At 38.5% G+C, this 57,671-nt stretch carries 29 protein-coding genes and 8 pseudogenes; 21 read left to right on the top strand and 16 right to left on the bottom strand.

The annotated features are described in order from the left end of the window. Positions 1–48: 48 nt before the first annotated feature. The 5 genes and pseudogenes from JCM17102_RS12445 to JCM17102_RS12425 form a co-directional block, all read right to left on the bottom strand. Positions 49–1,959 carry a TlpA family protein disulfide reductase gene (locus tag JCM17102_RS12445; RefSeq protein WP_159106331.1) on the bottom strand — a complete coding sequence of 637 codons (1,911 nt, stop codon included), beginning with the start codon at positions 1,957–1,959 and terminating at the stop codon, positions 49–51. Between the two features lie 206 nt (positions 1,960–2,165). Continuing rightward, a pseudogene (locus JCM17102_RS27495) lies at positions 2,166–5,762 on the bottom strand (beta-sandwich domain-containing protein). Between the two features lie 846 nt (positions 5,763–6,608). Then, entirely contained in the window at positions 6,609–8,024 is a 1,416-nt protein-coding gene (locus JCM17102_RS12435; RefSeq protein ID WP_373278891.1) for a glycoside hydrolase family 125 protein, read from the bottom strand. 138 nt (positions 8,025–8,162) lie between these two features. Next, on the bottom strand, positions 8,163–9,101 hold the full coding sequence (locus JCM17102_RS12430) for an endonuclease/exonuclease/phosphatase family protein (RefSeq protein ID WP_025075368.1): 939 nt from the start codon (positions 9,099–9,101) through the stop codon (positions 8,163–8,165). A gap of 57 nt (positions 9,102–9,158) precedes the next feature. Then, positions 9,159–11,441 carry a GH92 family glycosyl hydrolase gene (locus JCM17102_RS12425; RefSeq protein WP_025075367.1) on the bottom strand — a complete coding sequence of 761 codons (2,283 nt, stop codon included), beginning with the start codon at positions 11,439–11,441 and terminating at the stop codon, positions 9,159–9,161. 209 nt (positions 11,442–11,650) lie between these two features. Between JCM17102_RS12425 and JCM17102_RS12420 the strand changes: the two genes are divergently transcribed. The 3 genes and pseudogenes from JCM17102_RS12420 (at position 11,651) to JCM17102_RS27490 (ending at position 19,263) form a co-directional block, all read left to right on the top strand. Then, the gene (locus JCM17102_RS12420) at positions 11,651–15,691 is read left to right on the top strand and encodes a hybrid sensor histidine kinase/response regulator transcription factor (protein ID WP_025075366.1); all 4,041 of its coding nucleotides are present in this window, start codon (positions 11,651–11,653) and stop codon (positions 15,689–15,691) included. Between the two features lie 321 nt (positions 15,692–16,012). Beyond that, on the top strand, positions 16,013–17,671 hold the full coding sequence (locus JCM17102_RS12415) for a LamG-like jellyroll fold domain-containing protein (protein WP_025075365.1): 1,659 nt from the start codon (positions 16,013–16,015) through the stop codon (positions 17,669–17,671). 18 nt (positions 17,672–17,689) lie between these two features. Further along, positions 17,690–19,263 (top strand): annotated as a pseudogene (locus tag JCM17102_RS27490) (glycoside hydrolase family 76 protein). A 109-nt stretch (positions 19,264–19,372) separates the two neighbouring features. Here the strand turns inward: JCM17102_RS27490 and JCM17102_RS12405 are convergent. The 3 genes and pseudogenes from JCM17102_RS12405 to JCM17102_RS12400 form a co-directional block, all read right to left on the bottom strand. Then, on the bottom strand, positions 19,373–19,567 hold the full coding sequence (locus JCM17102_RS12405) for a hypothetical protein (RefSeq protein ID WP_025075364.1): 195 nt from the start codon (positions 19,565–19,567) through the stop codon (positions 19,373–19,375). A gap of 263 nt (positions 19,568–19,830) precedes the next feature. Then, positions 19,831–20,119: pseudogene (locus JCM17102_RS29745) on the bottom strand (sulfatase); the annotation flags it as partial. Continuing rightward, positions 20,101–21,459, bottom strand: a complete 1,359-nt coding sequence (locus JCM17102_RS12400) for a sigma-54-dependent transcriptional regulator (protein ID WP_025075363.1) — start codon at positions 21,457–21,459, stop codon at positions 20,101–20,103. The gene JCM17102_RS12400 and the pseudogene JCM17102_RS29745, both read right to left, overlap by 19 nt. A gap of 90 nt (positions 21,460–21,549) precedes the next feature. Between JCM17102_RS12400 and JCM17102_RS12395 the strand changes: the two genes are divergently transcribed. The 8 genes and pseudogenes from JCM17102_RS12395 to JCM17102_RS32470 all read left to right on the top strand — a co-directional run bounded on the left by JCM17102_RS12395 (position 21,550) and on the right by JCM17102_RS32470 (position 36,110). After that, entirely contained in the window at positions 21,550–22,386 is an 837-nt protein-coding gene (locus tag JCM17102_RS12395; RefSeq protein WP_025075362.1) for a peptidylprolyl isomerase, read from the top strand. After that, positions 22,387–23,625 carry a M16 family metallopeptidase gene (locus tag JCM17102_RS12390; RefSeq protein WP_025075361.1) on the top strand — a complete coding sequence of 413 codons (1,239 nt, stop codon included), beginning with the start codon at positions 22,387–22,389 and terminating at the stop codon, positions 23,623–23,625. A 5-nt stretch (positions 23,626–23,630) separates the two neighbouring features. Further along, positions 23,631–24,986 (top strand): MATE family efflux transporter, encoded by a 1,356-nt coding sequence (locus JCM17102_RS12385; protein WP_033886798.1) that lies wholly within the window; start codon positions 23,631–23,633, stop codon positions 24,984–24,986. A 3-nt stretch (positions 24,987–24,989) separates the two neighbouring features. After that, positions 24,990–27,346, top strand: a pseudogene (locus JCM17102_RS27485) (ATP-binding response regulator). An 84-nt stretch (positions 27,347–27,430) separates the two neighbouring features. Beyond that, a pseudogene (locus JCM17102_RS27480) lies at positions 27,431–31,941 on the top strand (translocation/assembly module TamB domain-containing protein). Between the two features lie 2 nt (positions 31,942–31,943). Further along, positions 31,944–34,283, top strand: coding sequence for a translocation and assembly module lipoprotein TamL (tamL, locus tag JCM17102_RS12370; RefSeq protein WP_025075359.1), 2,340 nt, complete (start codon positions 31,944–31,946; stop codon positions 34,281–34,283). A 115-nt stretch (positions 34,284–34,398) separates the two neighbouring features. Then, positions 34,399–35,310: pseudogene (locus tag JCM17102_RS27475) on the top strand (nucleotidyltransferase family protein). A gap of 261 nt (positions 35,311–35,571) precedes the next feature. Next, positions 35,572–36,110: pseudogene (locus JCM17102_RS32470) on the top strand (HU family DNA-binding protein). 22 nt (positions 36,111–36,132) lie between these two features. Here JCM17102_RS32470 and JCM17102_RS31710 read toward each other — a convergent pair. The 3 genes from JCM17102_RS31710 to JCM17102_RS12355 form a co-directional block, all read right to left on the bottom strand. Beyond that, entirely contained in the window at positions 36,133–36,504 is a 372-nt protein-coding gene (locus JCM17102_RS31710) for a hypothetical protein (protein WP_051572900.1), read from the bottom strand. Beyond that, on the bottom strand, positions 36,471–36,896 hold the full coding sequence (locus JCM17102_RS31705) for a helix-turn-helix domain-containing protein (RefSeq protein WP_051572898.1): 426 nt from the start codon (positions 36,894–36,896) through the stop codon (positions 36,471–36,473). Before JCM17102_RS31705 ends, JCM17102_RS31710 begins: the two co-directional genes overlap by 34 nt. 279 nt (positions 36,897–37,175) lie before the next feature. Then, the gene (locus JCM17102_RS12355; RefSeq protein ID WP_033886796.1) at positions 37,176–37,676 is read right to left on the bottom strand and encodes a YcxB family protein; all 501 of its coding nucleotides are present in this window, start codon (positions 37,674–37,676) and stop codon (positions 37,176–37,178) included. A gap of 314 nt (positions 37,677–37,990) precedes the next feature. Here JCM17102_RS12355 and JCM17102_RS12350 point away from each other — a divergent pair, with 314 nt between their 5' ends. From JCM17102_RS12350 to rodA, 8 genes and pseudogenes are all read left to right on the top strand, one after another. Then, entirely contained in the window at positions 37,991–39,946 is a 1,956-nt protein-coding gene (locus JCM17102_RS12350; RefSeq protein WP_025075357.1) for an ABC-F family ATP-binding cassette domain-containing protein, read from the top strand. A 57-nt stretch (positions 39,947–40,003) separates the two neighbouring features. Continuing rightward, positions 40,004–42,039: pseudogene (locus JCM17102_RS27465) on the top strand (M13 family metallopeptidase). Between the two features lie 152 nt (positions 42,040–42,191). After that, positions 42,192–43,715, top strand: coding sequence for a bifunctional phosphoribosylaminoimidazolecarboxamide formyltransferase/IMP cyclohydrolase (gene purH, locus JCM17102_RS12340; RefSeq protein WP_025075356.1), 1,524 nt, complete (start codon positions 42,192–42,194; stop codon positions 43,713–43,715). 96 nt (positions 43,716–43,811) lie between these two features. Further along, a complete protein-coding gene (locus JCM17102_RS12335) occupies positions 43,812–44,834 on the top strand; it encodes a rod shape-determining protein (protein ID WP_025075355.1) in 1,023 nt (340 codons plus the stop codon). 7 nt (positions 44,835–44,841) lie between these two features. Further along, positions 44,842–45,687 (top strand): rod shape-determining protein MreC, encoded by an 846-nt coding sequence (gene mreC / locus JCM17102_RS12330; protein WP_025075354.1) that lies wholly within the window; start codon positions 44,842–44,844, stop codon positions 45,685–45,687. Next, positions 45,684–46,181: a rod shape-determining protein MreD gene (gene mreD / locus JCM17102_RS12325; RefSeq protein ID WP_025075353.1), complete on the top strand. Its 498-nt coding sequence runs from the start codon at positions 45,684–45,686 to the stop codon at positions 46,179–46,181. Before mreC ends, mreD begins: the two co-directional genes overlap by 4 nt. A gap of 2 nt (positions 46,182–46,183) precedes the next feature. Then, positions 46,184–48,046: a penicillin-binding protein 2 gene (gene mrdA, locus JCM17102_RS12320; RefSeq protein WP_025075352.1), complete on the top strand. Its 1,863-nt coding sequence runs from the start codon at positions 46,184–46,186 to the stop codon at positions 48,044–48,046. Continuing rightward, positions 48,027–49,484 carry a rod shape-determining protein RodA gene (rodA, locus tag JCM17102_RS12315; RefSeq protein ID WP_025075351.1) on the top strand — a complete coding sequence of 486 codons (1,458 nt, stop codon included), beginning with the start codon at positions 48,027–48,029 and terminating at the stop codon, positions 49,482–49,484. The genes mrdA and rodA overlap by 20 nt, the downstream gene beginning before the upstream one ends. Here the strand turns inward: rodA and gldH are convergent. From gldH to metF, 4 genes are read right to left on the bottom strand one after another with little or no spacing between them, the layout of a single operon-like run. After that, positions 49,481–49,960, bottom strand: a complete 480-nt coding sequence (gene gldH / locus JCM17102_RS12310; protein WP_025075350.1) for a gliding motility lipoprotein GldH — start codon at positions 49,958–49,960, stop codon at positions 49,481–49,483. The genes rodA and gldH overlap by 4 nt on opposite strands. Further along, positions 49,938–51,473 (bottom strand): PSP1 domain-containing protein, encoded by a 1,536-nt coding sequence (locus tag JCM17102_RS12305; protein WP_025075349.1) that lies wholly within the window; start codon positions 51,471–51,473, stop codon positions 49,938–49,940. Before JCM17102_RS12305 ends, gldH begins: the two co-directional genes overlap by 23 nt. 16 nt (positions 51,474–51,489) lie before the next feature. Further along, complete coding sequence (locus JCM17102_RS12300; RefSeq protein ID WP_025075348.1) at positions 51,490–52,614, bottom strand: DNA polymerase III subunit; 1,125 nt, start codon at positions 52,612–52,614, stop codon at positions 51,490–51,492. Between the two features lies 1 nt (position 52,615). After that, positions 52,616–53,569, bottom strand: a complete 954-nt coding sequence (gene metF / locus JCM17102_RS12295) for a methylenetetrahydrofolate reductase [NAD(P)H] (RefSeq protein WP_025075347.1) — start codon at positions 53,567–53,569, stop codon at positions 52,616–52,618. Between the two features lie 399 nt (positions 53,570–53,968). Between metF and JCM17102_RS12285 the strand changes: the two genes are divergently transcribed. Beyond that, positions 53,969–55,819: a hypothetical protein gene (locus tag JCM17102_RS12285; RefSeq protein WP_025075345.1), complete on the top strand. Its 1,851-nt coding sequence runs from the start codon at positions 53,969–53,971 to the stop codon at positions 55,817–55,819. Positions 55,820–55,982: 163 nt separating this feature from the next. On the opposite strand, the gene JCM17102_RS12280 is transcribed toward JCM17102_RS12285, so the two are convergent. Continuing rightward, on the bottom strand, positions 55,983–56,495 hold the full coding sequence (locus JCM17102_RS12280) for a ferritin-like domain-containing protein (RefSeq protein WP_025075344.1): 513 nt from the start codon (positions 56,493–56,495) through the stop codon (positions 55,983–55,985). A gap of 456 nt (positions 56,496–56,951) precedes the next feature. Here JCM17102_RS12280 and JCM17102_RS12275 point away from each other — a divergent pair, with 456 nt between their 5' ends. Beyond that, on the top strand, positions 56,952–57,206 hold the full coding sequence (locus tag JCM17102_RS12275) for a hypothetical protein (protein ID WP_025075343.1): 255 nt from the start codon (positions 56,952–56,954) through the stop codon (positions 57,204–57,206). Positions 57,207–57,671 lie beyond the last annotated feature (465 nt).

Here is a 57,671-nt window from a genome sequence, read left to right as displayed (position 1 = left end):
GCTTTTGTTTCGTATTTAATTTCGAATGATTTCTTTTTTTTGATCGTGCTATTCTTTCTTATCCAATGCTTTTAATATGGTTTCTTTAAATTCGTCTACCAATGAATTCTTCCAGCCAACTTGTTCCATGACTTTATTACCTTGCCGGTCATAAATGATATAATGAGGGATAGCCGAGATGTCCGGTAGCTGGTTCCACTTTGAAGCTGAGATACGATAATGTTCTCCTTTCAGCTTTTCTACTTCTTTTGTCCACGTTTCAACATCCGAGGTTTCATTGGTCAGATATACAAAAACAACGTCTTTTCCTTCAAGTTCTTCTTTTACGGGTTCCATTTTAGCAATACCGGTTTTGCATGGACCGCACCATGTTGCCCAACAGTCTATCATGACTACTTTTCCTTTGTATGAATTGACAATGGCTTGAATCAATTCTTTGCCGGAAACATCAGGCACTTCTTTTATTGTTCCTTTTAGTTTGTGACTTTGAGCTTCGGCAATCTTATTAATCACTAATTCATTATGTCGTTGAAGTGTTGATACATATTGTGGGGCTATACTATCCCATATAGTGGAGTCTTTCACTACTTTCATCATGTTTATTTGTCCTGCTATTTCTTTTGCTTTTTTCAGGTCTGCCATCCAATGATAGATTTCGCTTTGTTCCAGTCCATTCGCTTTCAAGTATTCCATCGGTTTGTAATCATAGACAACATATAAAGCATTCAGATTATCAAATAGATTTAGCTCCTTCGCATGAGGATCTATTAAAGTGAACTGTGTGTTGTATTTATTTAATACTGAGGAATCGTTTTTCATACTACTATAATACAATCCGTTTTTAACATTTTCTACATAGCTGATTCGTTTATATAAATAAGTAGATTGAGCTTTGAGTTTCAGAAATTCACGTTGTTGTGTGTTATACTCTTTATTCTCCGAGACTTCTTGAATAGTCTTTTGATAGTCACTCCAGATACGTTGTACATACTCATCAAATGAAATAGTTACTAATTCTTTAAGGAAATCAATTGTATATCCATTGTATGGCATGTTATTTAATGCTTCATTCATTGGTCCATACTTGCCTCTGAATTGGATAGCTTTGTTTAGTTTGGGTTTCTTCTCAGACCATTCATAGGGTGCATTTGCTGTTCTAGTTGCCACATCAATGTCTAATGCTATTTCTTCACCGGGTACTAAGATAGCTTTGAGATTTCCTCCTGGTAATAAAAGGGTAAGGGGGATAGGATGAAGCAGATCTGTTTCATAAGAAAAATTCCCTAACGAGTCACATTGCATGTTGATGTCAAATCCGTTTCCTATCAGATTGTATTCGTTGGCAAAATAGCTGATTTGGTTCTTCATAAATGCATGGTCATAATCATATATTTTCCCTTTTAATATAGCCTTACCTGTTTTAATGGTGTATGCAGGAAGACCTGTATCCTTCATTTTTATTTTGGGTAAAGAAGAAGGATATGGCTTTCCGTCCATCTTAATTCCGAATATTTTCCATGAATTGCGGTCATCTCCTTCCAGAAAATCAAAGGTTTGGGTATCGGAAGGTATTCTATCAAAACAAAGTACCAGGGAGTCTAGATCGAAAAAATGCCTGTCACCTATCTGTGTATGGGATGATGTATTTGTACTGTCCGGAGTAAAAGGAGAATCGATAAACTGATTATCTTTTTTGGTTACCAATTTTCCGTAACGATAAGCGTAATCTTTATTCTTAGCTTTTAGATGTACGGTCGAGTGTAATGACCAAGGACGGTATACACACTCTACTCTAAAGCAGAGAATTGTAGCTGTATCTGTTTGTATTATTGTCTTAAGTGTCAAGTCACTTTTTGCTAATTTGCTGGATGGCTGATTGATAATTTTATTTTGGGCATTTGCAGATAGATTACCAAATAGTATTGCTGCATGAATAAGGAGAAAATATACATTCTTCATGGCATTCATTTCATTTGTTTTAAAGATGGAACAAATATATGTTTTTTTTAATGTGTCGAGGTACTTTTTAAAATTTTTCTCAAAGAAAAGCAATGATCTTAGAAATAGATCGGGGAATTAATCTGTATACAAAGTCCTTCGTATACGGATTAATTCCCCGGCATCAAAGATAAAGTTACTAAATGTATTTGCTATTTTTTTACGATTTAGTAAACTTCCAATTCATAAATTCTGGCAGCGTTCAGTCCGTTATCTTGTGTGGATTGTGTAACCAACAATCTGACATAGCGGTATGAAGCCGGCTTGAATTGGCGTATCACTGTGTTTTTATGATTGTCAATTAATGCGTCGATTGTTTTCCATTCTTCATTCGGGTTGTTTCTACCTTGTAGGAAGCAATCACTAGTGATGAATGAACTACCTTCACTTCCGGCGTTCACCAGTTTCCAACCACGAATTTCCTGCTCCTTTCCGAAATCGAAGTCGATGAAGTTAGGAGCTTTGCTTGTGTCGCACCATTTTGTTTCCAAATCCCCATCAATAGCGAATTGAGCCTGTTCCTCTTTATTAACTTCACCTGAGCATTTAATGAGTTTAGCCTCTTTCAACAGATTAACCTTAGCTGATGTATTAGCAGTTTCGGTTGCTTGCAGGGCTGTACGGAACAATTCGGAAGCAGGAGTTACAGAAGGATATTCTTCATTGACCAAAGTCATTGCAAATACTACAATATTAGGATTGTCAGGCAAAGTGATTGTAGTAGCACCTTTAGGAATATCCATGCCGAATTTAAACATATAAGTGAATTCATATGCTTCGTCTTTCTGTGATGAATGACGGTGTGTGCCGACATAAGCGATTTCTGCATCTTTTAAGAAGCCTTCTGTATGTCCCAGGTGTCCCCATTGACCGATGAAACCGGTATAAGAAGGTACGGTTATTTCTTGTGCCGCATTACCTATGTTGAAAGTTGCGGTAGCGTCAGTACTTGTAGAAGCAGCTAAGAAATAAATACGATTATAAGTATTTCCTGCGGGCAGTTGGATTACGTTACCTTTACAAGTTACACCGTTAGCAACTTCTTTTTCTCCTAAACGGAAAGAAATACCATTAGCAGTCAAGATAGAGTCGGGAAGGAGTTCCGCTGCATAGCTGTAACCTGATTCGAAGTTACCTTCATGACGGAATTCATTCCAACTGAAACATTTACGATCATAGGTTAGTGGTAAATATTCATATTTCATAGCCGGAACAACAATGTCTTTCTTCTTCAGTTTCACTTTGAAGGTTTGAATGTTGTATGGTTTGATAGATACGTTCAATTGATTCTTGTTGAAGTCGGCAGTTCCAATTGTTTTCTCTGTTCCGTCTGCTAATACGGCATTTTCTATTTCACCGGCAAAGGTAATAGCAGCCTTTTGAGCTTCTTTACCACCTGTTTCGTATACGCGTACTACATATTCATCAGAAACTTCTGCCTTTTTCAATGCCTTGATTACTACCTGGTCATTGTCTGAACGTACAAAAGCAAATTCTTTGCCCAATTTTCCGGCATGTTTCGGACTGTTGAATGCTTTGATCGGCTGGTTCAAGATTTCAGCTTTGATAGCAGTTGCCGGTTTGTTAAGAGCTCCGTTGTGACCTACAATGCTGTAAGTAAATGTATGGAATCCAAAATCCTGTTGTCTTGATAAGCATAATTTCCTTTTGTTTCGGGAGTATGAAGAAGAGTCAAACGGATGGTGTGATTGTTCGGTTTATCCCAGCCGTATTTACTGTCGTTCATTACAGATACACCATAGCTGTTGTCCTTGTCAGTCAGGTCAGCCCATTGTTGAGCGTATACTTCGTAAGCGATTTCAGTGTTATTTCCGCGTTCAATGCTACCAATTCCTAAATCGTAGGTTGCTTTTTCATTCTCGATGTTTAAAGGAAATTCAGCTTTGAGCAATGCGTTTGGTGAGTTCCAGTTGATCTCATTATAGAAGTCGATTTGGTCGGCGCGGTCACCTTCATAGAGGCGGATGTATTGCTTGAAAAGTGATTTACCGTGTTTTTTCTCTATGCAAAGAGCTTTACGGAGCGCGCCATTCTCTACCAATGTCACTTTTACGTCATCTGTGATAGAAATCGGGTCACGATCTGTAGTCTCTTTCAATACTTCCCATGCAGGCCATGAGTATGACTTGTTTTCTGTGAAGAGTGCCAGACGGATTACTTTTCCATCTTTAACCATTTCTTTGTTAGCACGCTTATCAATCAGAGAAGTAATGTCTCCGTTTTTGTCTAACGTAAGTTTATAGACTGAATTCTCCAATGCATTGGATGCAGATGGCGTGATTGTTTTATCGGCTCCTCCTGTACGTACATCATATACGGAATATCCGTTGGCGGGAATATTGGCTGCTACCAACAGATGAGCTTTTCCGTTTTGGTAACCAATCAGTTGAGAAGAAACTTTTTTGCCTTGTGCATTATAGACGGTAAAACCTTTCGGAGCTTTCGGCATTTCAAGGATGATTTCTGCCAGGTCGGATACGGGGAAAGCATTTGCATTATAAAGAATAACGGCTGTACTTTGCACGTGTGTCCATTTGTTTGGCAATGGCATTTACTGAAGAAGTAAGTGCTCCAGCAAACTCTTTTAATGAGATCAACTCATCGTTCCATGAGAATTCGTATGCACGGGGAATACTGGTTCCTGTCAAGTCATCGTGGAATTGGTGGAAGATGAATCGTTTCCATGATTCTGATAATGCCTGTCCGGGATAGTCTGCTGCACCCAACCATTCAGCGGCAACAGCAGCTCTTTCGGCTGCATCACCCAACTGTTCGTTTTGGCGATTGTACAGTTTCATGGCAGCTTGTGAAGTGTAACAGCCTGTACCATGAACGTCCATCAACAGTTCTCCGTCAAATACCGGAAGTTCAGAATGTTTGTCATAAGGCAGGTAGTCTTTGTAGAGTTGGTCGCTGGTAGCACTGATAATCTCTATCGGTCCGTTTCCATGAATACCTTTTTCCAAAGCACGTACACTTTCCAGCGTAGGTGAACCTCCTGTGTCTCCCGCACCATAATAACGGTATACGGTGTTGAGTGGTGTGCGTTTTACCAGATTTTTCAACTCTTTACTTTCTGAGAGATCTTCGTCTTTCCAACGGTGATTGTAATCGTAACCATGTGCCAACATCACTTGATTTCCATCTATTCCTTTCCAAAGTCCAATGGTGAAAGGGTGTTTGCTTTTTCCATAGAAAGGATGATTACGCCAATCAAGTTTTTGTGTAGAGAATCCGATCAATCCGCAATGCGAAGCAATGGTAGGAAGTGTCCATCCGAATCCGAAGCAGTCCGGTAGGAAAATGTCTGTTCCTTCTTTACCGAATTCTTGACGGTAGTAAGTTTGTCCTAGCATAATGTTACGGATAGCCGATTCGACGGAAGGGACTAGTGCGTCACTGGCTTCCCAGCTACTACCGGCAATATGCCAGCGTCCTTCATTGATGAATTTCTTCATCTCTTCATATTGCTCTGGATAATATTCTTTCATCCAGGCGTATTTCACGCCTCCTTCAAAATTGAATATGTAATCCGGATACTTTTTCAGCAGAAATAGGTTCCGGCTGATAGTGTTCCATACATACTCGTTGATTGTAGTCTGGATATCCCAGTTCCATTGAGTATCCAGATGAGCGTCAGCAACAAGGTAAGCTTTTGCTTTTTCGCTCTTTGCACTGTTTTGCGCAAAACTGCCTCCGCTAATAGCCATAGCAAGAGCCAGAAAAGCTACTTTTTTATTCATCATGTTTTTAGTGGTATTATTATGTTTGATTGTTAATAATAGCAACAAAGGTAACAGAATTAATTGGTATAATAGTCTGAATCGTAGTTTTTTACAAAAGTGGCATGAAAAGTTACTTTTCTGGCAGAAAAGAATACTACTTTAGTCTCTATTAAAGGGCTTTCGATAAGAAGGTAAGGAGATCAGAAGTTAAGGAAATATCGTGTGTTATCTATGGCTATACTCTACAATAGAGTTTATTAATGGCAATTATCTTACACCTTACACTCCAAGGCCTCCAATTGGTTGATTAACAGAAAGAAAGTGATGTGTAAGATATGTGTTGCAGATGTGTGCAAGATAAAACATCTTGCACACATTAGTTTATTTTATGAACACTTTGTTTCAAATCAAGAACTAGATATAAATGCTGTTCCAACTGCTTGAACAAAGTGTTTCAAGCATATAAAACACTTTGTTTCAATATACAAAACATCTTGTTTCAAGCCTTAGAACACCTTGTTTCAAATAGGGGAACACTTTGTTTCAGGGCTTGGAGCACTTTGTTTGCATAGGATGAACCTTTTATTTTATACGTTGTTACAACTAGCTTATCAGGTGATTCTTTTTATTGTCTCTTTTGTCGTTTTTAGGGTGATAGGTGATAGATGGGGTGATAGGTTATAAACTAACCTATCACCTTCTGAAACTACTATGAATAAGCGGATACAGAAGCTTGGTGATAGGTTGATAGAGAAAATGATGTTTTTTGTTAGGAAGACCTAAGTTTGAATAGTAAGATATAAAAATAAGCCCTTGCATTTCGTTCATTGAGATAACGGGATGCAAGGGCTTTATAATTGATTATTATTGGATACTGTTTAGTAAATCCACTTTCCCTTCATTAACAAGTTTCAGTATCAATTCTCCGAACAGCGTATTTTGCCAGGCAAACCACTTACGTGTAAACTTCTTCGGATCATTCTTGTGGAAAGATTCGTGCATGAAGCCGGTATCAGCGTCTGTATCCATCAACATTTTGATGCAAGTTTTGATCTCTGCATCGTTTTGGCTGGTGAATGCCTTCATCATAATACTCATCGGCCAAATCATGTCATACCCAATGTGGGGACCTCCGATACCTTCGCCAGCAGTTCCTTTGAAGAAGTAAGGATTGTCCTCACTCCAGACAAACTTGCGGGTATTCTGATAAATCTTATCGTTCACTTTCACATCTCCCAAATAAGGCAGAGCGATAAGGCTGGGTACATTAGCGTCATCCATCAATAACTGATTGCCGAATCCATCAACTTCAAAAGCATAGATTTTGCCATATTTCGGATGCTTGTATATTGCGTACTTCATCAAAGCTTTTTCTACTTCATCCGCCAATGTAGTGCATTCTTTGGCTAAAGCAGGTTGATGATTGACTGTCTCCAGAATCTCGGCTGCTTTACGTAAAGAAGTTACAGCGAAGAAGTTGGAAGGAACGAGGAATTGGAAAGTAGTGGCGTCATCAGAAGGACGGAAAGCTGAAGCTATCAGTCCGACCGGTTTCACCGGATTTCCCCAACCGTCGTTAGTCATAGTATCAAGTGCACGTTCTGTTTTACGTTGGAATTTATACGGACCTTTCGGATCTTCTTTGCGTTGTTGGGCTTTGAATGTTTTCAGAACGTTTGCGATAGCCTGCAGCCATTCATTTGTGAAGATACTCGTATCACCGGTAGTCTTCCAGTAATGATAAGCCAAACGGATTGGATAACAAAGTGAGTCAATCTCCCATTTACGCTCGTGAAGTTCCGGTTTCATATCCGTCAGGTCACTCATCCAATCACCTCCTTCGGCTCCCATGTTGAAAGCATTGGCATACGGATCGATATTGATACATTTAAATTGGCGGTTGATTACTCCTGCCAGCATTTTCTTTAGCTTCGGGTCTTTGTTGGCGAGCTGTACGTAGGGCCAAACTTGTGCACCTGAATCACGTAACCACATGGCATGGATATCACCGGTATAAACGAAAGTATCGTCTGCTCCGTCATAATGTACGGTAGTATCCAACGTATTTGGAAAACAGTTTTCAAACATCCAAGCTAGCTTGGCGTTAGTTAGCAACTTTTTGATATGAGCAATCTGCTCTTCTACTGCTTGTGATACAAATAAACGTTTGGAAGCTTCCGGGCGTTTGGTCTGATAATCAGTCACTCGGGTGTTGTCTTGCTTGGTGACAAATTCATAGGTGTTTATGGCCTGTACGTTGGCAGCTCCGGAAAGTGCCATGCAGAGGCAAAGTGTTTTAGTTATGTTCATTCTATTTTTTCTTTAAATAATTAGTAATCTGATTCTCCCATAATGGGGGAGAGGTTACATTTTATTCGCATATCTTTGTGTCAGACGATTAGGGGTAAATTAACCCATTTACTTTTGATGACGTTTGTCAAACTCTAATTCTACTTTTACCGGGAAGTGATCAGAAGGAGTACGTGCTTGGTACGACTTGATTGTAATCTCTTCCGGACAGTCTTTTGCATCTGCTTTATTTCCATTGCCTTTACTACGGTAAGTATCAGTCAGTACACCATATCTCTTGACATGGAAAACAGGTGAAACGAACACATGATCGATACGACTTTCAGTAAAATTGTTCGGGTTGAAACTGTTGAATGTTCCATTCGTTGCATAACGGAAATCGCATTTCTCATAGGAATCGCAAAGTACGCCCTTTTCAACAAATGCATTATAGGATTGGTGAGTCTGATCCACATTGAAATCACCTGTAAGGATTGCCGGAAGATTGGCTCCCAGTTCCTGCATCTTCTTCTGGACAAGGAAAGCACTTTCAACCCGCGCTTTCTTGCCGATATGGTCCATATGCAGATTGAAGAACAGGAACTCGAATCCGGTATCTTTGCACTTAAAATGTCCCCAGCTGCAAACGCGGGGTAATACAGCATCCCAACCTTTACTAGGCACATCCGGTGTCTCCGACAACCAGAAGTCTCCTTTTTCTATCACATCAAATTTGTCGGTGCGGTAGAAAATAGCGGAGTGTTCGCCTTTTTCCTTTCCATCGTCACGTCCTACTCCAATATAATCATAGCCGGGAAGAGCTGCTTTCAAGTCTTGTAATTGATGAAGAAAACATTCCTGCGTGCCGAAGATATCGAAATCGTGGTATTGTACCATTTTAGCGACTACAGGATAACGTTGTCCCCAACCATTTCCTTTAGCAGAATCAGACTTGTTGGCATTTCTCAGATTATAAGAAGCAACAGTGAAACGGGTAGGCTGATAGCTTTGGCAATTACAAAAGACTATAGCGACTAAGGCGATAAGTAAAAGGTTTTTTAATTTCATGTTTTTTAGTTTATCAAAGTAGATAGATCAATTGTCGGGTGTCAAAATTACAATTTTTTATTCAAATGAGAGAGAATAAGGAGCATCTTTTTCATTTGTTCCACGTTGTTTGTTAGGAACAGGACTCATTTGATATTGTATATTTGCACCTTTCATCAGCTGATCGTGTGTCAGATAGTTGTGGCTATACATCTTTCCGTTTACTTTCATATCCTTGACATAGAAGTTATCCATACTATTGTTGTTGGCATTGATTGTAACAGTCTTTCCATTTTCCAGATGTAGTTTTACTGACTTGAAAAGTGGAGTTCCCAACACATATTGGTCTGTTCCCGGACAAACGGGGTAGAAACCGAGTGCAGAGAATACATACCAGGCAGAAGTCTGTCCGTTATCTTCGTCACCACAATAGCCGTCAGGAGCAGCTGTATAAAGCTTGTTCATGATTTCACGAGTTCTTTGTTGAGCTTTCCAAGGTTCACCGGAATAATTATAAAGATAAACCATGTGCTGGATAGGCTGGTTACCATGAGCATATTGTCCCATATTCATAACCTGCATCTCACGCATTTCGTGAATTACACCACGACTCTTCATTCCTAAATTACTTGGGATTACGAATACAGAATCCATCATAATATTGAACTCTTTCTTGCCTCCCATCAAATTGATTAATCCTTGTGGATCATGGAAAACACAGAAACTCCAATGCCAACTGTTGCCTTCGCAGAACTCGCCGCTCCAGTCCACAGCATTGAATTTAGGATTGAATACGCCTTTGTCATCCTTACCTACCATGAGTTTGCGTTCCGGATTGTATACATTCTGGTAGTTCAAAGCACGTTGCTTGTAAATGTCAATTTCACTTGCCGGTTTACCTAGCTTTTTACCTAATGTATAGATAGTCCAGTCATTATAAGCATACTCCAATGTACGGGCAACGTTCTGACCTACTCCGATATTGGTGGGTACATATCCATATTTATTGTAAGCCTCATAAGCTACGCGTCCGGAAGCTGTTTTCGGAAGATGTGCATTGGCGTCATGTTTCAAGGCTTCCCAAAGAGTCTCAATATCATATCCACGCAAACCTTTGATATAAGCATCGGCTACTACAGAAGCTGAGTTGTTTCCAACCATACAGTCTCTATGCCCCGGACTTGCCCATTCCGGCAGGAATCCGCTTTCTTTATAAGCATTTACCAATCCTTCTTGCATCTTCTGATTCATAGACGGATACATCAGGTTTAGGAATGGGAATAAACAACGGAAAGTATCCCAAAATCCTGTGTCTGTAAACATATATCCCGGCAATACCTTACCATTGTAAGGACTGTAATGTACTACTTGTCCTTTAGCATCTATTTCATAGAAACTACGTGGGAAAAGCATTGAACGATACAAGCAAGAATAAAAAGTACGTAGATTGTCGATGTTGTCATCTTCTACTTCTAATTTGCTCATTTCGCGGTTCCAGATGTTTCTTCCTTCGGCAACCAATTGGTCAAAACTGTTATTACCCAATTCTTTGAGATTTAATTCTGCCTGTTCGGGGCTGATGAAAGAGGAAGCAACGCGTGCATGAACTATTTCTCCCTTTTTAGTTGCGAATCCAATAATAGCTCCGGCGTGATTACACTGTACTTCTTTTTCGTTGGTAAGAATCTCGTTATCTTTAACGGCAGAAGTGAATGTGAACGGTTTGTCGAATTTAATTACGAAGTAATTCTTGAAGTTTTCGGGCACACCCCCACTGTTTCTGGTTGTATAGCCAATAATCTGGTTCTTTTCGGGCATAACCTTTACATAGGAACCTTTATCGAAAGCATCGATAACAACGTATGAGTTATTTGTTTCCGGAAATGTGAAACGGAACATAGCGGCACGTTCAGTTGGCACTAATTCTGTAGTAATGTCATGATCGGCAAGATATACCTTATAATAATAAGGTTTAGCTATTTCCGCTTTGTGAGAAAACCAGCTGGCACGTTTGTCTTGGTCAAATACTGCCTCTCCTACAATCGGCATAATGGAAAACTGACCGTAGTCATTCATCCATGGGCTTGGTTGATGAGTCTGTTTGAATCCTCGGATTTTGTCGGCATTGTAAGTGTATGCCCAACCGTCTCCCATCTTACCGGTTTGCGGTGTCCAGAAATTCATTCCCCATGGTAGCGCCGTGGCGGGATATGTATTTCCCGTAGAAAGTTCGAATTTCGACTGCGTACCTACCAAAGTACTTGCATAGTCTACCGGATTTTTGATGGCAGAAGCTTGCAAACTACAGAATACAGCACTTCCCAAAATTAACAGGTGCTTAAATGATAAATGTGTCATCATGAATCAATAAAATTATATATTTAAATAGTTTCTAAGACGAAAATAGGGAGAATACAGAAGCTGGCATTAAGAATAGAGAATGCAAATTGCATCTTGGCACTATTATTAACTATTATGGCGCTATTTTTTACTTATATCCTACCAATAATAGTGATTTGAAAGATTTTTTCTTTACCTTTGTCATAGAGCAATTCTATGAATGAAACACTATGAAGAAACACTCTATTTTACTTTTGTTTTTTATTGTAAGTCTGTTGTTGAATACAGCTTATGCCTATAATCTGAAGCAGATTGCAGATAAGGAATATATGTCCAACAGTGCAATAACTTCCTTATGTCAGGATGAACGCGGACTAATGTGGATCGGTACTTGTGACGGTTTGAATATATATGATGGACAAGAAATTGAAGAATTTAAGCCCCATGACAACAGTGAGTATATATCCGGTAATCTGATTGACAAAATCGTTTGTACTGGAGAGGATATTTATTGGATCCAGACTTATTATGGACTGAATCGGCTGGATCACAAGACAAATACAATTACTCGCTATAATGAATTTCGAAAACTGTTTTTTATGAATAAGGATAATAATGGTACCTTATTTATTATTCAGGATAGCAACAGTATTTACTATTACCATAAAAAGGAGGGGGGCTTTAAGAAAATCAATATTGCGGGAATTCCTGTTTCAGACATTATCACTTTCTTTTTTGATATAAACAATCGTATGTGGGTCGTAATGAAAGGGTATACCCGTTGTTACGATGTACAACTAGAGAATTCAACAGGCGATATAACCTTAATTCCCCAGAAAAGTGGTTTAGATTATCAAACCTCATTACTTTATTGTTTCAACGATGAACAGTCTCTTTTCTATGTTGATAAAGAGTACAACTTCTATGTTTATCATATTCCGGCTAAAAAGAATGAATGGATTACAAATTTAGGCAAGGAAATACAGTCACGTGGCAAAATCTCCTCCATTATTAAGTATCATAATAACTATTTTGTCGGTTTTATAATGGATGGTATTCTGATGTTGGAGAAGCAGAAGGATGGTAATGAATATCAGATCCAACAATTGCCTATTAATAGTGGAGTCTTCTGTTTGGCAAAAGACCGTTTTCAAGATGTTGTATGGATTGGTACAGACGGTCAGGGAGTCTACCTTTATTCCAATCCTTTTTATTCTATTAAGTCAATTGTCTTAAATAATTATACGGCAAAGATTGGACGTCCGGTGCGTGCATTGTATTTGGATACGGAGAAAACTTTCTGGGTGGGTACTAAAGGAAATGGTATTCTTAAGATTTATGACTACGAAGTGAATAAGAATATTTCCGATTGCTGGACGGAGACGGTAACTACTGCGAATAGTGCATTAGGTAGTAATGCTGTCTACTGTTTTGCGAAAAGCCATCGGAACGTGTTGTGGATCGGTGATGAGGAAGGGTTGAACTATTACTCTTATCGAGAAAAACGTATGAAGAAAGTACCAATTTTAATTGGTAATGAGAATATTAAGTATATACATGATATTTATGAAACTACAGAATCGGAACTTTGGATGGCAAGTGTCGGAATGGGAGTAATCAGAGCACGTGTTGCCGGGACACCGGATAATCCGGTTCTTGAAGATGTACAGCGTTATGTGATCAATAAAGGAGAATTTAGTTCCAACCATTTCTTCACTATTTATTCGGAGAGTGATCGCAATTTATTGTTTGGTAATAAAGGATATGGAGTGTTTAGTTTCAATGAAATAACCAATGGCTTGGAACCAATTCCAACTCATAAATATGAAAATATGACATTAAATAATATTCTTGCTATCAGTAAAGACAGTAGTAATAATTATTTGTTTGGTACAAGTTCCGGGTTAATAAAATATACTTCAGAAACTTCATACCAGCTTTTTAATGTCAAAAGTGGCTTCTTGAATAATACCATTCATACTATACTGAAAAATGCACCTGATGATTTCTGGATGGGTACCAATCTGGGATTGATTAATTTTGATTCAAAACGAAATGTGTTCCGTTCATATGGTTTCGGAGACGGACTAAAGGTGGTTGAATTCAGCGATGGGGCTGCTTTTAGGGATCCGGAAACAGGAACTCTGTTTTTTGGTGGGATCAACGGTTTTGTGACGATTCAGGCGGATGGACTCCCAGAACAACTTTATATGCCTCCAATCTATTTTGATAAACTTTCTATTTTTGGAGAGCAATATAACTTAGGTGAGTTTATCACTAAGAAGAAAGAAAACGAAGTCTTGAATTTGAAATACGATCAGAATTTCTTTGCTGTATCTTTTACTTCCGTCGATTATTTGAATGGAAATAATTGTGTTTATTTCTATAAATTGAAAGGACTAAGTGATCAATGGATTAATAATGGTAAAGAAAGTGCCGTATCTTTTACGAACATGGCTCCTGGTGAATATACTTTATTAGTAAAATACTATAATAGTGTATTCGACAAGGAAAGTAAAGTCTACTCTTTAGTGATTCGCATCGCTGATCCTTGGTATGCCTCCTGGTGGGCCTATCTAATTTATGCGATATGTCTGTTTTCTATTACTGCATTATTGATACACTCTATCATCGTTCGTTCTCAACGGAGGAAGCGGGAACTACTGAATGAAATTGAAAAGCGTCATCAGAAAAATGTTTTTGAATCAAAACTACGTTTCTTTACGAATATAGCTCATGAATTTTGTACTCCCCTAACATTAATTTATGGGCCCTGCGGACGGATTCTTTCTTCTAAAGGACTTAGTAAGTTTGTAGTAGATTATGTGACAATGATTCAGACAAATGCTGAACGACTGAATAACCTTATACATGAACTTATCGAATTCCGCCGTATTGAAACAGGTAACAGGGAAGTACGCATTGAATCATTGGATGTTTCTTCTATTATGAAAGGTATAGCTAAGACTTTCGTTGAAATGGCTAAATCAAGAAATCTCTCTTTTTTAAGTAAGATCCCGGAGCAAGTAATCTGGAATTCCGATAAAGGTTTTCTGAATACTATAGTTATTAACCTGATTTCCAATGCTTTTAAATATACTCCGGATGGAAAAGGAATCAAATTAGAGTTGGATGTAACAGAAAATAATCATTTAATTTTTCGAGTTGCTAATGAAGGGAGTTATATTAAAGAGGAAGATTATCAATATATCTTTAACCGTTACGCTATATTGGATAGTTTTGAGAATCAAGATGATAAGAACTTTTCCAGGAATGGACTCGGTCTTGCTATTTCTTATAATATGGCTAAACTCTTGGATGGTACTTTGAAAGTTGAGAATATTCCTGATGGATGGATCTTGTTTACTTTAACTTTACCGCAATTGGATTTGACAACAGAAGCGAATACTTCCAAGCGGATAGCTTCTGAATATATTCCTAAAATAGACACACAGCCAAGGATAAAGTTACCTGTTTATGAATTTGATAAGTTGCGTCCTACCTTATTGGTAATTGACGATGAACTGGAAATGCTATGGTTTATTGGTGAAATCTTTTCTAGTGATTTTAATGTATTGACTCTGCAAGATGCTTCACGCTTAGAGCAAGTGATGAATGAGGTGTATCCGAATGTGATAATTTGTGATATTATGATGCAGGAAGTCAGTGGTGTTGAGCTTATTAGAAAAATAAAATCAACGAAAGAAACATCGCATATACCTATTATTATAGTCTCTGGACGGCATGAAATGGAACAACAGATGGAAGCTCTTTCTGCCGGAGCAGAAATGTATATCACGAAACCTTTTAATGCAGAATATTTACGTATTTCTGTAGGGCAAGTGATGGAACGTAAAGAGGTATTAAAGAATTATTTTAGTTCTCCAATCAGTTCCTTTGAGAAGTCTGATGGAAAATTAACTCATAAGGATTCAAAGAAATTCCTTCAATCTGTGCTAAAGATTATAAATGATAATATTACGAACAAAGAACTTACGTCGCGTTTTATCGCAGATAAATTAGCTATTAGCTCTCGTAGCCTATATCGTAAAATGGAAGAAATGGGTGAAGATAGTCCGACGAGCCTAATCAGAGAATGTCGTTTACATATAGCGAAAGACTTATTATTGACGACTAAAAAGACAATTGATGAAGTTGTATTTGAATCAGGTTTCTCGAACAAGGTAACCTTCTTTAAATTATTTCGTGATAAGTATGAATGTACTCCAAGAGAATTCCGGGAAAAACATTTGGGAGAAGTAGAACGATAATTGATGTTTTTTGAATGATTATATTATCTGTAAATAGTAGGCCTCCTTGTTTAATTTTTTATTATTTTGCATTCCGTAATCGTAAAAATAGAATGTAATTGTGCCAAAATAGTAAATATATGTGCCTATTGTTTTAAAATATGTACTCTTTGTACTGAAAGGTAGACTAATATCTTAATTTTATCGATAAATTAATTGAGTGAAAAACATATTTAATTTTTATCTTAAAACTATGAATCAATATTATGATCCTTTGTCTGCATTGCTTTAATTAATAGAGCTTTTATCTTTTTATTTTGTTTGAATTAAATTTAATGTATTATGAAATTTACAAAGTACTTTATGATCGTCCCACTGCTTTGTTTTTGTGCATGTAGCGATGATAATGATGACCAAAACAATGGAATACCTGCTGATATGGTTGAGCTGAAAGTCGATGCCAATGAAATGAATATTGTGCAGGGTGAAACCCGAGTAGTTAATATTGTATCCGGTAATGGAGAATATACAGTGACTTCTGCGAATGAAGAAGTTGTTACCGCTGAAATTGATGGTAACAAGATAAAACTGACAGCTGTACCTGGAGAAAATAATGCTCAGGGAGTCGTATATCTTAAAGATAAGTATTATCAGCGTGTTAAGATTCAGGTAAATACAGCTGCAGAGTTTGACTTAAAACTGAAAGAGACTTCGTATACACTCTATTCAAATGTAGAAGGCGAGGATGAAGCTATGGTCGAAATATGTACAGGAAACGGAGGATATTCATTAGAAATAGAGGATGAGAATCAATGCGTTGAAATTTTGGGTAAAGATCAACTGGAAGATACTGAAAAGTTTATTGTAAAGGGTATAGGACAAGGTAATGCGGAGATTAAGGTTCTTGATAGAAAAGGCAAAGAGGCTTTTGTTACTTTAGAGGTAATTGCCCCGAAACCGATTCTAACAGACGCTGATGAAGATGTTATACTAATGAAGGCGAATCAAGGAAAGAAACAGGTGGAAATTACAAGTGGTAATGGGGAATATAAGGTTTTGGACGCAGGGGATACAAAAATTATCCGTTTGGAGATTTATGGTAATAAGGTTACAGTATACGGGAAAAAGGCTGGAGAAACTTCATTTACTTTGACTGATGCTAAAAAACAGGTATCACAATCTATTCGTGTAAAGATAGCACCGGATAAACGTTATGCCATGAACTTAGGTAGAGATTATGCTGTTTGGACTCACTTTGCTGAAATGTCTGGCACTGGAGCTGATGCATTGAAAGCAAAAAACAATAACTTCAAATTAAAAAAGATGACTTGGGAATTAACCTGCCGCATTGATAATACTTATTGGCTACAGACTTTCATGGGGAAGGAAGGGTATTTTATTCTTCGTGGTGGCGATGATGGTGATCAAGGAGTACAAGGGGGAAATCAATGGGGAGTGATTGATTTGGTTGGAACGGGAGACAAGTTGAAGTTGAGGACCAGACATGATGTAATTAAACTTGGAGAATGGATGCACCTCGCATTAGTCGTTGATTGTGATGTGGAACAGAATGATCCACAAAACAAGTACAAACTTTATATTAATGGCAGCAAGGTGGATTGGGGTGAAATAAAAGAGAATAGTCTGAATTTCTCTGAAATAGACCTTTGTGCAGGTGGTGATGGTGGTAAAATCTCCATAGGAAAGGCTTTTGATAATGTACGGTTCTTTGGTGGTGCTATACTTGAAGCACGAATCTGGTCAGTTTGTCGTACGGAAGACCAACTTAAAACGAATGCATGGAATTTTGTGGAAGAAAATACAGAGGGATTATTGGGACGTTGGGATTTCTCAGCTGGTGCTCCCGTTGCATATATTGAAGATGGAACTAACTCAGATCATGAGTTATTGATGCATGTATGTAAATATGATAGCTTTAATAATATAGAATTCCCCATGGATAAGTTTGAAGAAGTTCCTGTTGTAGTGCCTTTTAAGTAAACTTTAAATTAAAGAAGTATGAAAACAATATATAAACTATTTATTTTAAGCCTTTTCATTTTATTAGTTTTCCCGTCTTGTAGTGATGATAACAAGGAAGATGTTGAGATAAGTGATCCGGTGAATGGTAGTATATCTCCAGTGGGTTCGTTTACTGTAGAACCTACCAGTAATGAGAATGAACTTCTTGTGAAATGGGTGAATCCTACTAATCGTGATCTGGATTTGGTAGAGATCTCTTATAAAGAAATAACGATGGATGTTTCGACCCATGCTTTTACTCCGGGACATGTTTTATTGCCGGCACAAAGTGAGAAAAAGAATGAGTACTTATTGAAAGTGCCTTATTGGGCTACTTATGAAGTTGCTGTAGTAGCTATTAATAAAGCGGGTAAACGTTCTGTAGCTAAAAGTCGTACAGTAACTCCTTACCATGAAAAGGAGGAGGAGCCGGGGATAAAGTTACCCGCTATGTTAGAACGTGCACATTCTTATATGACTTCCGTCATTGCATTATATTTTGGTAAAAGTTCAAGAAGTTGCTGGAGAAGTAATTACCCTTACAATGGTGGTGCTTATTGGGATGGTGATGCTTTGGTATGGGGACAAGGGGCAGGCCTTTCTGCATTCGTTGCTATGCGTGAAGCTGCTAAGGGAAGTGAGATTGAGAATGAATATAAGTCAATGGATGAAAAGATGTTTACGGGGATACAATATTTCTGTCAGATGGATCGTAATATTCTAGCTTATTCTGTTTATCCGGCTGCAGGAAATGATCGTTTCTTTGACGATAATGTTTGGATTGGTCTCGATATGATTGATTGGTACACAGAAACCAATGAAATGCGATACTTAACTCAGGCTAAAGTGGTTTGGAACTACCTGAAAGATCATGGTTGGGACGAGACTTGCGGGGGAGGTATTCATTGGAAAGAATTAAACGAACCTAGCACAAGTAAACATTCCTGTTCCACTGGACCGGCAGCGGTATTAGGTTGCAAGATGTATCTAGCAACTCATGATCAGGAGTATTTAGATTGGGCTATCAAATATTATGATTATATGATTAATGTCTTACAGGATAAGTCTGATCATCTCTTCTTCGATAATGTACGTCCGAATACTGAAAATCCAAATTTACCCGGTGATATTGAGAAGAATAAATATTCCTATAATTCAGGACAACCTTTGCAGGCAGCTTGTCTGTTGTATAAGATTACCGGTGAGCAGAAATATCTGGATGAAGCTTACGCCATAGCTAAAAGTTGCCACAAAAAGTGGTTTATGCCTTATCGTTCGAAAGAGTTAAATCTTAGTTTTAATATTCTTTCTCCTGGGCATGCTTGGTTTAATACAATTATGTGTCGTGGATTCTTCGAACTCTATTCTATTGATAATGATCGTAAGTATATTGATGATATAGAAAAATCATTGCTTCATGCTTGGAGTAGTAGTTGTCATCAGAGTAATAATCTTTTGAATGATGAGATTTGCGAGGAGGGACTTCAAAGAATAGCTGGGAAATATTGATGCAAGGAGCATTGGTAGAATTGTATGCTCGGTTGGCTGTATTGGAAAGAGAGAATCGATAATTTTTGAATAAAAAAAGCCATCCCCGGAATAGACTGAAGTAGGGATGGCTTTTTTGTAGTGTGCTTACTATTCTTCGGCAAACTTTGTTCCTGCGAGTTTTGGGTGAGGTTATTCCTTGACAGGCTCAGCTGTTGTGCTGTCTTTGGCAACGGTGTCTGTGACTACTGTGTCATTAACAACAACAATTGCTTTCACTTCTGTAGGGGCTGTCACAGCTTTCTCAGAGTTACTTTGGGCCTTTACAAGGAATGAACCACCACAAACAAACATAAACATTGCTACTACTAAAACTAATTTCTTCATAATCGTTTGCTTTAAAGATTATTAGACATATGTTTTCAATTCTCTTCTATAAGTGTTAAGGAATCGGTTGTTTCGTTTTACGCTTACGTTCAAATATGTTTCAAAGCACGTGCCAAAAAGAGAGAGGAAGGGTAATAAGTTGATATATAGTGATATGAATAAAATGAAGAAGTGACTAGTCGTGAAAAATTCTGAGGAATGTGGGGAAAATGTAGACAGGGAGTGTGGAATTATTCCACACTCCCTGTTTGCTTATATGTATTTTAATTTATTTCATCCGGCCAAGGGTAAGGTTTATTAGTAGCTTTGAAGCTAGAGCGTTGTCCACTCACTTTTCTCAGATAACTCCCTAATTCTTTGGAACCCCGTTTTACAATATCCGGATGCAGAGAGCTGAGATCATTATTCTCAATTATGTCATTGGAAATATTGAATAGTTTCTTTTTCCCAGTTATTAGGCATATTCCAGAAAAGGCTGCATCCTTTAGAAGGAGTACCAGTGTGTTTTAATAAAGGGATGAAGCTGATTCCGTCTATAGGTTGTATAGCTTTAATTTATTATACAATGTTTTTCGATCTATGTTTAGTAATTGGGCAGCCTTACTTTTGTTGTTTCCAGTTTGTCGTAATGCTTCCAATATATGTTCTTTTTCAGATTCTTCATTTCTTAAAGCCATACTTGTAATATTAGTCACAGTAGTCTCTAATAGTTCCGTTCCCAGTTCGGTAGGGGTGATGAAACTGCCCTGAGCTAATAAAGTAGCACGTTTTACAATATTCTTCATTTGGCGCAGGTTACCAGGCCAATGGTAATCCATTAGCAATCTGGATGCTTTGGAATCAAAACCGATTAAATGCTTATCCAATTCTTTATTAGCTTGATCGAGGAAGAAGTTGGCAAACAGTAAGATATCTTCGTTACGATCTTTCAGATCCGGCATTCGTAAAGTAAACTCATTGATTCGATGATAAAGGTCTTCTCTAAAGGTACCTTTCTCGATAGCTTGTTCCAGATTCTCGTTGGTTGCAGATACAAGGCGGATATCTACCGTTATTTCCTGAGTTGAGCCGACAGGACGTATTTTTCGCTCCTGTAAAGCCCGGAGCAGTTGTATTTGTACCTCATAACTGAGATTTCCTATTTCATCCAAAAAGATCGTACCCCCATTTGCAGCGACGAAAGCACCGACTTTATCATTCAAAGCTCCAGTGAAAGAACCTTTCACATGACCAAAGAATTCGGAAGCTGCCAATTCTTTAGGAATAGAGCCACAATCTACTGCGATAAATGGTTTATCATTCCGTTTGCTAAGCTGGTGAATGCGGTGAGCTACATATTCTTTTCCGGTTCCACTCGAACCGTTGATAAGTACAGACATATTAGTGGGAGCTACTAAACCAACATAATTATATAACTGTTTGGCAGCTTCACTTTCTCCTTCCAAGTATGTCCGGTGCGATTCTGTAACTTCTTTAGCAACAACTTTTTTAGGCGAAGATTTACTAGCAGTGGGAGTGGCAGGAGTTTGCTCTTCTAGCAATGCTTCCGATATTTTCTTCAGTAGCTCTTCTGGGTTCACTGGTTTTGCGACATAATCTCGTGCACCCAATTTCATCGCTTGTACAGCAGATTGGATGTCTGCATAGCCAGTCATAATGATGAGAGGAATCTTTTTATCCTGCCCGTTCATCCATTTCAAGAGATCGATACCATCTTGGTCAGGTAGACGTAAATCTGATAAAATCAGGTCTGTTTCTTGGTTTTCGATATACTTGCGTGCACGGGCAATATTACTTACCGAAGATACTTCAAATCCTTTTTTACCTAACCAGGTTTTCAGCATCATCCCAAAAGTGATATCATCTTCGACGATTAATATAGATTTCATCATATCAGGTTTTTCCTCTTTTATTAAGGTACAAAGGTAAGAGGATTTCAGTGAAAGTAGTATATTTGCAAACTTAAATTAAATAAAAGTGTTATGAAAAAGATTGTATTAATACTATTAACCATATCGTTTTTCGGACTCATGGCTTGTAAAACAGGTAACAAAAAAGGAGATAATATGGATAAGGAAACATTGGTAAAGATTGAAACAACTTTGGGTGACATCAAAGTTAAGTTGTATAATGAGACACCGAAACATCGGGATAACTTTATCAAATTAGCTAAAGAAGGAGTGTATGACGGAACATTGTTTCATCGTGTGATTAAAGAGTTTATGATACAGGCCGGTGATCCGGAATCAAAGAATGCTCCGAAAGGAAAAATGTTGGGTTCGGGTGATGTAGGTTATACTATTCCGGCAGAATTTGTATATCCGAAATATTTCCATAAGAGAGGTGCTTTATCTGCTGCCCGTCAAGGAGATAATGTGAATCCGAAGAAAGAGTCATCCGGTTGTCAGTTTTATATAGTAACGGGTAAAGTTTACAACGACACTACCCTGATAAATATGGAAAGAGGGATGAATGAAAATAAGGTCACTCTTATTTTTAATACCTTAGCTCAAAAACACATGAAAGATATCTATAAAATGCGGAAAAACAATGATGAAAAAGGTCTTCTTGAGTTACAGGATAAATTGATTGCCCAGGCAGAGGAGGAGGCAGCCAAACAACCTGAATTCCGTTTTACTCCCGAACAGGTAGAAGCTTATACTACAATAGGAGGAACTCCGCACTTGGATGGTGAATATACTGTGTTCGGTGAAGTGGTAGAAGGAATGGATATCGTAGACAAGATTCAGCAGGTGAAAACGGATCGTAGTGACCGTCCTGAAGAAGATGTGAAAATTGTAAAAGTAGAAGTAGAATAAATGAAAATAAACAGGCATATTCTTGACAATGGGTTACGTCTGGTACATTCGCAGGACGAAAGTACGCAGATGGTAGCCCTTAATATATTATATAATGTGGGAGCTCGTGATGAACATCCCGAACATACCGGTTTTGCCCATCTGTTTGAACACCTGATGTTTGGCGGCTCGGTAAATATCCCCGATTATGATATGCCGCTTCAATTGGCGGGTGGTGAGAATAATGCCTGGACAAACAATGACATTACCAATTACTACCTCACTGTACCTCGGCAAAATGTGGAAACCGGTTTTTGGCTGGAATCCGATCGTATGCTGAGTCTTGATTTCAGTGAACGGAGTCTGGAAGTACAGCGGGGCGTGGTAATGGAAGAGTTCAAGCAGCGCTGTTTGAATCAACCTTATGGAGATGTGGGACATCTTTTGCGTCCTTTGGCTTATCGGACACATCCCTATCAATGGCCGACCATTGGAAAAGATTTATCACATATTGCTAATGCGACTTTGGAAGAAGTGAAAGATTTCTTCTTCCGCTTCTATGCTCCGAATAATGCAATACTGGCTGTTACAGGAAATATTTCTTTTGAAGAGGCGGTGGCATTCACGGAAAAGTGGTTTGGATCTATTCCTCGTAGGGAAGTACCAGTAAGAAATCTGCCACAGGAATCGGTACAAACAGAAGAACGCCGATTGACGGTGGAACGCAATGTGCCGCTTGATTCTTTATTTATGGCATATCACATGTGCGATCATCATTCTTCAGATTATTACGCATTCGATATTTTATCAGATATATTAAGTAACGGACGTTCCAGCCGATTCAATCAGCGTCTTGTACAAGAGAAACAACTATTCTCTAGTATTGATGCATATATTGCCGGTAGTGTAGATGCAGGTTTATTCCATATTTGTGGGAAACCATCAGCCGGTGTATCTTTGGAACAAGCTGAAGCTGCTGTACGGGAAGAATTAGAATTTTTACAGCAGGAAACAGTGGATGCAAAGGAATTGGAAAAAGTAAAAAATAAGTTTGAATCGACTCAGATATTCGGAAATATCAATTATTTGAATGTAGCGACTAATTTAGCCTGGTTCGAACTACTTGGACAGGCGGAAGATTTGGAATCTGAGGTGGATTGTTATCGTAGAGTAACTGCAAAGCAGTTGCAAGATGTAGCCCAGACAGCTTTTCGAAAAGAGAATGGGGTTATATTGTATTATAAAAAACAAGGTGTTTGAAAGCAATGTTCTATAAGATATACAAAGAACACTATAAAGCATTAATTTATCTGGGTTTGCCGATTGTGATCGGGCAAATTGGGGTTATAGTACTAGGTTTTGCCGATACTTTAATGATCGGACATCATAGCACAATAGAACTGGGAGCAGCTTCTTTTGTTAATAATGTGTTCAATCTGGTTATTATTTTTAGCACAGGATTTTCGTACGGATTAACACCTATTGTAGGAGGGTTGTATGGTACCCATCAGTTTGCTCCTGCCGGTCAAGCACTACGTTGTAGTTTATTGGCGAATTTATTGATAGCTGTTTTGCTTACAATATGTATGTGTGTCCTTTATTTCAATCTGGAGAATCTTGGACAGCCGGAAGAACTGATCCCCTTAATAAGACCTTATTATCTTGTTTTGCTTGCTTCATTGATTTTCGTTATGCTTTTCAATGGATTCAAGCAATTTACCGATGGTATAACTGATACACAAACGGCCATGTGGATATTGTTGGGTGGAAATGTATTGAATATTATCGGGAATTATATTCTGATTTATGGCAAACTTGGTTTCCCTGAGTTGGGATTATTGGGGGCAGGTATTAGTACTTTGTTTTCCCGTATTATGATGGTCGTTATTTTTGTTTTAGTCTTTTTACGCAGTCGCCGTTTTCTTCGTTATAAAATAGGTTTTTACCGTTTGGGATGGTCGCGTACGATATTTGGCCGTCTGAATGGTTTGGGTTGGCCCATTGCCTTGCAAATGGGAATGGAGACAGCCTCTTTCAGTTTGAGTGCGATAATGATTGGATGGTTGGGCACTATAGCTTTAGCCTCTCATCAGGTTATGTTAGCAATTTCTCAGTTTACTTTCATGATGTACTATGGAATGGGAGCTGCTGTTGCTGTTCGTGTTAGTAACTTTAAAGGTCAAAATGATATGCTTAATGTACGTCGTTCAGCTTATGCCGGTTTTCATGTGATGATGGTTTTAGGTTTTGTACTTTCGTTGATAGTCTTTCTATGTCGTAATCATTTGGGTAATTGGTTTACAGATAGTCCGGAAGTTGCAGCTATGGTGACATCTCTTATTTTCCCATTTCTGGTATACCAGTTTGGTGACGGTTTGCAAATAACATTTGCCAATGCTTTGCGGGGAATTTCTGATGTGAAACCGATGATGTTCATCGCTTTTGTCGCTTACTTTCTGATTTCCCTTCCTGTTGGCTATTTCTGTGGCTTTATGATGAATTGGGGAATTGTAGGTGTCTGGATGGCGTTTCCTTTTGGACTGACTAGTGCAGGGTTTATGTTATGGTTACGTTTTCGTCAGAAGACGAGAACTTTGGCAGCAAATTCATCATATTTATAATCTATGTCTTCTTTTCGTTTTACTAAACTGAAAATCACCATTGGATATACTCTATTGTTGGCGATTCTTCTTTTCTCATTGATATTTGTGCATCATGAGATGGAAAAGTTGTCGGCTGCCGATAACCAGCAAAATCTACGGACAGATAGTTTGATGTTACTTCTTCATGAGAAGGACCAGAATACGCTTCAAATGTTACGGGTATTGAGTGAGGCAAATGACAATTTGCTTTCTACTTCAGAAATTGAAGAAATTATTTCGGAACAGCAGGATTCAGTGATAACCGTACAGCGTGTGCAACATCGGGTGATTACAAAACGTGATTCTTTATTGACCACTCCGAAGAAGAAAAGTTTTTTTAAACGTTTAGCAGAAGCATTTGTACCTTCAAAACAGGATAGTGCCGTATTAGTGAATACTTCTTTGGAAGTTGCGACAGATACAATTTTGGAACCTGCTACTTCAACAACCGATTCTCTTCAACAGAAAATACGTATGGCGAATGAAGAGAAACGTTTGCAACAGAAAAAGAGTATTCGGCGTACCAGTACGAAATATCAACGGATGAATAATCAACTGACGGCAAGAATGGATAGCCTCATCAAAGGTTATGAGGAGGAAATGTCTATTCGCGCCCAACAGGATGCAGAATTACAGCAGGCTGTGAGAATGCGTTCAGCACGTATTATTGCGGGAATTGCCATTGGTGCAGTGTTGCTGTCCGGCTTTTTTCTGGTGCTGATCGGTCGGGATATCACTCGCAGTAATCGTTATCGACAACAACTGGAGGAAGCTAATAAACGAGCGGAAGACCTACTTGTTGCGCGTGAGAAACTAATGCTTGCCATAACTCATGACTTCAAAGCGCCATTAGGTTCCATTATGGGCTATACAGAATTACTTTCCCATTTAACGGAAGATGAGAGACAACGTTTCTATTTGGAAAACATGAAAAGCTCATCAGAACATTTGTTGAAGCTGGTTAGCGATCTGCTGGACTTTCATCGACTTGATCTGAACAAAGCGGAAGTCAATCGTATTGTTTTCAATCCGGCCCAAATGTTTGAAGAAATACGTGTTAGCTTTGAACCGCTAACCGCTGCAAAGGGATTGGCTTTGAAATGTAATATAGCTCCTGAATTATCGGATAAATATATCAGTGATCCTTTACGGATGCGTCAGATCGTGAATAATCTTTTGTCGAATGCAGTGAAATTTTCTCAAAAAGGAGGAATCACATTAGATGTTTCCTATCGTTCATCCAGATTGACAATTACTATTACAGATACAGGAAAAGGAATGGCTCCAGGGGATCGTGAACGAATATTTCAGGAGTTCACACGACTTCCTGGTGCACAGGGAGAGGAAGGTTTTGGACTTGGTCTGTCTATCGTGAAAAAACTGGTCACTCTTCTTGAAGGTGAGATTGATGTAAAGAGTACGTTGGGAGAAGGAAGCTGTTTCACTGTAATCTTGCCCCTCTATCCTGTGGGCAGATCAGTGAAGGAAAATAAATATTCGGAGGCATTGGAAGAGAAATCTGCAAATCTTGAGACTGTTAATCCTCAAAAGACTTTGCGGATTCTTCTTATCGATGATGATAAAATTCAATTAAGTCTAACTGCTGCTATGTTGGCACAATCGCAGATTGTAACAGTTTGTTGTGAACAATTGGAAGAACTGATAGAACAGCTTCGCTCTTCTGAATTTGACGTATTATTAACCGATATACAAATGCCTGCTATTAATGGATTTGACTTGGTGAAACTATTGCGTGCATCCAATATTTCCCAAGCACGGACTATTCCGATTATAGCTGTTACTGCACGAAGCGAAATGGATGAAGAGGCTTTGCATGAACATGGATTTGCCGGTTGTTTACATAAACCTTTTACTATCAAAGAATTGCTTTCTGTAGTATATGGTGGACAGGTAGTACTGGATAAAGAGAAACTTCTAACTGATGAAGTAAAAACTCAGTCCCCCCAACGCCCTCTTGTAATTCGTCTGAAACATCTTCGTTGAATTTTTCATCCTTAACTGCCTTTTCCGAAGATGATCCGGAAGCAGCCCAAAATATTATAAAGAGTTTCATTGAAGAAACTATAAAGAATGCAGCCCAAATGCAATGCTCTTTGGATAACAAACAAGTAGATGGAATAGCAGCTATGGCTCATAAACTCCTTCCTCTTTTTACTTTAATTGGTGCGGTTGAAATAGTTCCAAAGTTGAGCTGGTTAGAAGGGCGTCGTAGTGAGGAGTTTACTCAAGAAATACATATAACGACAAAAGAAGTGTTGAACTTAATTCAGAAAGTAATCCATTTGGCACAAAATTATGGAAAACGTGATTCCTGTTGATAAGCAAGTTTTGCCTTGTAGCCAAACCTTTTTTCAGATTTAATTGTTTACTTTGTATCATCTTTATACACTGACACATCCTGCATGAAACGAAAATGGATAAGATGGGTGAGCTGGATACTGCTTACCCCGGTATTACTCTTTGCGATACTGATGGTATTGCTCTATATTCCTCCCGTACAGAATCTTTTACGTCGGGAGGTTACATCATATGCTTCAAAAGCAACTGGAATGGATATTCAAATTCAGCGGATTGATTTACGTTTTCCACTTAATTTATTAGTGCGCGGGGTAGAAGTTATTCAGCAACCGGATACTTTATTGTCATTGGAAAGCCTGAATGTACATGTACAGGCAATGCCTCTTTTTAAAGGAAAAGTAGAAGTGGACGATATAACCTTGAAGAATGTAGTCGTTAATTCTGCTAATTTAATAGAAGGTATGAAAGTTCAAGGCGTTCTAGGACAATTTCTATTGGAAAGTCATGGGGTTGATCTGCCTAATCAAGTAGCTGTTGTCAATCGGGCAGAACTTTCTGATACCCATGTACAATTGTTAATGAATGATACTACAACGACGCCTAAAGATACTACTGCCACATCACCGATAAACTGGAAAATAGACCTTCATCAACTGAAATTAAATAATATATCGTTCAATATGGAACTTCCTACTGACTCGATGAAGATGGCTGCTCATATTGGAGAAGCTACGATCAATGAAGGCTATGCAGACCTGAAGAATCAGTCTTATGCTTTGAAACAATTTCTCCTATCGGGTGCTTCTGCCAGTTATGATACAGGAAATGCTGAGCCTGCGAAAGGTTTCGATGCTTCTCATATTGCGGTCCGTGATATTCAGATTGGATTGGATTCTTTACTTTATCAGGGGCGAGATATGAATGCGATCATTCGTGAAGCTACGATGAATGAACGTTCGGGTTTAAGTATTACTTCACTAACCGGGCATTTATTTTCTAATGATTCTATTATTCGTGTTCCCAATCTGATTTTAAAGACACCTCATTCTGAAATGAATTTGACGGCACAAACTTATTGGGAACTAATTAATATTCCGACTGCCGGACGATTAACTGCCCGTTTCAATGCTTTTATCGGTAAAGAAGATGTGTTGTTGTTTGCAGGAGGATTGCCGGATAGCTTTAAAAAAGCTTATCCTTTCCGTCCACTCGTCATTCGTGCAGGGACGGAAGGGAATTTGAAGCAAATGCAAATTTCCGGTTTTACGGTTGATTTACCGGGAGCTTTTTCTGCTAAAGGTGGAGGATTGATGGAAAATTTGGCGGATAGTCTGACTCGTTCAGGAACAATCGGTTTGGAAATGAAGACAGGTAATCTGAACTTTCTGACCGCATTGATGGGTACTGCTCCCAACGGTACGTTAGTGATTCCCGATAGTATGAATTTATCGACTAAAGTAGATATAAAAGGACCACAATACAAGGTCAAATTGAAGTTGAAGAATAAAGGAGGTACGATCGATGCGAATGCGGCTTTGAATACATCAAGCGAAGTATATACAGCAGATCTGAAAGTAACTGATTTGCAATTGCATCATTTTTTGCCAAAAGATTCTTTGTATGAACTTTCACTTTCTGCAAAAGCAAGTGGACGCGGATTGGATGTCATGTCTTATCGTTCTCGAGCAAATTTAGACCTCACTGTTGATCATTTTCAATATGCTCAATATCATATTTCCGACATTCATTTGACAGGAGACCTTAAAAGAGCTTTAGCTACTGCCCATCTGATAAGTGACAATGCTTTGTTGAAGATGACGGCTGATGCTGAATATCATTTGGCGCATAAATATCCTGATGGAAAAGTAACAATGGACGTTACTCAATTAGATTTACATGAGTTAGGAATTGCTCCGAAACCGCTGAAACGTCCGCTCGCATTTAACTTTACTGCGGAAGCCCGTAAAGATCGGGTGTACACTCATCTGATAGCAGGTGATATGAAACTTAACTTAAGTGCACGCGCCGGAGTTTATCCTCTGATTCGTCAATCTACCCATTTTGTCGATATACTAATGAAACAGATTGATGAGAAGTCGTTGAATCATGCAGAGTTGCGCAAAGCTTTGCCATCAGCTATATTTTCTTTTTCTGCCGGCCAGGAGAATCCGTTGGCATATTTCTTGGCAACACGAAATATTTCATATCATGATGCTTCTTTGAAATTTGGTTCGGCACCTGATTGGGGAATTAACGGTAAGGCTGCTGTTCATGCTCTGAAAGTGGATACTTTGCAATTGGATACTATCTTTTTTACCGTAAAGCAAGACACTACCATGATGAAGTTTCATGGAGCGTTATTAACGGGCCAAGAAATCCGCAATTCTCATTTTCTTCTTCATTGATTGGAGAGATACATGATAAGGATGCTGAATTAATGGTTGAGTATAAAAATGTGCGAGGAAAAACTGGTGTTTTATTAGGAGTTAATGCCCGTCCTTTAGTCGGTGGAAATGGTAAAGGAGATGGTATTGCCTTTACATTAATTCCCAAAGAACCCATTATAGCATTCCGTAAGTTCCATTTTAATGAAAACCATAACTGGATTTATTTACATAAAAACATGCGTGTGTACGCTAATGTAGATATGCTGGATAATGAAGGAATGGGGGTTCGAGTTCATTCTGTACAGGGAGATACCGTATCTTTACAGAATCTCGATATCGAGGCTCGAAAGATACGTTTGAAAGAGATTAGTAGTGTATTACCATATTTCCCGGAAATCACCGGACTGTTCACTGCCGAAGCTCATTATATACAAACGGAGAAGGATCTACAGCTATCTGCCGAGGTTGCTATTGATGAACTTACTTATGAGCGGCAACGGATCGGTGATATAACCTTGGGTGCGACTTGGTTACCGGGCGAAAAGGGTAAACAGTACATAAATGCTTATTTGAATCATGAGCAAGTAGAAATAATGGTGGCAGATGGGAAATTAATACCTACTCACACCGGTAAAGACAGTCTTGAGATAAATACTACATTAGAGCATTTCCCGTTACGTGTTGCAAACGTCTTTATCCCGAATCAAATAGTAACACTGGCAGGAGATATGGATGGGGACATACATATAACGGGAAGTACACAACAGCCTTTGATAAATGGAGAGCTGATATTGGACAGTGTGAATGTTCTTTCTCGCCAATATGGGGCTAATTTCTTGCTTGATAATCGTCCTATAGGGTTGAAGAATAATCGTTTGGTATTTGATAAGTTTGCTATTTATACTACCGGAAAGAATCCGTTTACCATTAATGGTTATGTGGATTTTCGTGATATGAGTCGTCCGATGGCAAATTTAGATATGCAGGCACAGAATTATACACTATTGAATGCAAAACGTACTCGCGAAAGTCTGGTTTATGGAAAGGTGTTAGCAGATATCAAAGCAACAGTGAAAGGTCCGTTGGATGGTTTGAATATGCGCGGAAATATAGATTTATTGGGTAGTACTGATGTATCTTATGTGCTGACAGATTCTCCATTGACAGTACAGGACCGCTTGGGAAGTTTGGTGACCTTTACTTCATTTAGTGATACTACTACAGTAGTTCAACAGGAGGTGCCAACCGTATCTTTAGGAGGTTTGGATATGATCATGATGGTACACATCGATCCATCTGTCCGTCTGAAAGTCGATCTGGATGCAAGCAGTGATGATCGTGTCGAACTTGAAGGTGGAGGTGATCTTTCTTTGAAATATACGCCACAAGGTGATATGACGTTGACCGGACGATACACACTGACTGGTGGTTTGATGAAGTATGCTTTACCTGTTATTGCAGCTAAAGAATTTGCGATAGAAAATGGCAGTTATGTTGAATGGACTGGAAATCTCATGGATCCATTATTGAATTTTAAAGCAACTGATCGTATTCGGGCTTCTGTATCCGAGGGCGAAAATGGTGGAACGCGAATGGTAAATTTCGACGTATCTATTATTGTAAAGAATCGGTTGGATAATCTTTCCTTTGCATTTGATGTATCTGCTCCCGAAGATGCAACGATACAAAATGAACTGACTGCCATGGGAGCAGAAGAACGGGGTAAACAGGCACTCTACATTATGGTTGCTAAGACATATCTCGGCACCGGACCAATTGGAGGTGGTGGAGGCGGATTGGGTAGTTTGAACATGGGAGCTGCCTTAAACTCAGTACTTAGTAGTCAGATTAATGCATTGATGGGTAATTTGAAGAATGCAAGTGTGTCTGTAGGTATTGAAGATCATAATACTACGGATACAGGAGGAAAGCGTACGGATTACAGTTTCCGTTATTCTCAACGTTTCTTCAATAATCGTTTCCAAATTGTTATTGGCGGTAAAGTGTCTACAGGTGAGAATGCAACCAATGATGCAGAATCCTTTATCGACAATATTTCTCTTGAGTATCGTCTTGACCGTACAGGAACCCGTTATGTCCGTTTGTTCTATGATAAGAATTACGAAAGTGTACTTGAAGGAGAAATAACTGAAACCGGAGTCGGTTTGATTCTACGCAAGAAATTGGACAAACTAGGTGAATTGTTTATCTTTAAGAAAAAGAAGTAAGAATGAAACATAACTATATTGCAATATGGATTTGTAGCCTGATAGGCATTTGTTTCCTGATGGGATGTTCGCTGACGAAAAATCTCCCGGAAGGTGAAGTACTGTATACAGGGCAAAAGACAGTTGTGTTGAACGAATCGAAAACACCCATAGGTGACGCTGCTATAACCGAGGTATCGGCTGCTCTTAATAAAACTCCTAGTACCAAAATATTAGGTTTTTTACCATTTCCTTTTAAAGTATGGATGTACAACGATTTTGTGAAGTATAAAAAAGGTTTTGGTCGGTGGATGTTTAACCGTTTTGCAGCTAATCCTCCCGTATTTATCTCTGCGGTCAATCCCGAAGTGCGTATGAAGGCAGCTACTAATTTGCTTCATGATTACGGGTATTTCAATGGGACGGTATCTTATAAAACTGTAGTCGATAAAAAAGATAGTCTGAAAGCTGATATCCTGTATACTGTGGATATGAAGAATCCTTATTTTATTGATACGGTTTATTATCAGCGTTTCACTCCTCAGACTTTGCAGATCATGGAGAAAGGGCGACGTGCATCCTATCTGACACCCGGTGAGCAATTTAATGTAGTAGATTTGGATGACGAGCGTACCCGCATCAGTAGTTTGTTGCGTAACCGCGGCTATTTTTATTTCCGTCCTGATTATATGACTTATCAGGCGGATACCACTCTTGTGCCGGGAGGAAATGTTAGTCTTCGGTTAATTCCAATCCCCGGATTACCAGCTGCTGCTCAACGTCCTTATTATGTGGGAAATGGTTCAGTCTATTTGTTTGGAAAGAACGGAGAAGAACCTAATGACAGTTTGCATTATGGAAACCTGAATATACATTTTTATGATAAATTGCGTGTACGTCCTAATATGCTTTATCGTTGGTTGAACTATCAGGCTTTTGTACGGAATGAACGAATGCGGGCTGCTAATAGTACCCGTCTTTACAGTCAGTATCGTCAGGAGCAGATTCAACAGAAAATAAGTCAGTTAGGGATATTTAGTTATTTTGATTTGCAGTATGCACCTCGGGACACAACAGCTGCTTGTGATACATTGGATGTAACGATCCAAGCTACCTTTGCCAAGCCCTTGGATGCGGAACTTGAATTAAATGTAGTAACCAAGAGCAATGACCAGACAGGTCCTGGTGCTTCTTTTGGTGTTACCCGTAACAATGTATTCGGAGGAGGAGAAAGCTGGAATGTAAAACTAAAAGGTTCTTATGAATGGCAGACTGGAGGAGGCGAGAAAAGTTCTCTAATGAATAGCTGGGAGATGGGAGTTTCTACGTCGTTAACTTTCCCAAGAGCACTTTTCCCGCATTTAGGTAAACGTGAATTCGACTTTCCGGCGTCTACTACTTTTCGTGTGTATATTGATCAGTTGAATCGCGCCAAATATTATAAACTGTTATCATTCGGGGGAAATGCTACTTATGACTTCCAACCCTCACGAACGAGGCGACATAGTATTACTCCATTTAAACTGACATTTAATGTTTTGCAACATCAATCTGATGAATTTCGTCAGATTGCTACTGCTAATCCTGCATTGTATGTTAGTTTGCAAAATCAATTTATCCCTGCAATGGAGTATACCTATACCTATGACAATTCTCCGTTGCGTTGGGTGAAGAATCCTATCTGGTGGCAGTCTACCGTCACTTCTGCCGGGAACCTGACTTCTGTAATTTATCGTGCTTTGGGCAAATCTTTTGATGAACACGGTAAGAGTCTGTTGGGCGCTCCTTTTGCACAGTTTGTGAAGCTGAATTCCGAGATACGTCATCTTTGGAATATGGATAAAAATAATAAAATAGCCAGTCGTCTGGCTTTGGGTGCAATCTTTACCTATGGCAATTCTTTGGTAGCTCCATATAGCGAGCAATTTTATGTAGGAGGTGCCAATAGTATTCGTGCGTTTACGGTACGTAGCATTGGACCGGGTGGCTATCATCCGGCAGAAAGCCAATACTCCTATTTAGATCAAACAGGAACATTCCGTTTCGAAGCCAATATTGAATATCGTTTTCGGATCTTTAGGAGTCTTTGGGGAGCTACTTTCTTGGATGCGGGAAATGTATGGTTACTTCGTAAAGACGAAGATCGTGCAGATTCTCAACTTCGCCTGAAAACCTTTCCCAAGCAAATTGCATTAGGTACAGGAGTCGGTATTCGTTATGATATGGATATTCTTGTGTTCCGTCTCGATTTTGGTATCCCTTTGCATCTTCCTTATGATACTGATAGAAAGGGTTATTACAATGTTACAGGATCTTTCATGAAGAATCTGGGAATACATTTTGCCATCGGTTACCCATTTTAAAGTTTTTTCTTTGGTTCTTTCTTTTGTTTCAAGACAAAAGAAAGAACATTTTTTGTACATTTGCACCGAAAACTGATGCCGATGACATCACTAACCTTTTAATATTACACAAATTATGAAACCAACTTTATTCTTATTGGCAGCCGGTATGGGTAGCGTTATGGTGGCTTGAAGCAATTGGACGGACTAGGTCCTAATGGCGAGACTATTATGGATTATTCTATTTATGACGCCATCAACGCCGGATTTGGCAAACTTGTATTTGTGATCCGCAAAGATTTTGAAAAGGACTTCCGTGATAAAATTATTTCCAAATACGAAGGTCATATCCCATGTGAATTGGTGTTCCAGTCAATTAATGATCTTCCTGAAGGCTTTACTTGTCCGGCAGATCGCACAAAACCTTGGGGTACAAATCATGCTGTAATGATGGGTGCCGATGTGATAAAAGAGCCATTTGCTGTGATTAACTGTGATGACTTTTACGGACGCGATTCTTTCCAGGTAATGGGTAAATTCCTTTCAGCTCTTCCGGAAGGTTCAAAGAATGTTTATTCGATGGTAGGATTCCGTGTGGGAAATACATTGAGTGAAAGTGGTACTGTATCTCGTGGTATTTGTGGTACAGATTCTAACAGCTTGCTGACTTCCGTAGTAGAACGTACTAAGATTCAACGCATCGACGGTGAAGTGAAGTATATCGATGATAATGGTGAGTGGGTTGCAACTCCTGATACGACTCCGGTAAGTATGAATTTTTGGGGATTTACTCCTGATTATTTCCCATATAGTGAAGAATTTTTTCAAGGCTTTCCTGAGTGATCCGAAAAATATGGAGAACTTGAAGAGTGAATTCTTCATTCCATTGATGGTGGATAAATTGATTAATGATGGAACTGCAACCGTAGAAGTATTGGATACTACTAGCAAATGGTTTGGTGTAACTTATCCGGAAGACCGTCAGAGCGTGGTTGATAAGATTCAGGCATTGGTGAATGCTGGAGAATATCCTGCTAAATTGTTCTAATAGCTTGTAACTAGCTGAGAATCCAGCTGATAAGGTAATGGAATTCTTGCTAATTTAGATATATAGCGTAGATAGTGCAAATACTAAGCATTTCTACGCTATTTTTATTTTTTTCCTAGTCTATTACCCTTGTAAACTAATGCGAATCACTATAGTGTTCCGTAAAGTATAATATACTCAAACGAATTAGAATTAATAAATTAATTGTCTCTGGATAGGGAAGCAATTATTTAGAGATACCTATAAGAAGTGTTAGTAAATATGAGCATGTATTATGAACTATATGAGATGCCGGATATCTAAAAGGCAGGAGAGGAGCAACCACTTCATCCCCGGGTAGTTTTTAAGGGAACTATCGATCAAGATGAATTTCTGGATCGTGTCTATTTGTTTACAGGAATGAGTCGCAGTATGTATCAGGTGCTTTGCAATCTTTTCAAAATGAGTTGAGGAATTTACTTGCTGAAGGATGGAGCTCCTGTGATTAAAAAGCGCGATATGCGGGCACAGTCCATTCAATTGAAAATATTAATTATTGTGTAAGTTATCAATTTAAGAAGGAAGTGCGTGGCAGATGAGATTGCAACGTGGTATATCATTTACTCGTCCCAGGAAAAAGGTCAAATGTAATGAGGGATTGGAAATAGTTAATACTTATCTAAAGAAAAATCTCTGCTTGCCCCGTGCTGACTATTGTCAGCTGACGGGGTGTAACAAGAGAACCACTCTTAAGGGGTTGAATATCTTTTATCAAACGCTGAGTACGGATGTACTATGGCAACGGGAAGCAAGTAGTCTAGACGAAAGTGATGGAGCAAACCGTTATAATCGTGCGCTTCTGTCTACAATTTTAATCAGGTTGTATAATTCCTCTACTTCGTCAAGATAAATTTTGTAATCCCTGAACATATCGTTGAGTGAATGACAAGTGATGATACCATGCTCCACATCATGATCTATAATCTGTTTGATAGCAATACCTTCCGTCCGGTGGACGATAATGAAATACCAGTCGTTGATGTGAAGTCTATATCTCCATAAATCCCGTTGTATTTCTCTCGCTAATACGATATCTCCATCGCAGATAGATTCTTTGGTACCGTTATCCATGCTATCTCCTTCTGCTTCAAAAAGCATATACTTTCCATGATAAGTCCGGTCTACAATGACTGGTAAATTAGGAAGGCTTTCCATATAGCCTCATCGTTGTATCCGTTTAAATATCCACACTGGGCGCGGACGTGTACTAAAGGCACGTTCATGAATCCTGTTGTATCCAGGCGATGGGCATTGGGAGAGACAAAGAGATTGGGATTTATATTTCCTTCTTTGATTGAAATAGTAGAATTAGTGCTCTCTGGTTCTTTCTTTGCATACATATCTCCTGTTCCAGAAAATAACCAGTCGTAACTATATTGCGGAAACTTGTCGATTATTTTTTGGCAAGTAGCCCTTGAAGGACTTCTTTTTTCATTGACTAAACGAGTGATAGTCACATTGCTACTCATGCCAATAGCAGTACTGAAGGAATTCTTATTGTATCCTTCGGTTTCCATAATGTATTTTACTCTTTCCCAGCCTTCCATACTTACATTTATTTAATGAGGTTATATGATTAGTTAGCGTATTTGCATATGCCAAACACTTGTTTTAATGCAAAGAAACAAAGAATATTTGGTAGATACAAACATTCGCATTGTTTTATCAAACAATTTACTAACATTTAATTAGCTTTTTATCGCAAGGAGATGAAATTATAAAAATGAAGTATAGAATACTATTGGAAAAGTTATTATTGCAGTAATTTTCACTCGATAAATCAAGTCATGCTTTTAATAATGAGTAAGAAATAACAAGATGGAAATCTATAATTTGTATTCTGATTTGATTGAGTGGATAAATTCAATCAAATCAGAAGAACAGTTGGATTTTACTATGATGACTCCTTGGTTTTTACAATACATCAAATACAGGTTTGTATCTGTCTCAATAATTTTATATAAGTTGGAATATGGTATATTAGAGGAACCTTTTTCATCTGTTGTTTCATAATGATCGTTGAAAAAACATATTTGAGTTTCCAGATCTTTATTTACTTTGTTTAGATCAAATGCTTTAGCAGCCTTTCGGTCCATACCTTTAGTAGCTTTCCAATTGTAGTATATTAAAAACGTGAAAATAATAGCTGCTGGCGGATATGAAGTACTATCACCAGAGAACAAAATTCCTACTATTATCAGTCCGAGAATTATGTTGATGATTGTAATGTTTCGAGAATAATGAAATTCTTTTTTTAATACTTCTCGGTTAAATCTAATATATTCTTCCTTGGTAATTTTGCTTTTTATAGTAAATAAAGATTCCATATTCATTCGGTTTTATCGTTTTTTCTTATATTAATTATTTCCCCGTATTTTAGTAACTTGAGGTTTCATCCTTTTGCAACTGATATCAAGTCTGTAATATTCAGTTGTAAATATAGTTGTTTTTTATGATTCAAACAACTTTTAGATACTAAAAATGATTTTATAAGTTACAGGTTAATGTAAAAGAGAGGTTATATGAGGATGAATAAACTCTTTTTTTATTTACCAACAACTTTCTTTTTCATCTATTAGGTGCTTTTTCCACAGGGATGCGTTATCTTTGCAGTCCAAAATCTTATTAATCAGAGACAGAAGTGATTTCAGTAGAAGGATTATCAGTAGAATTTAATGCAACGCCGTTATTCGAAGACGTTAGCTATGTTATTAATAAAAAAGATCGTATTGCGTTAGTCGGTAAGAATGGTGCAGGTAAATCGACTATGCTGAAAATTTTAGCAGGTCTGCAAATGCCGACACATGGTACGATAGCTGTTCCCAAAGAAGTAACAATAGGGTATTTGCCACAAGTTATGATTCTCTCTGATAACCGTACGGTAATGGGAGAAGCGGAACAAGCTTTTGAAGATATATTTAAACTTCAGGCGCGACTGGAACAAATGAATCAGGAATTAGCCGAGCGGACTGATTATGACTCGGAGGATTACCACCAGTTAATAGAACGTTTCACTCATGCAAACGATCGTTTTCTGATGATGGGAGGTACAAATTATCAGGCAGAGATAGAACGGACTCTGCTGGGGTTGGGATTCAGTAGGGAAGACTTTCAACGTCCTACTGCTGAGTTTTCCGGTGGATGGAGAATGCGCATAGAATTGGCAAAACTACTTTTGCGCCGTCCCGATGTACTTCTGCTTGATGAGCCTACTAATCATCTTGATATCGAAAGTATCCAATGGCTGGAGAATTTTCTTGCAACTCGTGCCAATGCTGTTGTATTGGTCAGCCATGATCGTGCTTTTCTGAATAATGTAACTACTCGTACTATTGAAATCACCTGTGGGCAGATTTATGACTACAAAGTGAAATATGATGAGTTTGTTGTGTTGAGGAAGGAACGTCGTGAGCAGCAACTTCGTGCTTATGAAAACCAACAAAAACAGATCGAAGATACGGAAGCTTTTATTGAACGCTTTCGATATAAAGCAACAAAAGCGGTGCAAGTGCAGAGCCGTATTAAACAGTTGGAGAAGATAGATCGTATTGAGGTTGATGAAGAAGATAACTCTTCATTGCGTTTGAAATTTCCTCCTGCTAGCCGTAGTGGAAGTTATCCTGTAATATGTGAAGATGTTCGAAAAGCTTATGGAGAACATGTTGTTTTCCAAAATGTAAATCTTCGAATCAATCGTGGAGAGAAAATAGCGTTCGTCGGTAAGAATGGTGAAGGTAAATCTACGTTGGTGAAGTGCATTATGAATGAAATTGATTTTGATGGTAAGCTGACCATTGGTCATAATGTACAGATCGGTTACTTTGCACAGAATCAAGCACAAATGTTGGAAGAAAATCTGACTGTTTTTGATACGATTGATAATGTTGCCACAGGCGACATCCGTCTAAAAATACGTGATATCTTAGGGGCATTCATGTTTGGAGGCGAAGCTTCCGATAAAAAGGTGAAAGTGCTTTCCGGAGGTGAACGTACTCGTTTGGCTATGATTAAATTATTGCTCGAACCTGTGAATCTACTGATTCTGGATGAGCCGACCAATCATCTTGATATGCGTTCGAAAGACGTATTGAAAGAGGCCATTCGCGACTTTGACGGAACAGTGATTGTTGTCAGCCATGATCGTGATTTTTTGGATGGGCTTGCGACTAAGGTTTATGAATTTGGTGGTGGTATAGTACGTGAACATTTGGGAGGTATTTACGAATTTCTTCAGAAGAAAAAGATTGATAGCTTGAATGAACTTCAAAAAAGGGTATCTCTTTCTTCTTCTCCTACGACATCTTCCAAAGAAACGGAATCGGAAACAACTCAGCCTTCTGAGAGCAAACTATCCTATGAAGCTCAAAAGGAACTTAATAAGAAAATTAAAAAGCTTGAACGCCAAGTCGCTGAATGTGAATCTTCTATTGAAGAGTCGGAAGCTGCGATTGCCATCCTGGAAGAAAAAATGGCAACACCTGAAGGCTCTTCAGATATGCAGCTCTATGAACGACATCAAAAAATGAAACGGCAATTGGATGATATTGTCGAGGAATGGGAACGTGTCTCGATGGAATTGGAAGAAGCAAAAGGCTAATGTGACGATAAGCTGATAAACAATAAATGAGAATCGAATATAAATAAATTATTCACAATGAAAATAACCAAGTATTTACCAATTCTTGCAGTATGCCTTATGACAACTGGATGCAATAGTAAGAAAGGCGCGGTGCTTGCATCTGGCATCGACCTTGCAAATCTGGATACTACGGCTTTGCCGGGTACTAGTTTTTATCAATATGCCTGTGGAGGTGGATACAAGCTCATCCATTAACAGACGAGTATTCGCGTTTTGGCTCTTTCGATATGCTAAACGAGAATAATCGGGAACAGTTGAAAGGATTGATTGCTGAGCTTGCTGCAAAGAAAGATAATGTTCCGGGTAGTGCAGCTCAGAAAGTGGGTGACCTTTATAACATTGCAATGGATAGCGTAAAACTGAATCAGGATGGTTTTACTCCTATCAAAGAAGAACTGATTGAAATTGATGCTCTTAAAGGTAAAGAAGATATATATGTATATCTTGCTGAAATCCAGAAGAAAGGTATCCGTCCTTATTTCATGCTTTATGTGGGTGCGGACGAAATGAATAGTTCCATGAATATTGTTCAGACTTATCAGGGAGGTTTAGGAATGGGACAACGTGACTATTATCTGGAAAATGACGAACAGACCAAAAAGATTCGTGATAAATATCAGGAACATGTTGCCAAAATGTTCCAATTAGCAGGTTATGATGAGGCTACTGCAAAGAAAGCTGTGACTGCTGTTATGAATATTGAAACACGCCTTGCACAGGCTTCCCGCTCTCAGGTTGAATTACGTGATCCCCATGCCAACTATAATAAGATGGAAATCGAAAAGTTAAAAAAGGATTTTCCGACTTTTAATTGGGATGTTTATTTTACAACTTCCGGACTGAAAGATATTAAAGAAGTAAATGTTTGTCAGCCTGATGCGATGAAAGAAGTAACGGCTATTATTGATACCGTACCTCTTGAAGATCAGAAATTATATCTGAAATGGAACCTGATAGACGCTGCCGCCGGTTATTTGAGTGATGATTTTGTAGCTCAGAATTTTGAATTCTATGGTAAAACAATGTCTGGTAAACAAGAAATGCAGCCTCGTTGGAAACGTGCGGTAAGTACGGTAGATGGTTCTCTAGGTGAGGTTGTCGGACAAATGTACGTGGAGAAATATTTTCCTGCTGCTGCCAAAGAGCGTATGGTAACGCTAGTTAAGAACTTACAGACTTCTTTGGGTGAACGTATCAAGGAATTGGAATGGATGAGCGAACCAACCAAAGAGAAAGCATTGGATAAATTGGCTGCTTTCCATGTAAAGATCGGTTATCCAGACAAATGGAAGGATTACTCTGCACTGGAGATAAAAGATGATTCTTATTGGGCGAACATCGAACGTGCCAATCTGTGGGATTTCAACGAAATGATTTCTAAAGCCGGAAAGCCGGTAGATAAGGATGAATGGTTGATGACTCCTCAAACTGTTAATGCTTATTATAATCCAACCACTAATGAAATCTGTTTCCCAGCAGCTATTCTGCAACCTCCTTTCTTTGATATGAATGCTGACGATGCTGCCAATTATGGAGCTATCGGAGTAGTCATTGGTCATGAAATGACCCATGGTTTTGACGATCAGGGACGTCAATATGACAAAGAAGGAAATCTGAAAGATTGGTGGACGGAAGAAGATGCTAAAAAGTTCGATGAACGTGCGCAAGTAATGGTAAACTTCTTTGATAATATTGAAGTCGCTCCGGGTGTACATGCAAACGGTAGTTTGACTCTGGGTGAGAATATTGCTGATCATGGAGGTTTGCAAGTCTCTTTCCAAGCCTTCAAGAAGGCTATGAAACAAACTCCACTGGAAGTTATGGATGGATTTACTCCTGAACAACGTTTCTTCCTGGCTTATGCTAATGTGTGGGCGGGAAATATCCGTCCTGAAGAAATCCTTCGTTTAACGAAACTTGATCCTCACTCATTGGGTAAATGGCGTGTAGACGGAGCACTGTCTCATATTGGTAAATGGTATGAAGCATTCAATATCACAGAACAGGATTCAATGTTTGTACCGAAAGATAAACGGGTGACTATTTGGTAATATTTTATTAATTAGATAGTAAACGTAAAAAAGCGTTGGCCTTTTCTTGGGAAGAGCTAACGCTTTTTTTTTTATTAATTCCCACCTTATTTATTACGTACGATAAACAATATTTCGTAACTTTGCGCGTCAAATACTTAATAAGCAATTCAATGTCAGAATCTAAAAGAATAAAAACCGCATTGGTATCTGTATACCACAAGGAAGGTTTGGATGAAATTATTACCAAACTTCATGAAGAGGGAGTAGAGTTTCTATCTACAGGTGGAACTCGCCAGTTTATTGAATCATTGGGATATCCTTGCAAAGCAGTGGAAGATTTGACCACATATCCTTCTATTTTGGGTGGTCGCGTAAAGACATTACACCCGAAGATTTTCGGAGGTATTCTTTGCCGTCGTGGTTTGGAACAAGATATACAACAGATCGAAAAATATGAGATTCCTGAAATAGATTTGGTCATTGTTGATTTATACCCGTTTGAAGCCACAGTAGCTTCCGGTGCATCTGAAGCAGATATTATTGAAAAAATCGATATTGGCGGAATTTCTTTGATTCGTGCTGCAGCTAAGAATTACAACGACGTTATAATCGTAGCTTCTCAAGCTCAATATAAACCGTTGCTGGATATGCTGATGGAACATGGTGCTACTTCAACACTTGAAGAACGCCGTTGGATGGCAAAAGAAGCTTTTGCTGTTTCTTCTCACTACGATTCAGCTATTTTTAACTATTTTGATGCAGGTGAAGGTTCTGCTTTCCGTTGCTCAGTAAACAATCAAAAGCAACTTCGTTACGGCGAAAACCCACATCAGAAAGGTTATTTCTATGGAAATCTGGAAGCTATGTTCGACCAGATTCATGGAAAAGAAATTTCATATAATAATCTGCTTGACATCAATGCTGCCGTTGATCTGATTGATGAGTTCGATGATCTTACTTTCGCTATTCTGAAGCATAATAATGCTTGTGGACTGGCTTCTCGTCCGACTGTTTTAGAAGCTTGGGAAGAAGCATTGGCTGGTGATCCAGTTTCTGCTTTCGGAGGAGTTCTGATTACGAATGGCGTGATAGATAAAGCCGCTGCAGAAGAAATCAATAAGATTTTCTTTGAAGTAATCATTGCACCGGATTACGATGTGGATGCGCTTGAAATCCTGGGACAAAAAAAGAACCGTATTATCTTGGTTCGTAAAGAAGCTAAATTGCCGAAAAAACAGTTCCGCGCTTTGTTGAACGGGGTACTAGTTCAGGATAAAGATACAAATATTGAAACGGTAGCCGATCTGAAGACTGTAACAGATAAAGTTCCTACTCCAGAAGAAGTAGAAGATATGCTGTTTGCCAATAAAATTGTGAAAAATAGTAAGTCAAACGCCATTGTCTTGGCAAAAAACAAGCAATTGTTGGCAAGTGGTGTTGGCCAGACATCACGTGTAGACGCCTTGAAACAAGCAATCGAAAAAGCTAAATCATTCGGTTTCGATCTGAATGGTGCAGTGATGGCTTCCGATGCCTTCTTCCCGTTCCCTGACTGTGTGGAAATTGCGGATAAAGAAGGTATTACAGCAGTTATCCAACCGGGTGGCTCTGTAAAAGACGACCTGTCTTTCACTTATTGCAATGAACATGGAATGGCAATGGTGACTACTGGTATCCGTCATTTTAAACACTAATTATTAATGAAGAATGAAGAACTGATAATGAAGGATTGCCGTTGGTAGTATATTCTCATTCTTAATTCTTCATTCTTAATTCCTCATTTAAAAAGTATGGGATTATTCTCTTTTACACAAGAAATAGCGATGGACTTGGGAACAGCCAACACCATCATCATCACAAACGGTAAGATTGTGGTGGATGAGCCTTCGGTTGTAGCCCTGGATCGTCGTACGGATAAGATGATTGCCGTGGGAGAAAAGGCAAAGTTGATGCATGAAAAGACCCACGAAAACATTCGTACTATTCGTCCATTGAGAGATGGAGTGATTGCCGACTTCTATGCTTGCGAGCAAATGATGCGCGGTTTGATTAAACAAGTAAATACTCGTAATCATTTGTTTTCACCTTCTTTACGTATGGTGATAGGTGTGCCGTCGGGAAGTACGGAGGTTGAACTACGTGCTGTGCGCGACTCTGCCGAACATGCTGGTGGACGTGATGTTTATTTGATATTCGAACCAATGGCAGCAGCAATCGGTATTGGTATTGATGTGGAAGCTCCGGAAGGAAACATGATTGTTGATATAGGTGGTGGTTCTACGGAAATTGCCGTAATCTCTTTGGGAGGTATCGTTTCTAATAACTCTATCCGTATTGCTGGTGATGATTTGACTGCTGATATTCAGGAATACATGAGCCGTCAGCATAATGTGAAAGTCAGCGAACGTATGGCTGAACGTATCAAGATCAATGTAGGTGCTGCTTTGACTGAGCTGGGTGAGGATTCTCCGGAAGATTATATCGTTCATGGTCCGAACCGTATTACTGCACTTCCGATGGAAGTTCCTGTATGTTATCAGGAAGTGGCTCACTGTTTGGAAAAATCAATTTCAAAGATTGAGACGGCTATCTTGAGCGCATTAGAAAATACGCCACCCGAATTGTATGCTGATATTGTACACAATGGTATTTATCTTGCTGGTGGTGGTGCGTTGCTTCGTGGTCTGGACAAACGTCTGACGGATAAGATAAATATACCTTTCCATATTGCAGAAGATCCTTTGCACGCAGTAGCTAAAGGTACAGGTGTGGCATTAAAGAATGTAGACCGTTTCTCATTCTTAATGAGATAGGCAAGAGATGCGGAATTTAATCAACTTCCTTTTGAAATACAATTACTGGTTCCTCTTCATCGTATTAGAGGTAGCCAGTTTTGTTTTGTTATTTCGGTTCAATCATTATCAGCAGAGTGCTTTCTTTACCTCTGCCAATGTGATTGTGGGGGCTGTTTATGAAGTTTCCGGAGGAATTTCCTCTTATTTTCACCTAAAATCAGTTAATGAAGATTTGTTAGACCGGAATATGTTGCTCGAACAACAAATTAACAATTTGGAGAAGGCATTGAAAGAACGGCAACTCGATTCTATCACTATCAATAGTATCAAAGAAATACCTCAAACAGATTATCAACTGTTTAAGGCGCATGTTATCAAGAATAGTCTGAATCTGGCAGATAATTATATTACTCTTGATAAAGGTTCTTTGGCTGGTATTCGTTCAGAGATGGGCGTAGTGGATGGAAATGGAATTGTAGGAATCGTATATGAGACTTCTCCGTCTTACTCGGTAGTAATTTCGATATTAAACAGTAAATCTAATATCAGTTGTAAGATTGTTGGCAGCGATTATTTTGGTTATTTGAAATGGGAACATGGGGATTCGCAATATGCTTATCTGAAGGATCTGCCTCGTCATGCTGAATTTAATTTGGGGGATACTGTAGTGACAAGTGGTTTTTCGACTGTCTTTCCTGAAGGTATCATGGTAGGAACGGTAGATGATATGTCCGACTCTAATGATGGTTTATCTTATTTGTTGAAAATTAAATTGGCTACAGATTTCGGTAAATTAAGTGATGTACGGGTTATCGAAAGGAAGGGACAACTGGAACAACAGGAACTTGAAAACAAGGCTGCTAAACAATGATAATTACTTTTATACATAGAATAGGATGGTTTATCGGATTGGTACTGCTTCAGGTATTAATCCTGAATAATGTCCATATTGCCGGATATGCTACTCCCTTTCTCTATATTTACTTTATTCTGAAGTTTAGCTCCGGTACTTCCAGGAATGAACTGATGTTGTGGGCTTTCTTTTTCGGACTTACTATTGATATTTTTGCTGATACTCCTGGCATGAATGCAGCAGCAACTGTTTTTCTAGCTTTTCTTCGACCTTCGTTGTTGCGTCTTTTTACCCCACGTGATACTCTGGATAGTATCATTCCTTCTTTTAAGACAATGGGGATAGCTCCCTTTTTGAAATATACGATTGCAAGTGTCTTTGTACATAGTCTGACATTACTCACCATTGAGTTCTTCTCATTTTCCAGCATACTGCTGTTGTTATTGCGGGTGGTTTCGTGCACTCTTTTGACTGTAACCTGCATTATAGCTGTGGAAGGCATTAGGAGATAGAAATGGCAAAAGATTATATTTTAGAGAAACGAAAGTTTGTGATCGGAGGAGTTGCCGTTTCAATCGTATTAATTTATTTGATACGCCTTTTCGTATTGCAGATCACTACTGATGATTATAAAAAGAATGCTGATAGCAATGCTTTTCTGAATAAAATTCAATATCCTTCACGCGGAGCAATTTATGATCGTAACGGTAAACTATTGGTATTTAACCAACCGGCATACGATATTACTATTATTCCAAAAGAAGTAGAGAATCTGGATACACTTGATTTATGTCAGTCATTAGGAATCACTAGAGAACAGTTCCTGAAAATCATGGCAGATATGAAAGATCGTCGCCGCAATCCGGGATATTCGAGGTATACTAATCAAGTATTTATGTCTCAGCTTTCGGCGGAAGAATGCGGTGTCTTTCAAGAAAAGTTGTTTAAGTTTCGTGGTTTTTATGTGCAGCGTCGTACTATTCGCCAATATTCGTATAATGCAGCTGCACACGCTTTGGGAGATATTGGAGAAATTTCAGCGAAAATGCTTGAGGCTGATGAAGAAGGTTACTATATTCGTGGTGACTATGTAGGTACGTCCGGAGTTGAAAAATCGTATGAGAAATATTTGCGTGGCGAAAAGGGAATTGAAGTTCTGCTCCGGGACGCTCATGGGCGCATACAGGGACACTATATGGATGGACAGTTTGATCGTCCTTCTGTTCCTGGAAAGAATCTGACTTTGGGCTTGGATATTGATCTGCAAATGTTAGGTGAGCGATTATTAAAAAATAAGATTGGCAGTATTGTTGCTATTGAACCGACAACAGGAGAAATTCTTTGTATGGTAACTTCTCCTAATTATGATCCTCATTTGATGATTGGCCGCCAACGTGGAAAGAATCATCTGATGTTGCAACGTGATAAGATGAAACCTCTTTTGAATCGTGCAATTTCAGGAACATATCCTCCGGGATCTACTTTTAAAACAGCACAAGCATTGACATTCTTACAAGAAGGAATTGTAACTAAAGATAGTCCTGCTTTTCCTTGTTCAGGTGGTTTTCATTATGGACGATTGAAAGTTGGTTGTCATACACATGGTTCTCCATTGCCGTTGGTTCCGTCTATTGCTGCATCTTGTAATGCTTATTTTTGTTGGGGATTGTTTCGCATGTTTGGTGACCGGAAATATGGTTCTCCTCAAAATGCTATTACTGTATGGAAAGATCATATGGTATCGCAAGGATTTGGTTATCGGTTGGGTGTCGATATGCCGGGAGAGAAAAGAGGATTAATACCGAATGCTCAGTTTTATGATAAGGCTTACCGAGGACATTGGAATGGACTTACTGTGATCAGTATTTCTATCGGACAAGGTGAAATCGTGACTACTCCTCTTCAGATAGCGAATCTTGGAGCTACTATTGCTAATCGCGGACATTTTATTACTCCGCATATTGTAAAAGAGATACAAGATAATCAATTGGATAGTGCTTATCGTTTCCCACTTTATCCTACCATTGAGAAACGCCATTATGAATCAGTGGTGGAAGGTATGCGGGCGGCAGCTACCGGAGGAACTTGTAAGTTACTGACATCGATGATCCCTGATTTGGAAGCTTGTGGAAAAACCGGAACAGCCCAGAATAAGGGGCATGACCACTCTGCTTTTTTGGGATTTGCACCGATGAATAACCCTAAAATTGCAATTTCTGTTTATGTCGAAAACGGAGGGTGGGGAGCTAACTATGGCGTACCTATCGGTGCATTGATGATGGAACAATATATAAAAGGAAAGCTTTCTCCTAAAAATGAAATAGTAGCAGAAGAATTCAGTAACAAAGTCATATTATATGGTAACGAGGAACGATAGTTTGTGGAAAACACTGGATTGGACAACGATTTGTATTTATTTGATTCTGATTGTTGCAGGATGGTTTAGTGTCTGCGGGGCTAGTTATGATTATGGAGATCGTGATTTCTTGGATTTTTCTACTCGTGCCGGCAGGCAGTTTGTCTGGATTGTCTGTTCATTTGGACTCGGCTTTGTGCTATTGATGTTGGAGGACCGAATGTATGATATGTTTGCCTACATTATATATATAGGATTCGTTTTATTACTAATCGTTACCATTTTTATAGCACCGGATACGAAAGGTTCCCGTTCTTGGTTAGTAATGGGACCTGTTAGTCTGCAACCGGCGGAGTTTGCCAAGTTTGCTACGGCATTAGCACTTGCCAAGTATATGAATTCTTATTCGTTCAATATAAAGAAAGAGAAATCTGCCTTGGCCCTGGGATTAATTATACTTCTTCCAATGTTGCTAATTATTGGACAAAAGGAAACTGGCTCGGCATTGGTATATTTGGCTTTCTTCTTGGTTTTGTATCGTGAAGGAATGCCCGGAGTTGTATTATTTGCCGGAGTATGTGCGGTTTTGTATTTCGTAGTCGGGATCCGTTTTGATGAAATATATATAGCAGATACGCCCACTCCTTTAGGAGAATTTATAGTATTACTGCTGGTTTTGTTATTTGCTGGTGGGATGGTTTGGGTATACCGTAAAAAGTGGAAACCAACACGAAATATAATCGGAGGAAGTTTGCTTATTTTGCTTATTGCTTATCTTATATCAGAATATTGGATACATTTCAGCTTAGTTTGGGTGCAATGGGGATTATGTATCATTACGATAGGTTATTTATTTTATCTGGCACTGGGTGAACGGCAGCGTTCTTACTTTTTGATAGCTCTCTTTGCAATAGGTTCTATTGGCTTTTTATATTCCAGTAGTTATGTATTCGACAATGTATTGAAGCCCCATCAGCAAGTTCGAATCAAAGTTGTATTAGGCTTGGAAGAAGATTTAATAGGTGCAGGTTATAATGTAAATCAATCTAAGATTGCTATAGGTTCCGGTGGTTTGACGGGAAAAGGCTTTTTGAATGGAACACAGACTAAATTGAAGTATGTGCCGGAACAAGATACTGATTTTATTTTCTGTACAGTAGGAGAGGAGCAAGGTTTTGTGGGGGCAGCAGCTGTCCTGGTAGCTTTTCTTGTGTTGATTCTCCGGCTGATCGCTTTGGCAGAACGGCAACCTTCTACCTTTGGACGTGTGTATGGATATTCGGTAGTCAGTATTATCCTTTTCCACTTATTTATAAATGTTGGAATGGTGTTGGGATTAACCCCGGTAATTGGTATTCCTTTGCCGTTTTTTAGTTATGGAGGTTCTTCTTTGTGGGGCTTTACGATATTACTATTTATCTTTCTGAGGATTGATTCAGGACGAGGCAGAAGACTTTAATCATGTTTCTTTTCAATACGAATACCAATATCATTGAGACCATTTAGTTTCTCATCTTTCATTCCGTTTACAATTCTGAATGTATAATTTCCGGGATATAACGGACGAACGGATTTAAAGAATACAGCCGACTGATAAATATTCCCCCAACCATTTCCTAGCCATTTCCCTGTGGAATCTGCCAAGTTAATAGTTATTGTATCCGTAAGAAATACAGTGGAATCCTGTAAATTCTGGCTAATGAATAAATAAAGATTGTGATAGGGATAATTACTCTTGTTACGAACCTCTGTAAATAATCTGAATGTAGGTGGAATGGAATCAGTAATAGGAATCTGAAAAGAGAGTGTGTCACTCTTTGTCCATCCCTCATTGGGAAGTGCTTGATAAGAGTGATACACTGTATTCTCATTGCACGCTGCTGTCAGGCAAGCGCTGAATAAACAAAATAAACTATTCCTGAACAGGTTTTTCATTATTTTGTGGTTTCTCTTGATTTTTGTTTCTTTCCGGTTTTGGAGAACGTTCCTGATTAGGCTGACGGTCTTGTGCTTGAGGGCGTTGTTGTCCTTGCGGGCGTTCTTGCCCACGTTCCTGATTAGGTTGGGGTTCGGAATTCAGATTTTGTTGTCTTTCAGGATTCGTTCCCCTCTCAGGGCGTCTGTTTTCAGTATTCCGTCCTTGATTCTGTCCCCTATTCCGGTTGTTATTCTTCGGGCGATTTTCTCTGTCACTCCTATTCATGTTCTCATTTTCAACACCCTGCGGACGTTTCTCATTGTTATCTCGTGGAACTTGTTGCAAACGATTTCCATCTTCTATTTCCTGTTGTGAGCGATTTCCATTTTCAGCTTGTTGCTGTGGGCGGTTATTGTTATTTCCTTTTTTCTTCTTTTTATTCCGGTTACCGTTATTGTTTCCGTCTTTGTTTTTGCTACGGTCAAAACGAGTTAAACTTTCCTGTTCCAGCAAATCTATTGGTTTTTTCGGTTCTTGTTTGTTTTCAGCTTCCAACAAACTATCAGGTTTCATGCCTTTCTTATTCATTGCGATCACTTCGAAAGCACGTTTCCCACTGATAGTAACCAGATTAGCTGGGAAATTCTTGTCGGTTGAATAAGAAATCTGATTATTCAGAATATCTGCTTTGAAGAAATAGAAAGTACCATCCTTAGTTTCCAGTTCGATTTCTTTGGAAGGAAGTCGTTTTTGGGCTTCTACATAACAATCTACCTCGTAATTCAGGCAACATTTCAGTTTGGCACATTGTCCGGCAAGCTTTTGAGGATTCAGAGAGATATCCTGATAACGAGCAGCACTCGTTGAAACTGAAACAAAGCTTGTCATCCATGTCGCGCAGCAAAGTTCACGACCACAAGGACCGATTCCTCCGATACGTCCAGCTTCCTGGCGAGCACCAATCTGCTTCATTTCAATGCGGACGCGGAATGCTTCAGCAAGTACTTTAATCAGTTGACGGAAATCTACACGTTCGTCGGCAATATAGTAAAAGATAGCTTTATTACCGTCTCCCTGATATTCCACGTCACCAATCTTCATGTTCAGATTCAGACTCAAAGCAATCTGACGTGCACGAATCATTGTGGCGTGTTCTTTAGCCTTAGCTTCATTGAATTTTTCCATGTCCACCGGTTTTGCTTTCCGGTAGATTCTTTTGATTTCGGTATCTGCTTTGAAATTAGCCTTCTTCATTTGCAGAGGAACCAATCTTCCAGTCAGTGTTACCACACCAATATCGTGTCCAGGTGCAGCTTCCACAGCCACTACATCCCCTTTTTCAAGTTTGATCTTATTACTGTTGCGATAATACCCTTTCCGAGTATTTTTGAATTGTACCTCAACCATATCACATTCCTCTGCATTGCCCGGTATGTCTGCCAACCAATCATAGGTGTTCAGTTTATTATCTTGTCGGGAGCATCCTTTACAACAAAGGCCGCCGCTCCCATTATGAAGTTTATATTCCATAGTTTTATATATTAATTTATTGCTTCAACAGTACAATCATTTTCAGTGAGAAATCAAAAAATACCATCTTAGCATTTACATTCTGTTCAATATGTAGTTGTGCTTCGCTTAGTTCGTCCATGATTCCCATAACATTGCGTTCATTAACGAAGGGAGCAAAGCGGGATGCAAAATTCTGTTCGTTGACCGTCATATAAATCAGATCGCGTTGATGTAGGTTGTAGATAAAATTTTCCCGGGTCATATGCTGACAATATTCCAAAAAGTTCTTTTGGCGTTCTCGTCCCATGGCAGCTACCTGTTCGCTCCACACTTTCATCTCTCTGATTTTTCGTTGGTAGGACAATCGCATCAGGCTGACGAATAAATCGAAGAACAATTGGTTTTCTTCATTCAGATGAATCGTTTCAAGTGCTTTGATAAAGTTTCCGTTTGCCAGATGGGCAATGGAAAGACTATCGGCAGGTTGAATACCATACTTGGTTTGAAGTATCCGGTCAATTTTGCTTTCATCTATTTTCCGTACATTCATCCGTTGCGTACGGCTTAAAATAGTAGGAAGAATCATTTCCGGTACTTCCGATACAAGCAAAAAGATGGTTTTCTCCGGTGGCTCTTCGAGTAGTTTCAGTAATTTGTTGGCACATACCGGATGCATCTTTTCCGGTAACCAGACAATCGTTATCTTGAATCCTCCTTCGCTAGACTTCAAACAGAGTTTCTTCATAATCTCGTCGCTCTCTTTCGCATATATCAATGCCTGAGAGTTCTCCGCATCCATTTCGTTTAACCAATGGTTCAGGTTGAAATAAGGATTATTCAGAACAAAGGGGCGCCAGTCCGCAATATAATCATTGCATACTTCCCGTTTCCCTTTCGCACTCTTGACGATAGGAAAGACAAAATGTACATCTGGATGAACGAGTTTATTAAATTTAACGCAGGACGGACATGTGCCACAAGCATCAGTTTCTCCGCGGTTGGTACAACTAATATAGCGTGCATAGGCAATAGCTAGTGGCATTTTTCCGACTCCTTCCGGTCCACAAATGAGCTGGGCATGTGGAATCCGTCCTTCATTCACATCCAGAATAAGTCGTTGCTTAATTTCTTCTTGTCCGATTACGTCTCTAAAAAACATATCAATAAATTGCTTTTGCTACTTTTTTAATACTGTCTACTGCTCCGATAGAGTAGAAATGAATACTGGGAACTCCATGATCCATCAACTCTTTGCATTGTGCTACACACCATTCAATGCCCACTTGTTCGGCTTCCGCATCGTTTTTACATTTCAGAGTTTCTTTTACTAACTCTTCCGGCAAGTCTACTTTGAATGTTTTTGGCACCATACTCAATTGAGACAGCTTTTTGAAAGGCTTGATCCCGGGAATAATAGGCACATTGATACCTGCAGTTTTCGCTTGTTCTACAAACTCAAAGTATTTTTTGTTATCATAGAACAGTTGTGTCACAGCATATTCAGCTCCAGCTTCCACTTTCTTTTTCAGCCAATAGAGGTCGGATTCTATATTGGGTGCCTCTTCATGCTTCTCTGGGTAACAAGCTACTCCAAAAGAGAAAGGAGAATTGGTAACTTTCATTTCCGACCCATCAACAAAAATACCTTTATTGAAATTATTGATTTGTTCTTGTAATTCGATTGCATGATGGTAGCCGTCACCTTCAGGGGTAAATACTGATTCATGTTTCGCCTTGTCACCACGTAGGACAAGCAGATCTGTAATATTCAGAAACTGTAAGTCCAGCAATACATATTCAGTCTCTTCGCGAGTGAAACCACTGCATAAAAGATGAGGAACTACCGTAATATTATATTTATTCTGAATGGCAGCGGCTACAGCAACTGTTCCCGGGCGTCTTCTCAAACGGTTTCGTTGGAAAAGCCCGTTACCTAAATCTTTGTATACGTATTCGCTGCGATGGGTGGTGATATTGATATATTTCGGATCAAATTCTCGAAGAGTGTCGATTGTTTGATACAGCTTTTCTATTCCGGTTCCTTTCAGTGGAGGAAGAATTTCGAAAGAAAAAGCTGTTTTTTCGTTGCTATGTATTAAGTCAATTACTCTCATTCTTTTTTGTAAATGTTCGTTGTTTATTTATATTAAACGTGCATATTGGGACAAAAATACGAAAAAAGAAAGATTTCTCTCTTGTTTTTTCCTAAAATAGTTTGGTACCAATGCTATTAAATTGGTGAAAGGTTACTTGTTTATTGTTGAATGGATAGAAAATATGTGAAATATTCTGATTTATATGATAATTTGGTTGTATATTTATGGCATATTTTCTAACACAAGTAATCTTTGATAATGATAAGTTAATGGGTCAATCGATGGAAATATACGATGGTTATTTTAACGTACCGGGCATTTTGTCCCAATGTGTTTACATAGTTATGCCATTAGCTGACGGATTCTTGTGGAATTCTAAAAAGTCGGATGAATATAAAATAATAAATAATTTGCTATATGGACAGACCGTTTTTTTCTGAATTAATTTGTACTTGTTTACTGTTTTTCTTTGCTACTGTTGCGGAAGCTCAAAATAAGATGGAAAGAGAAAACAATGTAGTAAGAGTCGATCCCTCTTCATGGTGTGCAATAGACGGACAGGGTAATGTAATAGATCCTGAAACTGCAATTTATCCGGATATAACAGAACGAAATAATAAGTTCGTGGGTATTTTCTATTTTATTTGGCATGGTTGCCATGGATATGACAAACCTGCCAATTATAATGATGTCCAAATACCCGCTGTTACAGATGTGAAAAGTCCTTATGATCTTTCGAAAATACTAGCAAAGGACTCGGTAAATCCTCAATGGGGACCTGCTCATGCCATGCATCACTGGGGAGAACCTTATCTTGGATACTATGTATCAAATGATGAGTGGGTGATACGCAAACATGCTCAAATGTTATCAGATGCAGGTGTGGATGTGGTTATTTTTGATGTAACCAATGCATATACATATATCCCTGTTGTGAAAAAAATCATGGATATTTATACTCAAATGCGGCATGAAGGAAGTTCGACTCCTCAGTTTGCTTTTATCTTGAGTTCTTCATCGTCCAATACATTTAATACTTTGTATTCGGAGATATATGCGAAGAAGTTATATCAAGATTTGTGGTTTCGATGGTTGGATAAACCTTTGATTCTGGTAGACCCGAATGCAGTTCCTGTTGCTTGCAAAGATATGTTTACCATACGCCATTCATGGTATTTATGGAATAATAAAGGAGTGGATACTTGGTTTGGAGATGGGGTAGACAAATGGCCGTGGGCAGGATTGTATCCGCAACAACCCGGTATCCATGAAGGAAAGAATGAATTTGTATCGGTGGCTGCTGCTACTCATCCTATATCAAATATCGGACGTAGTTTTGATGTAAAGACTAATACCGAACCTAAGGTTTTTTCTTCAGGTAAAGGTACTTATTTTCAAAGCCAGTTTAATCGGGCGATGGACTTGGATCCTTCATTTTTGTTTTTTACAGGGTGGAATGAGTGGACTGCCCAACGCCAGATTGCGTCGCGGAATAATGAAGTTTCGATGCCTGACCGGAATGTTCAAAAAGGAGATACCTATTTTGTCGATCAATACAATCATGAATTTAGTAGAGATATAGAACCTGTCAAGGGAGATTTCGGGGATAACTATTATTATTTGCTTGTAGATTATATTCGGAAGTTTAAAGGAGTTCATAGACAGCCCGTAACAGAAAAAAAACACAAGATTAAGATTGACGGGAATATGATGGATTGGCAAAAAGTAAATACTGTATATGCTGACGATCAGGGAGATACAAAACATCGTAATCATTTTGGTTGGGGGCGGCTGGGTACACTGGTCAATACAACAGGGAGAAATGATATCATTCTATCAAAAGTAGCAACTGACGGTACAAACTTATTCTTTTATGTGAAAACAGCTGAACCCATCACACCTTGCAATGATTTGAACTGGATGCAACTGTTTATTCAGGTACGAGGAAATAATGCTCCGTCGTGGGAAGGTTTCCAGTTTGTAGTGAACAGAACAGGTGTGGATACTGATAAAACAATATTAGAGAAATGTAAAGGTGGATGGGGTTGGGATAAAGTGAAGTCCGTTTCTTATCGTATTAAGAATAATGAAATGGAATTATCTATTCCAATAAGATGCCTTTCAATCGTAGATACTACTAACTTTTCTATTGATTTTAAATGGATAGATAATGCAGTTGCCGATGGAGACATTCAGACTTGTATGCGTGATGGTGATTCAGCTCCTAATGGACGTTTTCGATATCGTTTTGTTTATAGTAAAAGATAATTAATATTATAGCAAAAATATATTAAAGTATTCTGGATAAGTTCCAGTATTTAATTACTTGAATATTTTTCTGCTGTATAGACTTAACCTGAGTTTGCATAAGGTTTCTATGAGATTTTGATACATGGAAACTTTTGGGTGTGAACTCAGGTTAAATTAGAATTTACTTTTCAAGGAAAGACTTCTTCATTCTGGCAATATCTGTTAAATAATCCTGTAAGTCTTGCTCATGTTCTTCTTCTTCTGCAAGAATTTGTTTTGCAATGTCACAGGTTGTAAAATCTTTGCCATTAGTGAAGTTGGCAATTTCCTGATAACGTAGAATTGCACAACGTTCAGAAGCTACATTGTCTTTTAGCAAACTAACCGAATCGAACTCATTAGGAGCGTCATATTTGCATCTAGCCAATTCAAACCATTTTTTAGGGTCCAATACGGGGACACCTTCTAATTCGATAATTCGGTTGGCAAGCAGTTGAGCATGATGGCGTTCTTCTTCTGCGTGTTCTTCGAATTCACCTTGCACATCAGCACGCATTGCCCCTTCTACCACCAGAGCACCTACCCAATATTGATAGTATGCTAACCATTCTTCGGCTAATGCGGCATTTAATTGTGAAATCAAACTTTCAATGTCTAATTTTCCCTGTAAGATTTTTACACTTTCTCTAGCCATAATTTAATGTTTAAGTTATATGTTTAAGTCGTTTTGGTAACAGATAAAATATGCTTTTGTTTGCGATTTGTGGAAGATTTAACAGAAATAATCTGAGATGTGATTGAGGTGAACTATATACTCTAATCTTTATACATAAAAAAATGAAAGAATAAGAATATTGATCGAGGAAATTGTTTACTTTTGTATTGTATTTCATTAAGAAATATATTTCGTAGACTAGGAGATATCTAGTTATTATCTGCCACTATAAATCTGGTAAATTTGTGCATACGCAGATAGTAAATGAGAAATCTTCATGTTCAGTTTGATTATAACTTAGGTTATATATTCTCTGGGCGTGGAGCTATTGCTCATTGTCCGTATGCGGGTTTACCAGAACCTTTAGTGGAATAATAGTAATAGTTCCTGCGCCCTTTTCCTAGGGGGAGTGCGGAACGGCAATTAAAATTTTAAATGATGGAAAATCGCGTTTATTCTTGCCGTATGAAGGTTGATTTGGAAAGGTCAAGTGATAAGATTATGTTCTTGAAAGAGAATTGGGTCTCTTTGTTTGACGACATAGAATGTGGCTCAATGGGGACTAAAGACGATGTATGTGCACGTTGTTTGCTTAGTACTGCACTGAAATTGATTCAGAATGAACGAAAGCGTTCTATATTTGATACGCTAAAAGTGAAATGGAACTTGTTGTTTCATAAGAAGCGCTAACCAAATATACGGAATTAATTATTTATTTTAATTCTGCAATTAAAACTTGAATTCAGTACTCAACGTTTTTTTGCTCGTTTTATTGTCACTTGTCACTTTTATGAGATAATATATTGATAATTAATGTAGTATTTGTGATAATAGAGTGGTGATAATAAGAAATTTGTACGTTTTATTGTCACCTTTCATGGTCTTATTATCACCTTTCTTCATCATCATTATCTTTTACTTTCATTTTGAATCATTTATTAATAATCAATGATTAATGCAAGCAGTTAAAATAATTTTCTAATCTCTCTCTTCTATGTTTATCAGGTGTTTTTCTATTGATTTTTTTCGTTCAAGCACGAGTGGTAAAAGTTTTAAATGTTATAAAATAATATTTTGGTGTCGAATATATTCATAATATTGAATGAGATCTCCTATAAATTGTATTTTTATCATATATATATTGATTGTTCCATT

The organism is Bacteroides faecichinchillae JCM 17102 (genome assembly GCF_000614145.1).
GTDB classification, from domain to species: domain Bacteria; phylum Bacteroidota; class Bacteroidia; order Bacteroidales; family Bacteroidaceae; genus Bacteroides; species Bacteroides faecichinchillae.
The sequence above is the reverse complement of the archived record's forward strand: the minus strand, read 5'-3'. Positions and strand labels throughout refer to the sequence as shown.

Bases quoted from the DNA above. Each gene is read 5' to 3' on its own strand.
- JCM17102_RS12445 (WP_159106331.1), bottom strand. From the start codon at position 1,959: ATGAAGAATGTATATTTTCTCCTTATTCATGCAGCAATACTATTTGGT.
- JCM17102_RS12435 (WP_373278891.1), bottom strand. From the start codon at position 8,024: ATGGCACTTTCCGGAGCTGCCAACGTACAGGCCATAAACACCTATGAA.
- JCM17102_RS12430 (WP_025075368.1), bottom strand. From the start codon at position 9,101: ATGAAATTAAAAAACCTTTTACTTATCGCCTTAGTCGCTATAGTCTTT.
- JCM17102_RS12425 (WP_025075367.1), bottom strand. From the start codon at position 11,441: ATGATGACACATTTATCATTTAAGCACCTGTTAATTTTGGGAAGTGCT.
- JCM17102_RS12420 (WP_025075366.1), top strand. From the start codon at position 11,651: ATGAAGAAACACTCTATTTTACTTTTGTTTTTTATTGTAAGTCTGTTG.
- JCM17102_RS12415 (WP_025075365.1), top strand. From the start codon at position 16,013: ATGAAATTTACAAAGTACTTTATGATCGTCCCACTGCTTTGTTTTTGT.
- JCM17102_RS12405 (WP_025075364.1), bottom strand. From the start codon at position 19,567: ATGAAGAAATTAGTTTTAGTAGTAGCAATGTTTATGTTTGTTTGTGGT.
- JCM17102_RS12400 (WP_025075363.1), bottom strand. From the start codon at position 21,459: ATGATGAAATCTATATTAATCGTCGAAGATGATATCACTTTTGGGATG.
- JCM17102_RS12395 (WP_025075362.1), top strand. From the start codon at position 21,550: ATGAAAAAGATTGTATTAATACTATTAACCATATCGTTTTTCGGACTC.
- JCM17102_RS12390 (WP_025075361.1), top strand. From the start codon at position 22,387: ATGAAAATAAACAGGCATATTCTTGACAATGGGTTACGTCTGGTACAT.
- JCM17102_RS12385 (WP_033886798.1), top strand. From the start codon at position 23,631: ATGTTCTATAAGATATACAAAGAACACTATAAAGCATTAATTTATCTG.
- tamL (WP_025075359.1), top strand. From the start codon at position 31,944: ATGAAACATAACTATATTGCAATATGGATTTGTAGCCTGATAGGCATT.
- JCM17102_RS31710 (WP_051572900.1), bottom strand. From the start codon at position 36,504: ATGGAAAGCCTTCCTAATTTACCAGTCATTGTAGACCGGACTTATCAT.
- JCM17102_RS31705 (WP_051572898.1), bottom strand. From the start codon at position 36,896: ATGGAAGGCTGGGAAAGAGTAAAATACATTATGGAAACCGAAGGATAC.
- JCM17102_RS12355 (WP_033886796.1), bottom strand. From the start codon at position 37,676: ATGGAATCTTTATTTACTATAAAAAGCAAAATTACCAAGGAAGAATAT.
- purH (WP_025075356.1), top strand. From the start codon at position 42,192: ATGTCAGAATCTAAAAGAATAAAAACCGCATTGGTATCTGTATACCAC.
- JCM17102_RS12335 (WP_025075355.1), top strand. From the start codon at position 43,812: ATGGGATTATTCTCTTTTACACAAGAAATAGCGATGGACTTGGGAACA.
- mreC (WP_025075354.1), top strand. From the start codon at position 44,842: ATGCGGAATTTAATCAACTTCCTTTTGAAATACAATTACTGGTTCCTC.
- mreD (WP_025075353.1), top strand. From the start codon at position 45,684: ATGATAATTACTTTTATACATAGAATAGGATGGTTTATCGGATTGGTA.
- mrdA (WP_025075352.1), top strand. From the start codon at position 46,184: ATGGCAAAAGATTATATTTTAGAGAAACGAAAGTTTGTGATCGGAGGA.
- rodA (WP_025075351.1), top strand. From the start codon at position 48,027: ATGGTAACGAGGAACGATAGTTTGTGGAAAACACTGGATTGGACAACG.
- gldH (WP_025075350.1), bottom strand. From the start codon at position 49,960: ATGAAAAACCTGTTCAGGAATAGTTTATTTTGTTTATTCAGCGCTTGC.
- JCM17102_RS12305 (WP_025075349.1), bottom strand. From the start codon at position 51,473: ATGGAATATAAACTTCATAATGGGAGCGGCGGCCTTTGTTGTAAAGGA.
- JCM17102_RS12300 (WP_025075348.1), bottom strand. From the start codon at position 52,614: ATGTTTTTTAGAGACGTAATCGGACAAGAAGAAATTAAGCAACGACTT.
- metF (WP_025075347.1), bottom strand. From the start codon at position 53,569: ATGAGAGTAATTGACTTAATACATAGCAACGAAAAAACAGCTTTTTCT.
- JCM17102_RS12285 (WP_025075345.1), top strand. From the start codon at position 53,969: ATGGACAGACCGTTTTTTTCTGAATTAATTTGTACTTGTTTACTGTTT.
- JCM17102_RS12280 (WP_025075344.1), bottom strand. From the start codon at position 56,495: ATGGCTAGAGAAAGTGTAAAAATCTTACAGGGAAAATTAGACATTGAA.
- JCM17102_RS12275 (WP_025075343.1), top strand. From the start codon at position 56,952: ATGATGGAAAATCGCGTTTATTCTTGCCGTATGAAGGTTGATTTGGAA.